Source organism: Fulvimonas sp. R45 (genome assembly GCF_030504985.1).
GTDB lineage: Bacteria > Pseudomonadota > Gammaproteobacteria > Xanthomonadales > Rhodanobacteraceae > Rhodanobacter_A.
This window is the reverse complement of the sequence record NZ_JASERU010000003.1, coordinates 223,648-277,463: the sequence shown is the minus strand read 5'-3', so window position 1 is coordinate 277,463 and position 53,816 is coordinate 223,648. Positions and strand designations below refer to the sequence as shown.

Here is a 53,816-nt window from a genome sequence, read left to right as displayed (position 1 = left end):
CCCTGATGGAGCGCGAGGGCCTTGATGCGCGCACGGCGCTGCCGGCGCGCTGGGCGCCGCGCTTCTCCGACCAGTTCGCCGCGCTGTGCGAGGCGCGCCCGGCGGCGGCCAGCTTCACCTTCGACCTGATTTCCCCGGCGCAGGTGCGGGAACTGAAGCAGCGCGGCATCGCGGTGGTCGGCAACGCCACCAGCGTGGCCGAGGCGCGCGCCTGGGCCGAGCTCGGCGCCGACGCGGTATGCGCCCAGGGCGCCGAGGCCGGCGGCCACCGCGGCAGCTTCCTGCATGCGCCGGAGGAGGCGATGGTCGGCCTGTTCGCGCTGCTGCCGCTGATCGCGCGTGCGGTGGAGATCCCGGTGATCGCCGCGGGCGGCATCATGGACGGCCGCGGCATGCTCGCCGCCGAGGTGCTGGGCGCGGCGGCCAGCCAGCTCGGCACGGCCTTCCTGGCCTGCCCGGAATCCGCCGCCGCGCCGGCGTGGAAGCGCGACCTGCCGAACGTGGAGGAGCATCGCGTGGTCACCATCCGCAGCTTCTCCGGCCGCGCCGCGCGCGGCCTGCGCAACCATTACGTGGTGGCGATGGAGGCCGAGGCGGACCGGCTGCCGCCGTATCCCGTCCTCAACGCGCTCACCGCCCCGCTGCGCCGCGCCGCCGCCCAGGCGGGGCGCGGCGACCTGCTCTCCGAGTGGTGCGGCCAGGCCGCCGCGATGGCGCGCACGCTGCCTGCCGCCGAACTGGTCGCCGTGTTGATGGACGAGTACGAGACCGCGGCACGCGCGCTGTGTTGAATCCCCACGCGGGGCCTTTCCGCGGCCTTGACATGGCCGCGGCGGCGGGCGGCTATACTGCGCCCGCGCCACACCGCGCGCAGACCACGCCGCGAGGCCCCCGCACTTGAGCACGACCCGCAACGCCAAGGCCGACAGCACGGCCGCCCTGCGCAAGACCGTCGTCGACGCGCTGGAAGAACTGAAGGCCAAGGACATCCGCGAGATCGACGTCCGCGGCAAGACCTCCATCGCCGACCTGCTGGTGATCGCCTCCGGCACCTCGGCCCGCCACGTGAAATCCATCGCCGACGAAGTGGTGAAGTTCGCCAAGAAGGCGGGCGTGATGCCGCTGGGCGTGGAAGGCGAGCAGGAAGCCGAATGGGTGCTGGTGGACCTGGGCGACGTGATCGTCCACGTGATGCTGCCGCGCATCCGCGAGTTCTACGGCCTCGAGCGGCTGTGGACGGTGGGCGACCGCGAGCCGGGACTGGACGCCGCGAGCGCGGGGTGAGCGCCCGGGTTTCCCTCCGGGGAGAGCGCCGACCCTCCCCCTCTCCCCGTTGGGGCGAGGGCCGGGGCGAGGGGGCAACCCTGCGACGGACCCGCCACGAGGCGACAGCCTTTGCTCCCTCTCCCCGTCGGGGAGAGGGCTGGGGTGAAGGGGCAACCTTGCGATACGTTTGCCTTGGAGCGAGGCGTCGCTTCGGTGGCCCCTTCCGCGAGCACCCGCCCCTCACCTCAATCCCCTTCGACCCGCTCAGGGCGGCGCTCTCCCCGCAGGGGAGAGGAGGCGAACGCAGGCGTTGCGCGCCGGCTTTTGCCTTTGGACGGCGATGATGCGCGCGCGCCTCATCGCCGTCGGGGAACGCATGCCCGGCTGGGTGGCCGAGGGCTTCGCCGAATACCGCAAGCGCCTCTCGCACGAACTGCCGCTGGAGCTGGTGGAACTGAAGCCCGGCGCCCGCGGCAAGGGGCGCGACGACGCCAGGGCAATGCACGACGAAGGCGCCGCGATCCTCGCCGCGCTCTCGCGCGACGTCCACGTGGTAGCGCTGGACGGACGCGGCAAGCCGTGGTCCAGCGAGGAACTGGCGCGGCAACTGGCGCACTGGCGCATGGCCGGGCGCGACCTGGCCTTCCTGATCGGCGGCCCCGACGGCCACGCGCCCGCGGTGCTCGAACGCGCCGACCAGCGTTGGTCGCTGGGCCCGCTGACCCTGCCGCACATGCTGGTGCGGCTGGTGCTGGCCGAGCAGCTCTACCGCGCCGCGACCATCGTGGCCGGGCATCCCTACCACCGCGCCGGATAGCCGTGCGAAGCTGGGCGCCTCATCGCAACCGGGAAGACCCATGTCGTTCCAGATCCGCCAGGCCGGCATCCACGACCTCGACGCGCTGGCGCCGCTGTTCGATGGCTACCGCCGGTTCTACGGCCAGCCGTCCGACCCGGCGCGGGCGCGCGACTTCCTCGCCGCGCGCTTCCGCCACCACGAATCGCTGATCCTGCTGGCGCACGACGCGCAGGGCGCGGGCCTGGGCTTCACCCAGCTCTACCCGCTGTTCTCCTCGGTGCGCATGGTGCGCACCTACCTGCTCAACGACCTGTTCGTGGCGGAGGCGGCGCGCAGGCAGGGCGTGGCGAAGGCCCTGGTCGAGGCCGCGATGGCCCACGCGAAGGCGCTGGGCGCAGCCAGCCTGTCGCTGTCCACCGCACACGACAACCATGCCGCGCAGGCGCTGTACGAATCGCTGGGCTGGCAGCGCGACACCCAGTTCCGCGAATACGCCGTCACGCTGTGAGCGCGGGCCTGCTGCATCTCGCCTCGCAGTCGCCGCGCCGGCGCCAGCTGCTGGAACAGCTGGGCGCGACCTTCGCCGTGCTCGACGTGGAGGTGCCGGAAGTGCGGGCGCCGCACGAGCCGCCGCGGGACTACGTGAGCCGCGTTGCCCGCGACAAGGCGCGCGCGGGACTGGCGAAGCTGGGCACCGCCGCCGGTGCCTGGGTGCTGGGTGCGGACACCGAGGTGGTGCTGGACGACGAGGTGTTCGGCAAGCCGCGCGACGCCGCCGACGCGGCGGCGATGCTGCGGCGACTGTCGGGCCGCGTCCACGAGGTGGTCTCGGTGGCGTGGCTGGTCGGCGCCGGGCGTGAGCTGGACGCGGTGTGCGTGTCGCGGGTGCGTTTCGCCGCGCTGGACGAGGCGGCCGTCGCCGCCTACGTGGCCACCGGCGAGTCGTTCGGCAAGGCGGGCGCCTATGCCATCCAGGGCCGCGGCGCGGCCCTGGTCGAATACCTGGAAGGGAGCTATTCCGGGGTGATGGGCCTGCCGCTGTTCGAGACCGCGCGGCTGTTGCGCGAGGCGGGCCTCGATCAGGGGTGATGCTGCGCCAGCGCGGCGAACAGCGCCACCATCGCCACCGCGTTGTTCAGGCCGTGCGCCAGCACTGCCGGCCACAGCGAGCCGGACTTCAGCCGCAGCCAGCACAGCGTCGCGGCCAGCAGCATGAGGTCGGGCAGCGCGTACCACTTGAAGTGCAGGCCCGGCAGGTGCGCCGCGCCGAACAGCAGCACGCAGGCCACCACCGCGCCGGCCACCGGCAGGCGCCGCAGCAGGGCCGACAGCAGCACGCCGCGGAACAGCACCTCCTCCACCAGCGGGCCGATGCTGACCACCATCAGCGCCAGCGCCAGGCGCAGGCCGGGCGTGGCGCTCTGGCCCAGCTGCTCCACGTTCTGCGCCACCGGCTGGCCGTGCGCCAGCCACTGGGTCAGCAGGCCGCCCAGCGGCGGCAACAGCAGGCCCAGGGCCACCGCCGCCGCGTAGTAGCGCGCGGGCGCCGCGCGCACCAGGCCGAAGCCGGGCGGCGGCGACAGCGACCACAGCGCGGGCCAGTTGCGCCAGGCCACGTACATCGATGCCGCGGCCGCCAGCGGCACGGTCAGCACCACCATCGCCACCTGCATGTCGGGGCGCTGCATCGCGGCCATCACGTATTGCTGGATGCGTGCGCCCGGTTCGCCGGCGTGGCGCAGGCCCTCGACCAGGCCGACCACGAAGCCGGTGCCCACGCCGAAGGCCAGCTGCAGCAGGAAGTACATCGCCAGCAGGCCCAACGCGGCCCACAGCCCGGGGGCCCGAGGCCGGAGGCGGGGCGGCGAGGAGGGCAGGGGCGGTGGGGCGGTCGTCGGACGGGCGGGCGATGTACCGGCCGCGTCGGCGGTGCGGGAGGGGGACAGGTCGCGCACCATCGGCTCAGGCCAGCAGCAGGGCGCGGGCCAGCCCGATCACGGCCATCACCAGCACCGCCGCCCACGCCAGCATGCCCAGCACGTAGCCGCCGCCCCGGCGCGCGGCGTCGCGCAGGTAGGCCAGGGCGTACCACGTGCGGCCGACGATCCAGGCCAGGCCCGCCACCCCGGCCCAGCCGGCGAAGCCGTAGCGCGCGGCCAGCCATAGCGTGGGCAGGAACAGCAGCACCGCCTCCAGCGTGTTCATCTGCACCCGGTAGGCGCGCTCGAAGGCGGGGTGGCCGCTGGTGGCTGGCGCATGGATGCCGTATTTCCCGCGCGCGCGGCCCACCGCGAACATCGTGCCGAACTGCAGCAGCACGGCGAGCAGGACGACCAGGGCGGGCAGTTGCTGCAGCATGACGGGGTTCCATGACGACGATGGCCCACTTTAACGGTTTGTCCGGGCCGCGCGCGTGGCGCTATCGTCATGGCAGGGGCGCCGGTGGCGGCGCATGCGCGGGGCAGGCGATGGACTGGCAGAAGGGCGAAACCAGCAACAACGTCGAGATCGACAGCGGCGGTGGCGGCGGCCCGCGCTTCGGCGGCGGCCGGCCGCTGGGGCTGGGCGGGCTGCTGATCCTGGCCGTGCTGGGCTGGGTGTTCTTCAAGAACCCGCTGGCCCTGCTGCAGGGCGACCAGGCCGGCGGTTCCGCGCCGCCCGCCAGCCAGGCGGCGCAGGTCGACCCGCAGCAGGAACTGTTCGTGAAGAAGGTGCTTGGCTCCACCGAGAAGACCTGGGGCGATCTCTTCGCCGCGGCGGGGCGCCAGTATGCCGACCCCACCCTGGACCTGTTCAGCGGCGGGGTGAACACCGCCTGCGGCGCGGCCTCCACCGCGGTGGGGCCGTTCTACTGCCCCGGCGACCAGAAGATCTACCTGGACCTGGATTTCTTCCGCGAGCTGGAGACGCGCTTCCACGCCAGCGGCGACTTCGCCCGCGCCTACGTGATCGCGCACGAGGTGGGCCACCACGTGCAGGACCAGCTGGGCATCTTCGCCAAGGTGCGCCAGCTGCAACGCCAGGGCGTGCCGATGGACGGCGCCGACGGACTGTCGGTGCGGCAGGAACTGCAGGCCGACTGCTTCGCCGGCGTGTGGGCCAACCGCACCCAGCAGCGCCTGCAGTGGCTGCAGCCGGGCGACGTGGAGGCGGCGCTCAACGCGGCCAGCCAGATCGGCGACGACACCCTGCAGCGCGAGGCGCGCGGCACGGTGGTGCCCGACTCGTTCACCCACGGCACCTCGGCGCAGCGGGTGAAGTGGTTCAAGGCGGGCATGGCCAGCGGCGACGTCGGCAGCTGCAACACCTTCGCCGGCGAGCCCTGAGCCGCCGGACCGCCCGTCCCGGGCGGCAGGCCGCGGGGCCGGAGCCAGAGCAGGCGCGTGCCTTGCGCGACGCGTCCCCTGGCCTGCGCCTGGCAGGCCCGGGGTGAACGTCCGCGCTATCTTCCGCGCCGCCCCGGCTGGCCCTAGAATCCGCCCGCTGCGCGCCTCGGGGTGCGCTTTCGCCGGCTTGTCATGAGTCATCCCTGCCTGAGCTGCGGCGCCTGCTGCGCCCATTTCCGCATCGCCTTCCACTGGTCCGAGACCGATCCGTTCCTCGGCGGCACGGTGCCCGCCGAACTCACCGAGAAGCTGGATCCGCACCGGGTGGTGATGCGCGGCACGCAGTCGAAATCGCCGCGCTGCGTGGCGCTGGAGGGCACCATTGGCGTGGCCGCCCGCTGCGGCATCCATCCGATCAAGCCGTCGGTGTGCCGCGAGGTGGAGCCGTCGTGGGAATTCGGCCGGCACAGCCCGCAGTGCGACAAGGGCCGCATCGCCCACGGCCTGGCGCCGCTGACGCCGGAGGACTGGGGCGACCCCTCGGGTTCGAACCACCCGCCGCTGCCCAGGAGTGCCTAGCTAGCGCGCGTCGCCGGTGCCGGCGCCCCGGCGCAGGTCCGCGGCGAATTCGCGCAGGGCAGCGGGATCGACGTCGGAGACCGCGAGGTAGTGCATGCCCGCGTCGGTCCAGCGCAGCACGGTGTAGCCGTTGCGCCGCGACTCGCGTTGCGCGGCCGAGGCCCCGGCCGCCGCGGCGGGCCATTCGTACACGTTGATCACGTGCAGGCGCCGGCGGTACACCAGTGCCGCCACGCTGCGGCCGTCGAGCGCGTCGAGGCGTCCGCCCGCCAGCGGGAAGCCCGCGCCGGCCAGGTCCACCACCCGTGGCGCGAAATCCAGCCGGCCGTCGAACCACGGCTTCACCGTGTGCTGGTCGGTCGACACCACGTCCATCAGGTGCTGCGGCTGCAGCGAGCGCAGGTGGCTGGATACCGCCTCGTCGACGAGGACATCGGCCGTCGCACCGCGCTGCTGCATGGCGTGGTACAGCGGCATGGCCAGCAGCAGCGCGCCGGCGAAACCGGCCGCCGCGGCCCAGGCGAGCGGCCGCCGGGAAGGTGCTGGTTGCGCGACCGGCGCATCGGTATCGCGCCGCGGCGTCCAGCGTTCGCGCAACGCCGCCGGTGCCCGCCGGTACAGGCCGGGTTGCTTCAGCGCCTGGTGCAGCCGCTCGTGCTCGCGGCAGCGGGCGGCGCAGTCCGCGCAGCCGTCCAGGTGCGCGGCCATCGCCGCGCTGCCGGCGGCGTCGAGTTCGTCGTCCAGATAGGCGTGCAGCAGCCGCCGGGCGTCGTCGCAGTTCATGGCGTCGCGCCTCCCCGGGCAGGTTGGGCCAGTTCGAGTCGCAGCCGTTCGCGGGCACGGGAAAGCCGCGACATCACCGTGCCGATCTTCTGTCCGGTGATCGTGGCGATCTCCTTGTAGGAACACTCTTCCAGCTCCCGCAGCACCAGTGCCTCGCGCAGCGGGGGCGGCAGGCGTTCCAGCGCCTGCCGCAGCGAGCCTACGTCGACGGCCAGCAGGGTCAGCGCCTCCGGCGTGGCCCGTTCGTCGACCAGCGGGTGGCTGTCTTCGTCCAGCGGCTCGAGCGGCAGCGCCTTCGCCCGCAGCGTGAAGTAGGTGTTGCGCACGATGGCGAGCAGCCACACCCGGGCGTCGCCGCCGTGGAAGCTGTCGAAGTAGCGCAGCGCGCGCAGCATCGCCTCCTGCACCACGTCCTGCGCGTCCGCGTCGTCGCGCGCCAGCCAGCGCGCCAGGTTCCAGGCCGCGTCCAGCCACGGCAGCACCACGGCTTCGAAGCGCGCGCCGACGGCGGGCGGCGGGGGCGGGACGGCGGCTGGCGCTTCGATGGGCATGAAAGGGGATACCGCGGCGCCAGCGACTTTATTCCCGGCTCGGGGAAACCGGAATAGGCCGCCCGTGCGCCGGGTAGGGCATGGCGAAGGGTGCTGCCGAGAGGGCAATGCCCACTTACCCGCCGTGGAGTGGACGACCATGCAAGACAAGCACGACAACGAGCACGATGGCGGCGGCGCAGGCCGCCGCGACTTCCTCAAGTGCATGGCCTGGGCCGGGGCCGGCACCCTGCTGATGATGAAGGGCGGCGTGCTGCACGCGCGCACGCTGGGCGCCACGGCGGGCGCGGAGGCGAAGGACGCCACCTTCAGCTTCGCCCAGGTCAGCGATTCGCACATCGGCTTCCACCTGGCGCCGAACCCGGACCCGGCCTCGACACTGCGCGCGGCGCTGGCCCAGGTCGACGCGCTGCCGGTGCGGCCGGATTTCCTGCTGCACACCGGTGACCTCACCCACCTGTCGCGGCCGGACCAGTTCGCCGCCGTGGCGGGGATCATGCAGGAATCGCGCGCCGGCAAGGGCAAGGTGTTCTACGTGCCGGGTGAGCACGACGTGATCGGCGACCAGGGCGCCGAATTCTTCCGCCGCTTCGGCGAGCGGCAGCAGCCCGGCGGCTGGTACAGCTTCGACCATCGCGGCGTGCATTTCGTGGGCCTGGTCAACGTGCTCGGACTGAAGGCGGGCGGGTTGGGCTTCCTCGGTGCGGAGCAGCTCGCCTGGCTGAAGAAGGACCTGGCGCCGCTGTCCGCCGAGACGCCGGTGCTGGTGTTCGCGCACATGCCGATGTGGTCGCTGTACCCGGCCTGGGGCTGGGGCACCGACGACAGCCTGGAGGCGATGGGCTATCTGCGCCGTTTCGGTTCGGTCAGCGTGCTCAACGGCCACATCCACCAGATCCAGCAGAAGGTGGAAGGCAACATCACCTTCCACACCGCGCGCTCGACGGCCTACCCGCAACCCGCGCCGGGCCAGGGACCGGCGCCGGGCCCGCTGAAGGGCGTGACGCCCGACCGGCTGCGCAGCTACCTCGGCATCCGCAGCGTGCGGCACGTGCAGGGCAGGGATGCGCTGGCCGTCACCGAGGAGGCGATGGCATGAGCCGGCGCATCGTCCATGCGGCATGCGCGCTGCTGGCCCTGGGCGGCGGGATGGCGACGGCCATCGCCGGGCCGGCCGGCCATGCGGCCTCGCCGGCCGCGAACCAGATCGAGATCCGCAACTTCATGTTCACGCCGAAGACGCTGACCGTGCCGGTCGGCGCGAAGGTGACCTGGATCAACCGCGACGAGGAGCCGCACACCGTGGTCAGCGCGAACGGGCAGTTCGCGCCGTCGCGGGCGCTGGACAGCAACGACCGCTACGAGACCCGCTTCAGCAAGCCGGGCACCTACACCTACTACTGCACGGTGCATCCGTTCATGACCGGCACGGTCGTCGTCAAGTGACGGCGTCCGCGCCGTCGAAGCGGTAGATGTCCATCGCGAGGAAGCCGAGGTCGACGCCGGCGTCGATGCGCTGCGCCCGCGCACCGTCGCCGGCGGCGCCCAACGCCACGAACAGCGGCAGCAGGTGTTCGTCGGTGGGGTGGGCGCGCTGCGCGAACGGGGCCTGGCGGCGGTAGTCGAGCAGGGCGCCGGTGTCGCCTTCGCCCAGCGTGCGCTCGATCCAGCCGGTGAACGGGCGCACGTAGGGCGCCTCGTTCGCGGCGTCGTAGCCGGCGCGGAAGTCGTGCAGGTTGTGGGTGATGCTGCCGGAGCCGACCACCAGCATGCCTTCCGCGCGCAGCGACGCCAGCGCCCGGCCCATCGCGAACTGGTGCGCCGGACCCAGCGCGGGCTGGATCGACAGCGGCACCACCGGGATGTCCGCGGCGGGATAGAGCAGGCGCAGCGGCACCCACGCGCCGTGGTCCAGCCCGCGCTGCGGATCGAGCCGCGCGGCCAGGCCGGCGTCCTGCAGCAGGCCGGCCACGCGGGCGGCCAGCACCGGGTCGCCGGGCGCGGGGTAGTCGAGCCGGTACAGCGCGGGCGGGAAGCCGTGGAAGTCGTGGATGGTTTCCGGCCGCGCAGCGCCGCCCACCTGCGGCGCCTGCGCCAGCCAATGCGCCGTGGCCACCACGATGGCGCGGGGCCGTGGCAGCGCCGCCGCCAGCTCGGCCAGCCGCGCGCCGGTGGCGCCCGGCTGCAACGCGGTCATCGGCGAACCGTGGGAGACGTACAGGGTGGGCAGGGCGGCCATGGCGGGTACTCGCGCGGGAGAACCCCATCATGGGGCCGCCTGGCTGCGTTTGCAGCCGCGGCGGGCGGAACGCAGCGTTGCCTGCGGCGCGACGATGCGGTCCCGCGCATGCCCGCGCCCGGGCGCGGCGGGCTACTTGCGTCGCGGCGGCTTGCCGCCGTGGCGGGGCTTGCCGGCGCCCGGCTTGAAGCCCGGCTTGCGGAAGCCGCCCGGCTTGCGCGGCGGCGCGGCGCCGTCGTGGTCGTCCTCGCGGCCGTCCCAGGCGTGGATGCGCAGCTGCTGGCGCGCGACCCATACCTTCTTCAGGTGCTCGAAGATTTCCTTCGGCATGCCCTCGGGCAGGTCGACCAGGCTGTGGTCGCCGCGGATGCTGAGGCGGCCGATGTACTGGCTGTCCAGCCCCGCCTCGTTGGCGATGGCGCCGATGATGTTGCCGGGCTTCACGCCGTGCTCGTGGCCGACCTCGATGCGGTAGGTGACCTTGCCGGGCTCGGTGGCGTGCGGGCGCGGCGCGTGCTCGCGGCGCGGAGCGCGTTCGCGCGGGGCGTCGTCGTGGCGCGGGCGCGCGGCGCGCCCGGCGTCCTCATGCTCGCGCTCGCGCGGCGTGTGCTCGCGCTTCGGCGGCGGTTCCAGCAGCAGCGGGCGGTCGCCCTGGGCGATGCGTGCCAGGGCGGCGGCAATCTCGACCGCAGGCACGTCGTGTTCCTGCTCGTACTGCTCGACCAGCTGCTGGAACAGCTCCAGCCCGCCCACCGCCAGGATGTCGCTGATGCGCTGCTTGAAGCGGGCGATGCGCTGGTCGTTCACCGCCTCGACGGTGGGCAGCTTCATCTCGTCGATCTTCTGCCGGGTGGCGCGCTCGATCGCGCGCAGCATGCCCTTCTCGCGCGGCGTGACGAACAGGACCGCCTCGCCGCTGCGCCCCGCGCGGCCGGTGCGGCCGATGCGGTGCACGTAGCTCTCGGTGTCGTAGGGGATGTCGTAGTTCAGCACGTGGCTGATGCGTTCCACGTCCAGGCCGCGCGCGGCCACGTCGGTGGCGACCAGGATGTCGAGCTTGCCGTCCCTGAGCTGCTGGATCACCCGCTCGCGCTGCGGCTGGGCCATGTCGCCGTTGATCGCGGCGGCGGCCAGGCCGCGCGCGGACAGCTTCTCGGCCAGCTCCTCGGTGGCCTGCTTGGTGCGCGCGAACACGATCATCGCGTCGAACGGCTCGGCCTCCAGGATGCGCGTCATCGCGTCCAGCTTGTGCACGCCGCTGACGAACCAGTAGCGCTGGCGGATATTGGCCGCGGTGGTGGTGGCGGCCTTGATCGCCACTTCCACCGGGTCCTTCAGGTGCTGCTGCGCGATCTTGCGGATCGGCGCCGGCATGGTGGCGGAGAACAGCGCCACCTGGCGCGCGGGCGGGGTGGCCTGCAGCACCTTCTCCACGTCGTCGACGAAGCCCATGCGCAGCATCTCGTCGGCTTCGTCCAGCACCACGAACTTCAGTTCCGACAGGTCCAGCGTGCCGCGCTCGAGATGGTCGATCACGCGGCCCGGCGTGCCCACCACCACCTGCACGCCGCGGCGCAGCGCGTGCAGCTGCGGGCCGTAGCCCTGGCCGCCGTAGATCGGCAGCACCTGCAGGCCGGGCAGGTGCGCGGCATAGCGCTGGAACGCCTCGGCCACCTGGATGGCCAGTTCGCGCGTGGGCGCCAGCACCAGCGCCTGCGGCTTGCCGGGCTTCAGGTCGATGCGCGAGAGGATCGGCAGCGCGAACGCGGCGGTCTTGCCGGTGCCGGTCTGCGCCTGGCCCAGCACGTCGCGGCCTTGCAGCAGCGGCGGGATGGTGGCGGCCTGGATCGGCGAGGGCGACTCGTAGCCCACGTCCGTCAGCGCGCGCAGCACCTCCGGCGAAAGCGCGAGCGCGGAGAAGCCGGCGGTGGCCGGGGCGGGGTCGGGAGCGGGGGCGGACATGGGCGGGATCTCGATGGCATGCGCGACGGCATGCGGGGCGTGGCGGCCATTGTATCAGCTTGCCGCGCCCCCACCCTTCACGATCCATCCCATGTCATCCGCACAGGAGCAAGTCATGACGAATCGACTGGACGGCCGCATCGCGCTGGTGACCGGCGCCTCCTCGGGCATCGGCGAGGCCACCGCGCTGGAACTGGCACGGCAGGGCGCCAGGGTGGCGGTCGCCGCGCGCCGCCGCGAGCGCCTGGACGCGCTGGCGAAGCAACTCGACGGCCTCGGCGCCGAGCCGCTGGTGCTGACCGCCGACCTCGCCGACGAGGCCGCGGCCCAGCGCATCGTGAAGGAGGCCGAGGCGTACTACGGCCGTCTGGACATCCTGGTCAACAACGCCGGCGTGATGTACCTGGAACCGGTCGCCGAGGCGGACCTCGGCCGTTGGCGGCACATGCTGGAGCTCAACGTGCTGGGCCTGATCGCCTCGACCCAGGCCGCGCTGGCCGGCATGCGCGCGCGGCGCGATGGCCACATCGTCAACATCGCCTCCACCGCCGGGCGCGTCGCCAACCCCAACGCGGCCGCCTACTCGGCCACCAAGTTCGGCGTGGTGGCGTTCTCCGAGGCACTGCGCCGCGAGGTGTACAAGGACAACATCCGCGTCAGCGTGATCGAGCCCGGCGTGGTCGAGACCGAGCTGCGCGAGCACATCGGCCACGCCGCGACCAAGGACGCGCTGAATGCCTGGGCCGACAGCATGCGCCAGTTGCAGAGCCAGGACGTGGCCGAGACGATCGCCTTCTGCGTGAGTCGGCCCAGCCACGTCAACATCAACGAAGTGCTGATGCGGCCCACCGACCAGGAGCGCTGAGAGCCTGTCTACGATCTCCAGGTGCCCCGCGCCGGGAGCTGTTTGCACGCAGGCCCAGGAAGAGTGAAGGAGTGGACGTCCGTCCACGACGGAGCGATGACGCCGGCCTGTGGGCCAACGCGAGGTGCTTGGAGATCGTAGACAGGCTCTCAGCGCGGCTATCATCCTCGCCCCGCCTCCGGAGCGCGCCATGGATCGCCTGCCGCAACTGCGTACCGAACGCACCCGCATCCGCCTGGCGGAGGCGGCGGACGCCCCGGAACTGCTGCGCTACCGCATCGACAACCGCGCCCACCTGGCGCCGTGGGAGCCGCTGCGCGACGCGGCGTTCTACACGCTGGCGCACTGCGCGCAGGCCATCGCCGACGGCCGCGAGGCGGCGCGGCAGGATCGCGGCTACCCGTGCCTGGTGTTCGATCCCGGCGGGGCGGAGATCCTCGCCACCTTCACCCTCGCCAACGTGGTGCGCGGCGCCTTCCAGGCCTGCCACCTGGGCTATGGTGTGGCGGCGCACGCGCAGGGCCGGGGCCTGATGCACGAGGCCCTGCAGGCGGGCCTGGCCTGGGCGTTCGGCCCGCTCGGCCTGCACCGCGTGATGGCCAACCACCTGCCGAGCAACGAACGCAGCGCGCGCCTGCTGGCGCGGCTGGGCTTCGAGCGCGAGGGTTACGCGAAGCGCTATCTGTGCATCGCCGGCGTGTGGGAGGACCACATGCTCACGGCGAAGACCCGTCCGGAAGGCTGAGGCGGCTCCGGGCCTTGCCCGTCATTCCGGCGCAGGCCCACTGCTGTCCGGAATAATTTCGAACACCCGCAACCTGTGCGGCATCTATCCGCCTTGCGCATTTGCTCGTCATCCCGGCGCAGGCCGGACAAGCGCGCAGCGCGCAGAACGCCCGCAGGGCGGCCCCGAAAGGGCGAGCGCAGCGAGTCATCCAGTAGCGACCACGCTCGCTCAAGCCGCACGGTGACTGGATGACCAGACCTTCGTCTGTTGATAAGGCGCCTCCGGCCTGCGCCGGAATGACGGTGAGGGAGACGGAATGCGGCGCCAGCAATGGGGTGATCCGGCCACGTTGAGGCAGGCCGGGAGCGGCAACTCTTGGGCAGCCGGCCTGCGGAACGTCACGCCAGCGGACGCGACGCCCGATCGCACCGGAAACCTCAGAGCCTGTCCAAGATCTCCCCGTAGCTCGCGTTGCCTTGCCCTGGCCGCCGATGGGAGTGCGCGGCGCAGCGCCTGGCTGGCAGGTCAAGCCGCGCGCTGCCGCATGGCGGCCAGGGCAAGGCAACCCTTCGGGCCGGGTCTGTTTGCCCACAGGCCGGCGTCATCGCTCCGTCGTGGACGGACGTCCACTCCCTCGCTCTTCCTTGGCCTGCGCGCAAACCGCTCCCGGCGCGGGCCACGGGGAGATTTTGAACAGGCTCTCAGGCCTTGGCCGCCGGCCTGCGTGGCCGCCGGCGCTTGCGGTTGCCTGCGGCGTGCGGGTTGCCGCCACCCGGCTGGCCGTGGCCGTGCGACCGCGGCGCGCCCTGGGCAGCACCGCCTTGCCGCGGCGGGCGCGGCTGGCGCTGGCCCTGCTTGGGCCGCGGCGCGCCGGCGTCCAGCCGCAGCGGCGCGGACGGCTCGAAGCCGGCCACCTCGACGATGGCGAGGTCCTGGTCCAGCAGCTTGCGGATGTCGCGCAGCAGGCCGGACTCGTCGTGGCTGACCAGCGACAGCGCCAGGCCGTCGGCGCCGGCGCGGCCGGTGCGGCCGATGCGGTGCACGTAGTCCTCGGCCACCATCGGCAGGTCGAAGTTGATTACCATCGGCAGCTGGTCGATGTCGATGCCGCGCGCGGCGATGTCGGTGGCCACCAGCACGCCGATGCGGCCGCCCTTGAAGTCGGCCAGCGCGCGGGTGCGGGCGTTCTGGCTCTTGTTGCCGTGGATTGCCGCGGCGCGCAGGCCGGCCTGCTCCAGGTACTTCACCAGCTTGTCGGCGCCGTGCTTGGTGCGGCTGAACACCAGGGTCTGGCGGCGGCTGTCCTCGCTCAGCACGTGCAGCAGCAGTTCGCGCTTGTTCGCCGCGTCCACCGGGTGCACGCGGTGCGCGATGCGCTGGGCCACGCTGTTCGGCGGCGTCACCGAGACCTCGCGCGGCCGGCGCATGAACTGCAGCGCCAGCGCCTTGATCGGCGCCGCGAAGGTGGCCGAGAACAGCAGCGTCTGGCGCGACGCGGGCAGCGCGCCGAGGATGCGCTTCAGCGCCGGCAGGAAGCCCATGTCGAGCATGCGGTCGGCTTCGTCCAGCACCAGCGTGTCGATGCCGGAGAGGTCGACGGTGCGCTGCTGCATGTGGTCGATCAGCCGGCCGGGGGTGGCGATCACCACGTCGACGCCGCGGCGCAGTGCCTGCACCTGCGGGCCCATGCCCACGCCGCCGAAGATCACCGCGCTGTGCACCTGCAGGTGGCGGGCGTAGGCGCGCAGGTTGTCGTCGATCTGCGCGGCCAGTTCACGGGTGGGCGTGAGCACCAGCGCGCGCGGGCGGCGCGGGCCGCGCTGCGGCGTGGCGCCGAGGCGATGCAGCAGCGGCAGCGCGAAGGCCGCGGTCTTGCCGGTGCCGGTCTGGGCGGCGGCCAGCAGGTCGTGGCCCTCCAGCACCACCGGGATGGCGGCCGCCTGGATCGGGGTGGGTTCGGCGTAGCCCTGTTCGGCGAGCGCACGCAGCAGCGCGGGCGCGAGGCCCAGCGATTCGAAGGACATGGAACGGCTCCTGTGCAACCCGGAGCGTTCGTGCGGAACCGTGTTGCGGTATGGGGATGGGAAGCGGCGAAGGCCGCGGCGGCCGGGGAGCCGCGACGGCAAGTATAGCCGAAGTGGCGCTCAGCCGCGGCGGCCGACGACCAGGTAGCTGTTGAACGGCGTGCCGGCGTGCAGCGGTTCGATGCGCACGCCGAGCCCGGCGGCCTCCAGCGCGGCGCGCAGTTCGGCGGCGCTGGGGTAGTGCTGGGCGCCCACCCGCATCCAGCCGGTGGCGTGCAGCAGGAACTCCTCGGCGCGGGTGAGCTGGTAGCGCCAGTTCGGTTCGCGCAGCACGTTGCGGATCACCAGCAGGCCGTCCGGCGCCAGCCGTTGCGCGGCCGCCGCCAGCAGCGGGGCCTGCGCCGCCGCCGGCAGGTAGTGCAGCATGTCCAGCAGGGCCACGTGGCCGCGGAAGTCGGGCAGGCCGTCGGCACCGCCGCACTGCCAGTGCAGCGGGGTGGCCAGCGCCGCGGCGGCATGGCGGGCGGCATCGATCTTGCGCGGGTCGTGGTCGATGCCGAGGTAGCCATGCAGCAGGCCGCGTGCCTCCAGGTACTGGCCGAGCAGGCCCATGCCGCAACCGACGTCGAGCAACGGTCGCGGCGCGGCGCCCGCCAGCAGGCCGGCGATGGCGGGGTAGACCGGGTCGCCGGCCAGCTTGCCGCGCACGTAGCCGCGCTGCGGGCGGGTACGGAAACGGCTGGCGATGGCCTGGCGGATGGCGCGTTCCGATGCGTCGTGGCCGCGGCGCACGGGGCGTGTCGTGGGCGTGTCCATGCCCCGATGGTGGCCGCAAACCGCCTGCCGGGGCAAATCGTCGGCATATGGCCACTGCGATGCCATACTGGCGCCCCGATGTTCCCGGAGCCCGAGCATGCCGTTCCTGGCCTCCCTGCGCGAGTTGAACCACGAGCAGCGCCACACCGTGCTGGCGAGTTTCCTGGGCTGGACGCTGGACGCGTTCGACTATTTCCTGCTCACCTTCGTGATCGTGGGCGTGGCGCAGGAATTCCACACCGACAACAAGGCGGTGACCTACGGCCTGTTCCTGACCCTGGCTGCGCGGCCGCTGGGCGCGCTGGTCTTCGGCCGGCTGGCGGATCGTTACGGGCGCCGGCCGATCCTGATGCTGGACGTGATCCTGTTCTCGGTGTTCGAGCTGGCCACGGCGTTCTCCACCTCGCTGACCATGCTGCTGGTGCTGCGCTTCCTGTTCGGCATCGGCATGGGCGGCGAGTGGGGCATCGGCGCCTCGCTGGCGATGGAGTCGATCCCGGCGAAGTCGCGCGGCCTGGTCTCCGGCCTGCTGCAGAGCGGCTATCCCTGCGGTTTCTTCCTGGCGGCACTGGTGAACTGGCTGCTGGTCGATGCGATCGGCTGGCGCGGGCTGTTCGTGGTGGGCGCGCTGCCGGCGTTGCTGGTGCTGTACATCCGGCGCAAGGTGCCGGAGTCGCCGGCGTGGCGGGCCAGCCGCGAGGCGCACGGTCGCGTGGGTGCGCTCGACGCGATGCGCGGCCACTGGAAGCTGGCGATCTACCTGATGCTGCTGATGATGGCGTTCAACATGTTCAGCCACGGCTCGCAGGACATGTACCACACCTTCGAGGAGGTGAACCTGCACCTGCCCACCGGCTCGGGCGCGGCTTTCCTGCTGGTGGCGCTGCTCAACCTGGGCGCGCTGGCCGGCGGGTTGTTCTTCGGCGCATGGTCGGAGCGGGTGGGGCGGCGCAGGGCGATGATCGTGGCCGCGCTGCTGGCCTTGCCGGTGATCCCGCTGTGGGTGCACGGCGGCTCGCTGCTGTGGCTGGGGGTGGGCGCGTTCCTGATCCAGGTGATGGTGCAGGGCGCCTGGGGCGTGGTGCCCAGCCACCTCAACGAGCTGTCGCCCGGCGCGGTGCGCGGCACGCTGCCGGGCTTCGCCTACCAGATGGGCAACCTGCTGGCGGCGGGCACCGCCACCGCGCAGACCTGGCTGGCGGCGCAACATGGCCACGACTACGGTTATGCCATGGGCGTGTGGGTGGCGGCCGTGGCGGTGCTGCTGGCGGTGCTGGTATGGCTGGGGCCGGAGGCGCGCGGGGTGGGCTTCGGCGACGGGGCGTCCTGATAGAATCGCCTCTTTTGCACCCATCCGAGAGACCAAGGCAATGAAGGCTGGCAAGGACAAAGTCGTCGCGCTGCACTACACGCTCACCGTGGACGGCGAGAAGATCGAAAGCTCGCACGAGCGCGGCGAACCGCTGTGGATCCTGCTCGGCCACGGCCAGCTGATCCCGGGCCTGGAGAAGGCGCTGGACGGCCACGAGGCCGGCGAGAGCCTGCAGGTGGAGATCGCCCCCGCCGACGGCTACGGCGAGCGCCAGGAAGGCCAGATCCAGCGCGTGCCGAAGAAGTACTTCCAGGACGCCAGGCGCCTCAAGCCCGGCATGACCACGGTGCTGGCGCTGAAGGAAGGCGGCCACCGCGCGGTGACCGTGCACAAGGTCGGCATGAGCACGATCGACGTGGACCTCAACCACCCGATGGCGGGCAAGACGCTGCACTTCGATGTGGCGATCGAGGACGTGCGCGACGGCACCGAGGAAGAGATCCAGCACGGCCACGCCCACGCGCCGGGCGCCGAAGCGCACTGACGCGCGCTTCAAAGGGTGGAATCGAAACGGCGCCCACGGGCGCCGTTTTTCGTCCGCCCCTTCTCCCCGCCGGGGAGTACGCGGGGAGACGCCATGGATGGCGTCGGCTTTGAGGAGCGAGGAAGGTTGGGACGAGGGGCGGGTGCTCGCGGAGCCCTGTTGGGCAGGCTTGCCGCAAGAGCGCCCCCTCACCCCAGCCCTCTCCCCGGAGGGGAGAGGGAGCAGGAGTTGTTGCTTCGTGGGCGGCCCGTCGCGAGGTTGCCCCCTCACCGTTTCTCTCCAACGGGGAGGGGGAGACAGGCCCGCATTCAGTCCAGCAGCCGCTTCCCGTACGCGAAATGGTCGCGCCAGTACGGCCCGTCGATGTCGTCCAGGCGCACCGTGCCGCCGCTGTTGGGCGCGTGCACGAAGCGGCCCTTGCCCACGTACACGCCGACATGGCTGATGTCGCCGCCGATGTCGAAGAACACCAGGTCGCCGCTCATCAGGTCGCGCATGCGTTTCACCTTGCGACCGTCCACGCGTGACATTGCGCCGGAGTTGTGCGGCAGCGCGATGTCGGCGGCACGGCGGTAGATGTAGTCGACCAGCCCGCTGCAGTCGAAGCCGCCTTCCGGCGTGTTGCCGCCCCAGTGGTAGGGCGTGCCGACCAGGGCCATCGCGCGGAACAGGATGTCGTTGGCGGTGGCCGCCTCGCCGGCCGGGGCGCGCGCCGGCTCATCGGCCAGCGCCGAGTGCGAAGGCTTGTAGGTACGCTCGCGCCGGTGCGGGGCGCCGGCGCAGGCAGCCAACAGGGCCAGGATCGCCAGCAGCGGTGCCAGGCGCACGGCATGCCGCCAGGCAGGCAGGCGTGGTGCGGGCGGCTCGGCAGACATGGATACCCTCGATGTGGCGGTGCATCGAGGGTATCAAATCAGTGACTTGTGTCAAATTTTTCAGCTTTTGGATGAAGCCTTGGCGGGCGGTTCGTCCAGCGAGAAATCGATCGGGACGCGCGCATAGCCCTCGACCGGCTTGCCGCCCTTCATCCGCGGCGTGAAATGCCATTGCTTCGCCGCCTCGGTGGCGGCGACGATCAGTTCGGCCGACTGTGTGGTGCTGTGGCCGGCGTCGTAGTCGATGCGCCCCACGCTGCCGTCGGCGTGGATCTGGATCTGCAGCATCACCAGGCCCTGCTCCTTGTTCTTGAGGGCATCGGCCGGATAGCGCGGGGAGATCCGCTGGTTGAAGGCCCAGTCCTGGCTGGCCGGTTGCGCGTGCTGCGGCGCGGTGGCGTTGGCCAGGGCAAGGCCGCTGGCCATCAGTGTGGCCAGTGCGGCGAGGCCGGCGTGGCGGCGCAGGGCGGTGGGACGGCGATGCCGGATCATGGTGAGGCGCTCCTTCAGTTGCGGCTCGGCGAGCCAGGGGATCAGCGCCGGGCGGCACGCCATGCCGGTGCTGTGCAGCAGGGTGCGGGCGTAGCGGGCGTCGTCGCCGGGTGCTTCGCGCAGCACGCGTTCGTCGCAGGCCAGCTCCTGGTCCAGCCGGAAGCGCGGCAACGCCAGCCAGGCCAGCGGGTGGAACCACAGCAGCGCGCATGCGAGCTCGGCCAGCAGGTTCCAGAGCGGGTCGCCGCGGCGCAGGTGGGCCAGTTCGTGGCGCAGCACTAGGTGGCGCTCGTGCGGAGCGAAGCGCGTGGCGAAGTCGGCCGGCAGCAGCACCAGGGCGCGCGGTGCCCACAGCACGGCCGGGCCGGAAGGGTGCAGGCGCAGGCGGTGCAGGTCGCGCGCGGGCACGTCGGGGGCCAGGCGTCGCAGCAGCGGCGCCGGCAGCGGCCGGGCGGCACGCCGCAGACGCAGGTAATGCATGCCGAGGCGGAGCAGGCCGAAGGCCGCGCCGGGCAGCCACAGCCAGGCGGCGTGGAGCGGCAGCGCGAGGGATTGCGCCTGGCCGCCGGCGAAGGCGGCGCGCGCCGTGGCGCGCAGCGCCGGCAGGGCGATCCAGGCGTGCGCCGGCGCCGGCAGCCACGGGACCAGCGCCAGCAGGAGGGGCAGGCTCCACAACGTGAAGGCCGGGCCGGCGCCGAAGGCCCGCCGCACCGGGCGCCGGGCCAGCAGCACCACGAGCAGGCCGACGGTGGCCAGCAGCAGGGCGTGGAGCATGCGCGTGTCCATTTCAGCGTTCCTTCTTCTCGATCGCGTCGAGCAGCTTGCGCAGCTCGGCAACGTCCTTCGGGCTCAGCTTTTCGTGCCGGCTGAAGTGCGCCAGCAGCGGCGCCATGCGGCCGCCGAACACCCGGTCGAGCAGGTTGCGGCTTTCCTGCGACTGCCACTGCTCGCGCGTCAGCACCGGCGCGTAGAGGTAGCGCCGGCCGTCCTTCGCCGCGCTCACCGCGCCCTTGCCGAGCAGGCGGTTGAGCAGGGTGCGGATGGTTTTCTCGTGCCAGTCGCTGCCGGCCTGCACGGTGGCGATGATCTGTTCGGAAGTCTGCGGCGACGCGCGCCACAGGGCCTCCATCACGCGGCTCTCGGCTTCGCTGATCGGGGTGGGCATGGCGCTCCTGGATTACGCGTGTAGTTCCAGGGCGAGATTACGCGCGTAATTCACGCCGCGCAAGTGTGTCGCCGCGACTGGCGTCAGTGCCCGACGTCCAGCGTGCGCGTGCCCAGCACGTGGCCTGCCGCGTCGACGGCGCGCAGCCGGTACTGGCCGGGGTACAGGTACAGCGTGTTCTGCGTGTCCTCGTGCAGGAAGGTGTAGCGGTCGGCGGGGACGGCGTCGCCGGCCTCGCCGGCGTAGCGGGCCTCCACCATGCAGGGGACGTGCCCGTTGCAGAGGTCGGTGTTGACCAGCCGCGGCTTGCGGCGGCCGCCCAGCGACAGCCAGTCGGGACGCGGACCGGTGCCGGCGCGTGGCAGGATCACGCTGATGTCGTGGCGCGCGGGGTCCGCGCTCCACAGCTTGTCGGTCAGCCGGTTGACCAGCACCACCGGCGTCCTCGGATGGAAGCGCTCGACCAGCACGCCGTAGGCGCCGTCGTCGGGCGCGCCGGGGATGATGTCGCGGAACTGGGTCTGGTCGACGGTGAGCGGGTCCAGGCCGGTGAGCCGGGCCAGCTGCATCGCCATCGGCTCGATGGTGTCGCCGAGGTTGCCGGGCGCCTCGTCGACGTGGGCATAGCCGGCATGCACCAGCAGCCGCGCCCGCGGGTCGCGGGCGAACACTTCGCGGTAGAGGTTGCGCGCCTGGCCGGATTCGCGCCCGGCCGGGGTGGGCGCGTCGGAGTCGTAGGACACCAGGGTGTAGCCGAGCCGCAGCGCCTGCCGCACGATCTCGCCGTAGAGTGGTTCGCGCAGGTAGCTGCTGCCGCTCGTGTCGATCGCGTAGCCGCGCCGGGCCAGGGCCTTGTCGCGCGGTCCCAGCGCCTCGATGGCGAGGTAGCGGAAACCGTGCGCGTAGAGTTTCGGCAGCAGCTCCAGGGTCAGCTCGCGGGTGTGCGCGTCGTGGTGCGCCTCGTTGATCATCACGATGCGCCGGCCCTGGGCCCGCGCGGCGATGGCGGCGACGGCGCTCTCCGCGCGCCATGCGTCCGTCGCGGGCAGCGGTACCTTGGGCGGCGGCACGACGCGGTTGTCGAACGGGAAATCGGCCAGCGCGCGGTTGTAGAGGCCGAGCTGGTCGTCGAGCGCGGCGAGCACCTGGCGCGCGACGTTGTCGTCGTCGGCCGGCATGTGCGCCTGCAGGTACTGGTGGCGGGCGAGGTCGTTCGGCAACGGATGGAGTTCGGCGAGCAGGTTGCGCGACGGCGGTGCGTCGGTCGCGGCCGCGACCGGCTGCGCGTGCGCGCCGATCGTTGTCGACAGCGCGGCGGTGCCCAGCAGGGAGAGGAAGGCAAGACGCATCGGCATGGTTGGCATATCGAAGGGGACCGCAAGCGTGCGATGGTCGATCATATGGATCAAACCAGCCGATCGCTGTCGTCCAGGCGGAGGCTGGCGGACTACCCGGTCGGGGGCTTGCCTACCCGAGGGGCGCTGACCGCGATGGAGCGTTCATTCAACGTCCGCCCCTTGGCGTCCAGCGAGCGCAACCGATAATGGCCGGGGTACAGATAAAGCTCGCTGATGGCATCCTCCTTCATGAAGGCGTAGCGATCGGCGGCGGTGGCATCGTCCGACTCGTTCGCGTATTGCGCCTCGATCATGCAGGGCAGGCGCATCCTGCAGAGAGTCGTGCTGATCGAGACCGGGTAACGCGTGCCTCCCAGTGTCAGCCATTTCGGGCGCCGCATGGGGTCGAGGGTTGTCAGCGAGCCGAAGGCGAGGCGCGACGTATCCGAGGTCTCCTTGACGGTCTCGCCGTCGATCGTCACCGAGGTGCCGAAGGATTTCAGGCTTACGGAGGGCGGCAGGATCACGTTGACGTCGTACATCTTCGGGAGCGCGCTCCAGGCCTTGCCGCTGGCGCGATTGACCAGGACCGCCGGAGCCTGCGGATGGAAGCGCGCAATCAGCTGCCGATAGTCATCCGGATCATTCCCTGCCGCTTCGAGGAATTGGGTCTGGTCGATGGATAACGGATCGAACCCCGTCAGGGCCTTCAATCGCATGGCCATCGGCTGGATATGGCCCAGGCGACCCGGTGCCTTGTCGATATGCGCGTAGCCGGCGTGGACAAACAGGCGGGCATGGGGATCCCTGGCGAAAACCTTCTGGTACAGGTTGTCGGCCTGTTCGATCTCGCGTGCCTGGGTCGTGACTTCGCTTTCGACGTCATAGGACACGACGGTGAAGCCGAGGCGGATCGCTTCGCGCACGATTTCCCCGTATATCGGCTCGTGGAGGTATTCGGTGCCGCTGGCCGTCGTGGGGTAGCCGCGATGCTCCAGGCCCGGATCCGAGTCGACCAGGGCCTCGGCGGCGAAATAGTTGAAACCGAGCTTGCGCAGGCGCGGCAACAACGCCAGGGTAAGCACCCGGGTATGGGCATTGTGATGCGCCTCGTTGACCATCACGATGCGACGGTTGGCGGCGAGCCTGGCGATGGTGTCGACGGCATCGGCGGCGCGCCACGCGTCGGGCGTCGGAAGCACGACATTCTCCGGCGCGGCGATCTTGAGCGGAAAGCCGAGGATGGCCTGGTCGTAGAGGCCCAGCTCGCATTCGGCCGAGGAAAGCAATTGCATGGCCACGACCTGGTTGTCCGGGGCAAGGCGCGGCATCGCCTTTTCGAGATAGCTGTAGCGCGCCAGGTCGGTGGGCTGACGGTGCAATGCCTTGAACAGCCTGATTTCGGCCGGGTCGAACGACTGGGCGGCGGCCCCCCGGGAGACCAGCAGTGCCACGAGGCAAAGCAAGGCGACGACTCTGTTCGACATGCCGGGGACCATGCGGCCGAGCAAAGCTGATCGTGCACTTGAAATATCGGCGAAGCAAGCGCCCCCGGGACCGCAAGGCGGAGGCGCCCCGCTACAATGCGTCGATGGACGACTCCCGCAGCGATGTACTGATCCTGGGCGGCGGCGTGATCGGGCTGTCGTGCGCGTTGTACCTGCTGCGGGCCGGCATCGGCGTGCGGGTGCTGGAGCAGGGCACGCCCGGCTGCGGCAGCTCGCACGGCAACTGCGGCACCCTCACGCCCAGCCATGCGCCGCCGCTGACGATGCCCGGCACCTTCGGCCTGGCGCTGCGTTCGATGCTGCGCGCCGATGCGCCGCTCTACCTCAACCCGCGCTTCGACGGCCCGCGCCTGCGCTGGCTGCTGGGCTTCGTGCGACATTGCAACTGGCGCGACTTCGAACATGCGGCGGCGGCGCGCGCGACGATCCTGCGGCGTTCGCGCGCCCTGCTGGCGGGGCTGGTCCGCGACGAGGGCATCGACTGCGGCTTCGCCGAGGAAGGCGAGCTGTACGTCTACCGCAGCGCGAAGCTGCGCGACGCCGACGAGCGCCACCACGCCGCCGTGCTCGACCGCCTCGGCATCGAGGCCCGGCGCCTGCGCGGCGACCAGGTGGAGGCGATGGAGCCGGCGCTGAAGCCAGGGGTGGCCGGGGGCCTGTTCCACCCCGGCGACGCGCGGCTGCGCCCGGACCGCTACGTGGCGGGCCTGGCGCGCCGCGTGCGCGAGCTGGGCGGCGCCATCGTGAACGGCGCGAGGATCGACCGCCTGGACGTCGACGGCCGCCGCCTGACCCATGTGCGCACCACCCGCGGCGTGTTCCGCGGCGAGCGGGTGGTGCTGGCGCTGGGTGCCTGGTCGCCGCTGCTGGCGCGGCAGCTGGACCTGCGCCTGCCGATGCAGCCGGGCAAGGGTTATTCGCTCACCTACACGCGGCCGGCGCGCGCGCCGCGCCATGCGCTGGTGCTGCGCGAGCCCGCGGTGTGCGTCACCACCTGGGCCGACGGCTACCGGCTGGGCAGCACGATGGAGTTCTCCGGCTACGCGGAAGGGCTCAACCGCACCCGCCTCGATGCGCTGCGCCGCGGCGCGGCCTCCGGCCTGCACGAGCCGGAGGGGCCGGAACTGCTGGAGGAATGGTGGGGCTGGCGGCCGATGAGCGTGGACGAGGTGCCGATCATCGGGCCCAGCACGCGCTGGTCGAACCTGCACCTGGCCACCGCGCACGGCATGCTCGGCGTGAGCATGTCGGCCGCCACCGGCGAGCTGGTGGCCGCACAGCTGGCCGGCGCCGTGCCGGCGCTCGATCCATTGCCCTACGCGCCGGCCCGTTTCGGGCTGTGAGCCGGCCGGTGCGTTACGCTGCGCCTTTGCACGGAGAACGACGATGGTCCGACGGCATGACCTGATCGTACTGGGCGCCGGCTCGGCTGGCCTCACGGTAGCGCAGCGCGCCGCGAAGCTGGGCGCGAAGGTGGCGCTGTTCGATCCCGGCGAGCTGGGCGGCACCTGCGTCAACCGCGGCTGCGTGCCGAAGAAGGCGATGTGGTTCGCCGCGCAATGGGCGCAGGCGCAACGACTGATGGCCGACACCGGCTTCGCGGTGACGCCGGCGCCGCTGGACTGGGCACGCTTTCGCCGCCAGCGCGACGACTACATCGCCGGCATCCGCCAGCGCTACGCGCAGCGGCTGGACGCGGCCGGCATTGAGGTGATCCCGGCCGCCGCGCATTTCCTCGCCGCCGACACCGTGGCCGACGACGCCGGCCACCGCCATGCCGCGCCGCGCGTGGTGATCGCCACCGGCGCGCGACCACGCCGGCTGGACATTCCCGGCTTCGACCTGGGCATGGTCTCCGATGACGTGTTCGAACTGGAGCGGGCGCCGCGCCGCGTCGCGGTGGTGGGCGGCGGCTACGTGGCAGTCGAGTTCGCCTGCGTGCTGCACGCCCTGGGCTGCGAGGTGGACCTGCTGGCGCGCGAGCGGTTGCTGACCAGCTTCGACGAGGAGCTGGTCGAGACACTGGCGGCGCAGATGCAGGCGCGCGGCATCCGCATCCTGCGCGGCACGGCAGTGGCCGCGGCCGAGGGCTCGCCCGGGGCGGTCCGGCTGCGCGACGCGCAGGGCGGCACCCACGGCGATTACGACGCGGTGCTTTGGGCGGTGGGCCGGGTGCCAAATACCGACTGGCTCGGCCTCGACGCGCTGGGCGTGGCGCTGGACGGCTATGGCCACGTGCGGGTCGACACCTGGCAGGACACCAATGTGCCGGGCATCGCCGCGATCGGCGACGTCACCGGCCGCCACGCGCTGACCCCGGTGGCGGTGGCGGCTGGACACGCGCTGGCTCAGCGCCTGTTCGGCGGCGAGCCGGACGCGCACTTCGACTACGAAGCGATTCCCTCGGTGGCGTTCGCCGAGCCGCCGCTGGGGCGGGCCGGGCTCACCGAGCGCGAAGCACGGGCCTGCCATGGCGACGCGGTCCGCGTGCACACCGGCCGCTACACGCCGTTGCAGCTGATGGTGGCCGGCCACCGCGAGCAGAGCGTGGTGAAGCTGGTCTGCATGGGCGAGGACGAGCGCGTGCTGGGCATCCACGCCCTGGGGCCGGGCACCGACGAACTGCTGCAGGGCTTCGCGGTGGCGCTGCGCATGGGCCTGCGAAGGCGCGACCTGAAGGCGTCGGTGGCGATCCATCCCACCGCGGCGGAGGAAGTGGTGTTGCTGCGCTGAGCGGCTTGGCGCGACACTGCGCGGTCATGGATACCTTCACCCTCGAGCGCGGCAAGGCGCCGCTGCTGATCAGCCTGCCGCACGACGGCAGCCACATCCCCGACGCCATCGCCGCGCGCCTGCGTCCCGCGGCGCGCCGCTCGCCGGACACCGACTGGCACGTGGGCAGGCTGTACGCCCCGCTGGCGCGCGAACTGGGCGCCAGCGTGCTGCGGCCGGTCGCCTCGCGCTACGTGGTCGACCTGAACCGTCCGGCCGACGGCCAGGCGCTCTACCCGGGGCGACGCGAGACCGGACTGGTTTCCACCATCGGCTTCGACGGCGAGCCGCTGTACATCGACGGCCAGGAGCCGGACGCGGACGAGGTCGCCCGCCGGGTGGCGGACTGGTGGCGGCCCTACCACCGCGCGCTGGCGGACGAGCTGGAGCGCCTGCGCGCGGCGCATGGCCGCGTGGTGCTGTGGGAAGGCCACTCCATCCGCAGCCATGTACCGATGCTGTTCGAGGGGCGGCTGCCGGACTTCAACCTGGGCACCGCCGACGGCGGCAGCTGCGGTTCCGACCTGCAAGGGCGGCTCACCAACGTGATGGAAGCGCAGGACGGCTACGACTTCGTGGTCAACGGGCGCTTCAAGGGTGGCTACATCACCCGTCACTACGGCCGGCCGGCGGAGGGCGTGCAGGCGGTGCAGCTGGAACTGGCGCAGCACCGCTACATGGACGAGGACAGCTTCGCCTGGGACGGGGCCCTGGCGGCGCCGGTGCAGGCGTTGATCGGGCGCCTGCTGCAGGCCTGCCTGAACTGATTCCGGATCGCCGCCAGCGATGGCGGCCGGCCCGCGTTCCATTCAGTTGCCGTATGCCGAGGCGGATGCATTGTTGGCGCGTCGCGCCTCCCGAGGCAGCCGGGTTCCGGCCGGGCCCGCGACAACCATCTTCCGAGGCTCATGATCATGATCCGTAAACTTGCGATCGCTTCCCTGCTCGTGGCGGGCGCGGCCCTTTCCGGTTCGGTGCTGGCCCAGGCCGCGCCGCAGGCGGCAGCGCAGCCCGCCGCGCAGACGATGCCGGCCACCAAGACCGCCAGCACGACTACCAAGCACCACGCCAAGAAACACCACAAGCATCATCACAAGGCCGCGAAGAAGGCCGCCGACGCTTCGGCGCCCGCCACCGGCAAGTGAGCATGTAGCGACCGCGCCCGCGGTCGCGGCAGGGAACCCCGGCGCCACGCGCCGGGGTTTTTTATGTGGCCAGGCCCATTGCCGCCACGCACTTCAGCTCGATCGCGATCGGCGTGGGCAGCGCGGTGATGCCGACCGTGGTGCGGCAGGCGTCCACGCCGGCGAAGTACTCCGCATAGAGGCGGTTGTAGGCGGGAAAGTCGCGCGTCATGTCGGTGAGATACACGGTGACATCCACCAGGTCCTCCCAGCGCGCGCCGCTGGCTTCCAGCACCGCGCGCACGTTGGCGAACACCTGCCGGCACTGTGCCTCGATGTCATGGCCGACCAGCTTGCCGTCGGCGTCGTGCACGTTGCCGGGAATCGCGTTCGTGCCCGGCTGCCGCGGGCCCACGCCGGACAGGAACAGCAGGTGGCCGACGCGGCGCGCGTGCGGATACGCGCCCACCGGCGCCGGCGCCGTGTCGGTGCGCACGATGCCGCTCATTGCGCGTTCCAGCGCTGCGCGAGGCTGGCCAGCACGCCTTCGTAGGCGACGGGCAACTGCTCGTGGCCGCGCACGTCGAGGCCCAGGTCGGTGATGTGGCCGTTGTCCAGGCCGTAGATCCAGGCATGCACGGCCAGTGGTTGGCCACGCTCCCAGGCCTCGCGCACCACCGTGCTGTGGCACACGTTCACCGCCTGCTCGATCGCGTTGAGTTCGCACAGGCGCGCGTGGCGCACGGCGAATTCGGTGGCGGGGTCGAGCTTGTCGGGATGCTTCATCGCCACGTCGCCGATGTGGCGCAGCCAGTTGTCGATCAACCCCAGCCGCGATTGCTTCAGCACCGCGCCCACGCCGCCGCAGCCGTAATGGCCGACCACCAGGATGTGCTTCACCTTGAGCACGTCCACCGCGAACTGGATGGTGCTGAGAGCGTTGAGGTCGGTGTGCACCACCACGTTGGCTACGTTGCGGTGGACGAAGATCTCGCCCGGCGGCAGGTCGACGATCTGGGTAGCCGGCACGCGCGAGTCGGAACAGCCGATCCACAGGTACTTCGGCGCCTGCTGCTGGGCGAGCTTCTCGAAGAAGTCCGGCTCCCTGGCGGTGACGTCGGCGGCCCAGCGCCGGTTGTTGGCCAGCAGGTCTTTGATCGAGTTCATCGGACTTCCTTCAGTAGCGTATGCAGACGTTCTTGGGTTCGGTGAAGAAGCGCAGCGCCTCGGTGCCGCCTTCGCGGCCCAGGCCCGAGTGCTTCACGCCGCCGAACGGCGTGCGCAGGTCGCGCAGCATCCAGCAGTTGATCCACACAATGCCGAAATCCAGCTGCGCGGCGAGCCGGTGCGCGCGCGACAGGTCGCGCGTCCACAGCGAGGCGGCCAGGCCGTAGCCGGTGCCGTTGGCGAGCGCGAGCGCGTCCGCCTCGTCCTCGAACGGGATCAGCGTCACCACCGGGCCGAAGATTTCCTGCTGGTTGGTGGCGGCTTCGTTCGGCAGGCCCTCGATCACCGTGGGCGCCACGAACCAGCCCCGCGCGCAGCGCCGGGGCACCGCGACGGCTTCGCCGCCGACCAGCACGCGGCCACCCTCGTCGCGCGCCCGGGCGATGCAGGCCATCACCTTGTCGAAGTGCGGCTTCGAGACCAATGCGCCGAGGTCGCTGGCTTCGTCGTCCGGGTCGCCGACGCGCAATGCGCGCACGCGGGCGAGGTAGCGCTCGCGGAATGCCTCGTAGATCGAGCGTTGCACCAGCAGGCGCGAGCCGCACAGGCAGATCTCGCCCTGGTTGGCGAAGCCGGAACGCACGATGGTGTCGAGGTTGGCATCGGACAGGTCGGCGTCGGCGAACACGATGGCGGGGTTCTTGCCGCCCAGTTCCAGCGACACCTTCTTGAACTGCGGTGCGGCCACGGCGGCGATGCGCGCGCCGGTGGCGGTGCTGCCGGTGAACGAGACCGCCTTGACTGCCGGATGCTCGACGATCGCCTGGCCCACCGTGGGGCCGCGCCCCTGCACGATATTCAACACGCCGGGCGGGAAGCCGGCCTCGATGCTCAGCTCGCCCAGCCGGGCGGCGGTGCAGGGCGTGATCTCGGATGGCTTGGCCACCACCGCGTTGCCTGCGGCCAGCGCGGGCGCGATCTTCCAGGTGAACAGGTACAGCGGCAGGTTCCACGGGCTGATGCAGCCGACCACGCCCAGCGGTCGGCGCAGGGTGAGGTTGACCGCGCCCGCGCCGGGCGTGCCGGTTTCCATTGCATGCGATTCGCTGCCCCAGGTGGCGATGGCGGCGGCGAAGTGGCGCAGGTTGCTCACCGCGCGCGGGATGTCCACGCTGCGCGCCAGCTTCACCGGCTTGCCGCTGTCACGCGACTCCAGCGCGGCGAACTCGTCCAGCCGGGCCTCGACCAGGTCGGCCAGGCGGTCCAGCAGGCGGGCGCGCTGTTCGACGGGCGTGGCCGCCCAGCCGGGAGCGGCGCGTCGGGCGGCCTGCACGGCGGCCTCGACATCGGCGGCGGCGCTGTCGGGGCAGTGCGCGAACACCGCGCCGGTGGCGGGCTCGAACACGTCGAGATAACGGGCGTCGGCCGGCGCTTGCGGGCGGCCGTCGATCAGGTTGTCGAGACGCTTGGGCATCCCTGCAAGCTTAGGACTTGCGCGCATCGATTGCACCGGACGCGGGCGTATGCGGGGCGTTGCGGCGAGGTTGGGTGACTCCTCCCCAACCCTCCCCTGCACGCAGGGGAGGGAGAAATGCCGCATCGTGCTTTTGCCCCTCCTCCCCCGCGCAGGGGAAGGGAGAGATGCCGTGCCGCGCTTTCGCGCCTCCCCCTGCGCGCAGGGGGAGGCGGGAGGGGGTAAAGCCCTTCAGCTCAGCGCCCGCGTGCGTCCGCCGTCCACCGCGATGCTGGTGCCGTTGACGTAGGCCGCCGCGGGCGTGCACAGGAAGGCGACCACCGCGGCCACCTCGTGCGGTTCGCCGAAGCGGCGCGCGGGCACCGTGGCCAGCATGTCGCGTGTGACGGCGTCTTCGTCGCGGCCGCTGGCCTCGACCCGGGCCGCGAGGATGTCGTCCAGCCGCGCGGTGCGGGTGTAGCCGGGCAGCACGTTGTTGACGGTGACGCCGTCGGCGGCCAGCTCGCCGGACAGGGTCTTGGCCCAGGCCGCCACCGCGGCGCGCACGGTGTTGGAGACGCCCAGCCCCGCGATCGGTTCCTTCACCGAGGTGGAGATCACGTTGACGATGCGCCCGTAACCCGCCGCGCGCATGCCCGGCAGCAGCGCCTGCACCAGCGCCTGGCCGGCCAGCAGGTGCTGGCGGAAGGCCGCCTCGAAGGCCTCGGCGGCGGCGGCGTGGGCGGGGCCGCCCGGCGGGCCGCCGGTGTTGTTGACCAGGATCTGCACCGGTGCGTCGGCGGCGATCGCCCCGGCGGCGGCGCGCAGGGCACCGGTGTCGGCCATGTCCACGCTGCGCCAGTCATGGCGCTGGCCGGCGCGGGGGCGCGGCAGCGTCGCGGCCAGCTCGCGCAGCGGGCCGGCCGAGCGGGCCAGCAGGGTGACGCTGGCGCCCAGCTCGGCCAGCTCCACCGCGCTGGCGCGGCCGATGCCTTGCGAGGCGCCGCAGACCAGCGCATGGCGTCCACCCAGGTCCAGTTGCATGGTTGCCTTCTCTCCCGGCGCGTCAGCCGCGTCCTATCCATTGCAGGCCCAGCGCCAGCAGCCAGCAGGCCCAGGCCAGCCATTGGCTGTAGCGCCACACGCGCCACCAGCGGGTGACGACCGGGTCGGCCAGGGCGGGGATCGCCGGCGAACGCAGCACGTGCTGCATGCGCACCCACAGGCGGAACCCCTGCGCGCTGCCGTGGCTGTCGATGATCTGCCAGTGCTGCGGATGCTGCAGGCGGATGCGGCGCGCCGCCTGGAATGGCGCGACATAGTGCAGCACCAGGCAGACCAGACCCGCCAGCAGCAGGACGGCATAGACGAGGAAAGGGTTCAACTTCCGCTCCGGCTCCAGTGCACCGGCAGCGCCGTGCGCAGGGTGTGCAGCAGGCCCTGGCCCTCGGCGGGCTTGCCGCAGATGCCATGGTCCACCGCCTCGGCATAGCTCTTGGTCATCAGGCCCACCCACAACGTGCCGTCGGGGCCATGCGGCACCTTGAAGCTGCCGTTGGAGACCATGTTGGTGGGCGTGTCCACGCTGAAGGAGGCGGGCGACTGTTCCCAGTAGGTGGCGCCGGCCTGCTGCTGCGCGGAACTGTAGACCACCAGGTAGCGCGCCTTGGGGTCGGACACCGTGACGCTGCCGAAGGCGCCGCTGGTGTCGCTGCTCCAGCCCATGTACTCGCACAGCGTGACATCGTGGCTGTCCAGCGGCTGGAAGGCGTCGTCGAGCAGCACCGCGGTGGGCGCGAACAGGTAGCTCTCCTTCAGCCAGCGCCCGTTGAGGTCGGACTTCACGCCGATCCGGTACGGCAGCTTCACGTCGGTGGGCAGGCTGAAGGCGAGGAAGTAGCTGCGCACGCCGTTGAGGTCGGCCACCATGCTGCCGTTGCCCAGGTGGAACTTCTTCGGCCGCCAGGGCAGCAGGTTCTGGTAGGAGAAGTCGGCGAAGCTGCCGCAGCAGGGCGTGGCGTCCTGCAGTGCCTGGCGCGCCTGTTCCAGCGTGAGCCGGGTGTCCTGCACCGGCCGCAGGTTGGGCGGCAGCAGCACCTTGGCGCTATGGCAGGCGCCCAGCAGGGCGATGGCGGCGATCAGGAGGGCGGTGGCAAGCGGTCGTTGGGGCATCAGTCGATCGGTCAGAATTCGGCCGTCCCCGCCGCGCGGGGGTAGGGGATGGCGTCGCGGATGTTGGACAGGCCGCACACGTACACCAGCAGGCGCTCGAAGCCCAGGCCGAAGCCGGCGTGCGGCACGGTGCCGTAGCGGCGCAGGTCACGATACCAGCCATAGGTGACCGGATCGAGCCCGAATTTGGCCATCCGGGCGTCCAAATGGTCGAGGCGTTCCTCGCGCTGGCTGCCGCCGATGATCTCGCCAATGCCGGGCGCCAGCACGTCCATCGCCGCCACCGTCCTGCCGTCGTCGTTGAGGCGCATGTAGAAGGCCTTGATCGCTTCCGGATAGTTCATTACGACAACCGGACGGCCGATATGTTTCTCGGCGAGGTAGCGCTCGTGCTCGGTCTGCAGGTCGACGCCCCAGGTGACCGGGTACTCGAACTTCTCGCCGGACTTCTTCAGGATCTCCACCGCCTCGGTGTAGTCGATGCGCTCGAACGGCTGGCTGATGAAGGTTTCCAGCCGGCTGACCGCGTCGGGCTGCACGCGCTCGGCGAAGAACGCCATGTCGTCCGGGCGCTCCTCCAGCACGGCCTTGAAGATCGCCTTGAGGAAGGCCTCGGCGCAGTCGGCGTCGGCAGCGAGGTCGGCGAACGCGATCTCCGGTTCCACCATCCAGAACTCGGCGAGGTGGCGCGGCGTGTTGGAGTTCTCGGCGCGGAAGGTGGGGCCGAAGGTGTAGACCTTGCTCATCGCGAGGCAGTAGGCCTCGACGTTGAGCTGGCCGGACACGGTGAGGAAGGCCTCGCGGCCGAAGAAATCCTTGCGGAAGTCGATCCTGCCCTCGGGCGTGCGCGGCAGATTGGCCAGGTCCAGCGTGGACAGCCGGAACATGTCGCCGGCGCCCTCGGCGTCCGAGGTGGTGATGATCGGCGTGTTGATCCAGAAGAAGCCCTGTTCGGTGAGGTGGCGGTGGATCGCCGTCATCATGGTGTGACGCACGCGGGTCACCGCGCCGAACAGGTTGGTGCGCGGACGCAGGTGGGCCACCTCGCGCAGGAACTCCATCGAGTGCTGCTTGGGCTGGATCGGGTAGGTCTCCGGGTCATCCACGAAGCCGGTGACGGTCACCGCGGTGGCCTGGATCTCGAACGCCTGGCCCTTGCCCTGCGAGGGGACGAGGGTGCCGGTGACGACCACGCCGGCGCCGGCGGTGAGGTGCTTCACCTCGCTCTCGTAGTTGGCCAGCGTGGCCGGCACCACCGCCTGGATCGGGTCGAAGCAGGAGCCGTCGGTGACGTTGACGAAGGACAGCCCCGCCTTGGAATCGCGCCGGGTGCGCACCCAGCCGCGCACGGTCACCGGGCTGCCGGCCTCGAGCTGGCCGGAAAGCGCGCGCTTCACACTGGTTGCCGTGGGGCTGGCCGCCGTCATGGATTGAAACTCCTGGTTGGACGCCGCATGTGGCGAATGAGGGCAAACCGGCATGATAATGTAGGCCGTGCCGGGCCCGCGACTGTTCTTCCCCGCGATTTTCCTTCGTTCCCGCCCGGCGAGCCGAGCCGACATGACCATCACGATCACCCCCGCCGCCAGCCAGCGCATGCGCCAGTTCCTCGAACGCGATCCCGCCGCCGCGGGCATCCGCTTCGGCGTGAAGCGCACCGGCTGTTCCGGGTTCGGCTACGTGGTGGACCTGGCCGACAGCGTGGGCGCCGACGACCGGTTGGTGGAAGTGGACGGTGTGCCGGTGGTGGTGGACAGCAAGAGCCTGCCGCTGGTGGACGGCACCGTGATCGACTTCCGCCGCCAGGGCCTCAACGCCGGCTTCGTGTTCCACAACCCCAACGCCACCGGCGAGTGCGGCTGCGGCGAGAGCTTCACGGTCGGCTGAGCAGGGGTAGTTGCCCGGCTTGACCGTTCGCGTCGAGCGCAGGACCGCAGAACCGGAGTCGGAACGCCTGCCGGTGGCCCGGCGTCGACTTCGCCGCTGCGCGGCCATGCCCGGCGAGGACGGTTGATGGGGCGGCGCTTTCTTAAAAATTCAGTCGCTTGCGCGGTATCCCGCACTCCCCGTACAATTCCGCTTCTGCCCGCGCCGAACAGGCCCGGGCGGAACCTTGCCTCACCGCATAGGGCGGGAGGCTGCCAGGCCCCGAAAAGGCCGCATCCACAAGGAGTTACCACTCGATGACCCTGCGTCATTACGAAGTCGTGTTCCTGGTCCATCCCGACCAGAGCGAGCAGGTCCCGGCGATGATCGAGCGCTACAAGGCGCTGATCGAGACCGACGGCGGCAAGATCCACCGCCTGGAAGACTGGGGTCGCCGCCAGCTGGCCTACCCGATCGTCAACCTGGCCAAGGCGCACTACGTGCTGCTCAACATCGAAGTCGGCCAGAACGCGCTGAACGAGCTGGAGTCGGGCTTCCGCTTCAACGATGCGGTGCTGCGCCACCTGATCATCAAGCGTGACGCGGCCGACACCGAGCCCTCCTTCATCCTGAAGTCGAAGGAGAAGGACGACGCCAAGTCCTCGCGCCGCCGCGACGACGACGGCGACGACCGCCGCGGCGATCGTGACAGCGACAACGACAGCGACGCCTGATCAGGAGACACGACATGTCCAAGTTTTTCCGCCGCCGCAAGTTCTGCCGCTTCACCGCGGAGAAGGTGAAGGAGATCGACTACAAGGATCTCAACACCCTGCGCCAGTACATCACCGAGAACGGCAAGATCGTGCCCAGCCGCATCACCGGCACCAAGGCGCGCTACCAGCGCCAGCTGGCCACGGCGATCAAGCGCGCGCGCTTCCTGTCGCTGCTGCCGTACACCGACAACCACGACGTCTGATGCGTGTTCCCCTCTCCCCGCGGGGAGAAGGGAGAAGACCGGAATTCGGACAACCGTCCGCGGCTGCGCCGGCCTGACCGGTGCTAACGAAAAGGAACCCTCATGGAACTCATTCTTCTTGAAAAGGTGCGCGGTCTCGGCAACCTCGGCGACAAGGTCAAGGTGAAGCCGGGCTACGGCCGCAACTACCTGCTGCCGCAGGGCAAGGCCGTGCGCGTGAATGCCGAGAACCTGGCCGCGTTCGAGCAGCGCCGCGCCGAGTACGAGGCCAAGGCCAACAAGCAGCTGGCCGACGCCGAGGCGCGCAAGGCCAAGCTGGCCGACGTCAGCATCACCATCGAGGCGCACGCCAGCCCCGAGGGCAAGCTGTACGGCTCGGTCGGCCCGCGCGACATCGCCGAGGCGCTGCAGGCGCTCGGCCACGACGTGCACAAGGGCGAGGTGATCCAGGGCGAAGGCCCGATCCGCAACACCGGCGAGTTCGACGTGACGATCAGCCTGCACGCCGACATCGAGACCCAGGTCAAGGTGATCGTGGTCGGCGAGAAGTAAGCCGCCCGCGCAAGGCATGCCGGACGGGCGCCCTCGGGCGCCCGTCTTTTTTTGCCCGTGCGGCGGGACGCCCGCCGAAAGGTGCGATTTCCACGGGCAACCCACAGCTTGTCCACAGCTTTCCATCTCGTCCCCTGCGACGCGCCCGCGTATGCTCACTGTCAGCGCACGCCGGCCGCGGAAGTCGGCGGGCGATGGTTCCTTTGCGAGGTAACGCCATGTCCTTCGCCCCCGAGCGCCATTCCGACCGGGCCCCGTCCATCGAGACGCTGCGCGTGCCGCCGCACTCGATCGACGCCGAACAGGCGGTGCTGGGCGGCCTGATGCTGGCGCCCGACGCGCTGGACAAGGTGGCCGACCGGCTCGCCGAGGGCGATTTCTACCGCAAGGACCATCGCCTGATCTGGCGCGCCATCAACGAACTGGCGAACAAGGGCATGCCGTGCGACGCGGTGACCCTGGGCGACTGGTTCGAGGCCAACGGCCTGGCCGACATGGTGGGCGGCGCCAGCTACCTGGTGGAACTGGCCAACGCCACGCCCAGCGCGGCGAACATCGCCGCCTACGCCGAGATCGTGCGCGAGAAGTCGGTGCTGCGCCAGCTGATCGACGCCGGCACCTCGATCACCGAGGACGGCTACCGCCCCGAGGGCAAGAGCGTGCAGGAGGTGCTGGAAAGCGCCGAGCAGCGCGTGTTCCACATCGCCGAGTCGGGCGCGCGCGGCAAGAAGGATTCGGTCTCCATGCGCGAGGCGGTGAAGGACGCCTTCCGCCTGCTGCACGAGCGCTACCAGAACCGCGGCCAGCTCACCGGCGTCTCCACCGGGTTCACCGACCTGGACGAGCTCACCTCGGGCCTGCAGCCGTCCGACCTGATCATCGTGGCGGCGCGCCCGTCGATGGGCAAGACCGCATTTTCGGTGAACATCGCCGAGGCGGTGGCGCTGCGGGCGAAGAAGCCGGTGATGATCTTCTCGATGGAAATGTCGGCGTCGCAGCTGGCCTTCCGCCTGATCTCCTCGGTGGGCCGCATCCACCAGCAGCACCTGCGCAACGGCGACCTGGCCGAGGAAGACTGGCCGCGCGTCACCAACGCCATCGCACTGCTGTCCGAGGCGAAGATCTACATCGACGACACGCCCGGCCTGTCGCCGGTGGAGCTGCGCTCGCGCGCGCGCCGCCTGCACCGCGAGCACGGCGGGCTGGGCCTGATCGTGATCGACTACCTGCAGCTGATGCAGGTGCCCGGGAACAAGGAGAACCGCGCCACCGAGATTTCAGAAATCTCGCGTTCACTGAAGGGGCTCGCCAAGGAACTGAACGTGCCCGTGATCGCCCTCTCGCAGTTGAACCGCTCGCTGGAACAGCGCGCCGACAAGCGCCCGATGATGTCCGACCTGCGCGAATCGGGCGCGATCGAGCAGGACGCCGACGTGATCATGTTCATCTACCGCGACGAGTACTACAACAAGGAATCGGCCGACAAGGGCCTGGCCGAGATCATCATCGGCAAGCAGCGCAACGGCCCCACCGACACCGTCAAGCTCACCTTCCTCGGTCACTACACCAAGTTCGAGAACTACGCGCCGGACTCGTTCGTGGGGGCGTTCGAGTGAGAGCAGGGAACATCTGCGTTGTGCCGACCCGCGACCCGTCGCCCGGCATGGCGGTCGATGCCTGCCCAGGCCACGGCCAGCCCGGTTGCCGCGCGCTTCATGTTCCCGGCTCCCCGTTCCCCGTTCCCCGCTCCACCCCATGAGCCGCACCACCGTCGCCACCATCCACCTCGGCGCGCTGCGCCACAACCTCGCGCGACTCAAGACGATGGCCGCGCCCGCGAAGGTGATGGCCGTGGTCAAGGCCGACGCCTACGGCCACGGGCTGGAGCGGGTGGCGCGCGCGCTGGACGCCGACGCCGAATGCTTCGCCGTGGCCGCGCTGGGCGACGGCCTGCGCCTGCGCGCGGCCGGGCACCGGCAGCGCATCGTGGTGCTGTCCGGTCCCGACCAGCCCGGCGACATCCCCGAGATGCAGCGGCTGGGCCTCGATGCGGCGATCCACCACGAGGCGCAGCTCGCCTGGCTGGCGGAGGCCGCGCCGTCGCGCGGGCGCCTGCGCACGTGGCTGAAGGTCGACAGCGGCATGCACCGGCTCGGCTTCGCGCCGGAGCGGGTGGCCGAGGTGCATGCGCGGCTGGCAGCGCTGCCGGGCATCGATCCGGAGATCGGCCTGCTCACCCACTTCGCCGAATCCGAGGTGTTCGACGGCGCAGGCACGCCGGCGCAGATCGCGCGTTTCGCGGCGGCCACGCGCGGCTTCGCCGGCCCGCGCTCGCTGTCCAATTCCGCCGCCGTACTGGGCTGGCCGGACGCGCGCGGCGACTGGGTGCGCACCGGCGGCCTGCTGTACGGCTTGTCCGTGGTGGACGGGAAAAGCGGCGCCGACTTCGGCTTCCGGCCCGCGATGACGCTGTCCACGCGGCTGATCGCGGTCAACCACATCCGCCAGGGCGAACGCATCGGCTACAACGGCACCTGGACCTGCCCCGAGGACATGCCGGTGGGCGTAGCCGCCGTCGGCTACGGCGACGGCTACCCGCGCAGCGCCGCCAGCGGCACGCCGGTGCGGGTAGGCGACCGGTGCGTGCCGCTGGTCGGCCGGGTCTCGATGGACCTGGTCACGCTCGACCTGCGCGAGGCGCCCGCCGCGCGCGTGGGCGACCGCGTCGTCCTGTGGGGCGACGACCTGCCGGTGGAATCCGTCGCCGCCCACGCCGGTACCATCGGCTACGACCTCACCTGCGGCATGACCCGCCGCGTGCTGTTCGTCGAGGACGAAAGCTGATCATTGTTTTTGCGCTCATCCATGAGCGCGAAGATCAAAAAGCGGCCATCCTTGGCCGCACTATTCACAAGGAGCGGATCCCCCATGGCCAAGGCCAAGACCGCCTACGTCTGCACGGACTGCGGCGCCGAACATCCCAAGTGGCAGGGCTCGTGCGCCGAGTGCGGGGCGTGGAACACGCTCAGCGAGTTCGTGGTGCAGCCGGCAAAGGCGGCGGGTGGTGCGCGCAACAGTGGCTATGCGGGGCGGGCGGATACGGCGAAGGTGACGGCGCTGACCGCGGTGGCGGCGGAAACCGAATCGCGCACGCTCACCGGCATCGGCGAGCTGGACCGCGTGCTCGGCGGTGGCCTGGTGGACGGCTCGGTGGTGCTGATCGGCGGCGATCCCGGCATCGGCAAGTCCACCCTGCTGCTGCAGATGCTCGGCCGCATCGGCGCGCACCTGCCAGGCGTGTACGTCACCGGCGAGGAGTCGCTGGCCCAGGTGGCGGCACGTGCGCAGCGGCTGGACCTGCCGCTGGAGCCGCTCAAGGCGCTGGCCGAGACCTGCGTCGAACGCATCCTGGAGCAGGCCGCGGCGACGAAGCCGCGCGTGCTGATCGTCGATTCCATCCAGACCATCTGGACCGAGCTGCTCACCGCGGCGCCGGGCTCGGTGTCGCAGGTGCGCGAATCGGCGGCGCGGCTCACCCGCTTCGCCAAGGAGACCGGCACCAGCGTGCTGCTGGTCGGCCACGTCACCAAGGAAGGCGGCATCGCCGGCCCGCGCGTGCTGGAGCACATGGTGGATGCGGTGCTGTACTTCGAGGGCGAGTCCGGATCGCGCTTCCGCGTGCTGCGCGCGTTTAAGAACCGCTTCGGCGCGGTCAACGAGCTGGGCGTGTTCGCGATGGGCGACAAGGGCCTGCGCGAGGTGCCGAACCCGTCGGCGATCTTCCTCTCCGCGCACAGCGAGCCCACCGCGGGCAGCGCGGTGATGGTCACGCGCGAGGGCACGCGGCCGCTGCTGGTCGAGGTGCAGGCGCTGGTGGACCAGAGCTCGCTGGGCAATCCGCGCCGCGTGGCGCTGGGGCTGGAGCAGAACCGCCTCGCGATGCTGCTGGCGGTGCTGCACCGGCACGGCGGCGTCGCCGCCTACGACCAGGACGTGTTCGTCAACGTGGTCGGCGGCATCCGCGTGCAGGAGACCGCGGCGGACCTGCCGGTGCTGCTGGCGATCCGTTCCTCGCTGCGCGACCGGCCGCTGCCGGAGAAGACCATCGCCTTCGGCGAGGTGGGGCTGTCCGGCGAGATCCGCCCGGTGCCCAACGGCGAGGAGCGGCTGAAGGAAGCCGCCCAGCACGGCTTCCGGCGCGCCATCGTGCCCAGGGCCAACATGCCGAAGAAGGGACGGGTGGGCGAACTGGAAGTGGTCGGCGTGGAGCGGCTGGCGCAGGCGCTGGAGGCGGCAGGCTAGCCAGCCCGTCCCGCGCCGCGCGCCGGCATGCGAGGCCAACGCGAGGTGTCTGGAGATCGTGGACAGGCTCTCAGGGCGTGCGCTTGAGGACCATCTCCAGCACGAACTTCGAGCCGAAGAACGCCAGCGCCAGCACCGCCATGCCGGCCAGGGTCAGGTTCACCGCGCGGGTGCCGCGCCAGCCGTGGCGCCAGCGGCCCCACAGCAGGGCGCCGAAGATCACCCATGCCACCACGCTCAGCACGATGGTGTGCGCCAGGTGCTGGCCGCGGATGTTCTGCACGAACAGCGCGCCGGTGAGCAGGGTCAGCGTGAGCCCCACGAAACCGGCGCCGATCAGGCGGAACAGCAGCGCCTCGGTCTGCGTCAGCGGCGGCAGCGCGCGCACCAGCCGCCCGGGACGGTGCGCGCGCAGGGCGCGTTCCTGCACCGCCAGCAGGATCGCCAGCACCGCCGCGATCGACAGCAGGCTGTAGGCGAGCAGGGCGATGGCCACGTGCAGGGTGATCTGCCAGTCCAGCGGCAGCGGCCGCGTGGGTGGCGCCACGAAGCTGTCCAGCGCCAGCAGCAGCGCGGCCAGCGGAAACACGATCACGCCGAGCCCGGCCACTGGCCGCGTCAGGTTCACCAGCAGGGTCAGCGCGGCGACCACGCCGGCCACCAGCGACAGCGCGGCGAAGAAGTGCAGGTCCACCCGGCCGCCGTGTGCGCCCAGCAGCACGGCGGCATGCAGCAGCACGGCCAGCGTGGCGGCCCCCAGGCCCAGGCGCTGCGGTGTGCGCGGGCAACCCGTCAGCGGCGCCGCGAGCAGCGCCGCGCTGGCCAGGTAGAGCACGATGGAAAGGATGGCGGGAAGCGCGAGCGACATGGCCGGAAAGTGTGGCACAGCGCGTGCGTGCGGGCGAATGGGGGCGGCCGGATGCCGCGGATTTCCGACGCCGGGAGGCGGGGGTATTGCAATATTTAGAAAAATATCTAATTATCTAGACATGTCGGGACATCAATAGCACCCCATGAAGCAGCAGGAAGTGTTCAAGGCCATGGCCGATCCCACCCGGCGCGCGATCCTCAAGCGCCTGCAGGGCGGCGCGCTGACCGCCGGCGAGATCGGCGCGGCGTTCGACATCACCCCGGCCTCGCTATCGCACCACTTCGCGGTGCTCAAGCAGGCCGACCTGGTGCGCACCGAGCGGCGCGGCCAGTTCATCGTCTATTCGCTCAACAGCACCGTGTTCGAGGACCTGGCGCGGATGCTGATGGACCTGTTCCCGTCGAAGGGAAACGTCGGAGGCAAAAAATGAAACCCGCACGCACGCTGATCGTTTCGGCCGTCTTCCTGGCCATCGCCGCCGGCGTGGCGGTCTGGCTGTATCCCCGGTTGCCGGCGCAGGTGCCGGTGCATTGGAACCCGCACGGGCGGATCGACCGCTACGGCCCGCGCGGCTGGGTGGCGGCGATGCCCGCGCTGCTGATCGCCGGCATCGCGGTGCTGACGGTGCTGCTGCCGGCGATTTCGCCGCGTCGGTTCGAGATCGCGCCGTTCGCGCGGGTCTACGGCCTGCTGATGCTGGTGATCCAGGGCATGTTCCTGGTGATCGGCCTGTCCGTGCTGCTGGTCGGGGCGGGCTATCCACTGCCCGTGCCGGCGATCGCGATGCTGGCGATCGGGGCGCTTTTCATGGTGCTCGGCAACTACATGGGCAAGCTGCGCAAGAACTTCTTCGTCGGCATCCGCACGCCGTGGACGCTGTCGAGCGACGCAGTGTGGGAGCGCACGCATCGCATGGGCGGCTGGCTGTTCATGCTGGGCGGGCTGGTGGCGGTCGTCGCCACGCTCGCCGGCGCGCCCTGGTGGATCGCACTGTCGGCGCTGATCGCCGCCGCGCTGCTGCCGGTGGCCTATTCGTTCTGGATCTACCGCACGCACGGATGCGACTGATCGCCTTTGCCGCGTCACGGCAACCATTCCACAAGGAGATGTTTCATGAAGCCGCATGTCCTCGTCATCGCCGCGCTGGCGGCAGGTCTCGCTCCCGTGTCGCACGCGGCCGCCATGCCCGCCGGCGCCTGCGCGGCGAACGCCACGGCCTCGCTGGAGGCGCTGGCGCGCGGCGATTACGCCGCGGCCGGCGTGCATTTCGGCCCCCGGCTCGCCGACAAGATCGACGCCGCCCGGCTCAAGCAGGTGTGGGCGCAGATACAGGGAGCGGCCGGCGCCTACCAGAAGCATGAGGCGGCACGGCAGGCGCCGGGGAATGCGTCCGCGGTCGCCGTGCCGATCGTCTTTGCGAAGGCCCCGCTGACTCTGGTGGCGCATTGCGACGGGCGCGGCGCCATCGTGAGCTACCGGTTCGTGCCGGCAGCGGCGGTCGAGCAGACGCTGGACAGCGAGCCGGCGCAGGTGGTGACGGCGCATGTCGAGGCTGACGGCGTGCGCGTGCAGCCGATGGCGGTGGCCTCGCCGTCGGGACCGCTGAAGGGCGTGCTGACGCTGCCGGCCGGCAAGGGGCCGTTTCCGGCCGTGGTGATGGTGGCGGGGTCCGGAGCCCACGATTTCGACGAGACGGTGGGCCCGAACAAGCCGTTCCGTGACATCGCCGAAGGCCTGGCGAGGGCGGGCGTCGCCTCGCTGCGCTACGACAAGCGCCCCTACGATTACAGCGACTGGAGCGAGAAGAGCGGCTACACCGTCGATTCCGAGGTGACCGACGACGCCGTGACCGCGGCGCGCGCGCTGGCCGGGCTGGCGGCGGTCGATCCCCACCGGGTCTACGTGCTGGGTCACAGCCTGGGCGCGGTGATGGCGCCGCGCATCGGCCAGCGTGACCCGCAGCTGGCGGGCCTGATCCTGATGGCCGCGCCGACGCGTACGGTGCTGGATGTGCTGGCCCAGCAATTCCACGACCAGGAGCCGCAAAAGGTGGCGCGACGGGAGATCGAGGCCATCCGCGACGAGCAGAAGCTCCTGGCGCATGCCAGGCCGGGCCAGCCGCCGCGCGGCACGTTCATGCACCAGCCGCAGAGCTATTGGCTGAGCCTGAACGACTACCACCAGGTGGACGTGGCCAGGTCGCTGGCCATGCCGATGCTGTTCCTGCAGGGCGATGCCGATTTCCAGGTCTCGCCGACGCTGGATTTCGCGTCATGGAAGCGGGACATGGCCGGCAAGCCCGATGCGAGCTTCCACCTTTATCCGGGCCTGGGCCACCTGTTCATGCCGGCCGACCAGACCGGTGGCGATTATTCGAAGCCGAGCCACGTCGATCCGCGCGTCATCCACGATATCGCCGCCTGGATCCGGCAGCGATAGCGGTTGCGGGAAACCGGCCGGCGCCCCGGCGGGGCCGGCCCGCGATCGGCGGCGGCGTAACCGGGCCGCCGCCGTGTCCCGTATACTGGAAGCTTTCCGCATCGTCGTTCCCGCCATGTTCGAATCGCTCAGCCAACGCCTGTCCGCCACCGTCAACCGCCTGCGCGGCCGCGGCCGGTTGACCGAGGAAAACATCCGCGAGTCGCTGCGCGAGGTGCGCATCGCGCTGCTGGAGGCCGACGTGGCGCTGCCGGTGGTGCAGGCGTTGATCGAGCGGGTGAAGGTGCGCGCGGTAGGCCAGGAGGTGCTGAAGAGCCTCTCGCCGGGCCAGGCGCTGGTGAAGGTGGTCAGCGACGAGCTGACCAAGCTGATGGGCACGGTCAACACCGAGCTGAACCTGGCCCAGCAGCCGCCGGCGGTGGTGCTGATGGCCGGCCTGCAGGGCGCGGGCAAGACCACCACGGTGGCCAAGCTGGCGCGCTTCCTCACCGAGCGCAAGAAGAAAAAGGTGATGGTGGTGAGCTGCGACGTCTACCGTCCGGCCGCCATCGAGCAACTGCGCACGCTGGCCGGGCAGGTGGGCGTGAAGTTCTTCCCGTCGGAGGCGGGACAGGACCCGGTGGACATCGCGAAGAACGCCATCGCTGCTGCCAGGCGCGAGGTGGTCGACGTGCTGCTGGTCGACACCGCCGGCCGCCTGCACGTGGACGAGGCGATGATGGCCGAGATCAAGGCGCTGCACGCCGCGATCACGCCGGTCGAGACGCTGTTCGTGGTCGACTCGATGACCGGCCAGGACGCCGCCACCACCGCCAAGGCGTTCAGCGAGGCGCTGCCGCTCACCGGCGTGGTGCTGACCAAGACCGACGGCGACGCCCGCGGCGGCGCGGCGCTGTCGGTGCGCTACGTCACCGGCCGGCCGATCAAGTTCCTCGGCGCCGGCGAGAAGACCGACGCGCTGGAGCCGTTCCACCCGGACCGCGTGGCGCAGCGCATCCTCGGCATGGGCGACGTGCTGTCGCTGGTCGAGGAAGTCGAGCGCAAGGTCGACCAGGAGAAGGCGCAGAAGCTGGCCCAGAAGGTGATGAAGGGCAAGCGCTTCGACCTCAACGACATGCGCGACCAGCTGGAGCAGATGACCAACATGGGCGGCCTGGCCGGCCTGATGGACAAGCTGCCGGGCGTGTCCGGCCTGCCCGACAGCGTGAAGTCCAAGGTCAACGACGGCGAGATCAAGCGCATGGTCGCGATCATCCAGTCGATGACCAGGAAGGAACGCCGCCACCCCGACCTGCTGAACGGCTCGCGCCGCGCCCGCGTGGCGAAGGGCTCGGGCACCCAGCCGGCCGACGTCAACCGCCTGCTGAAGCAGTACATGCAGATGGAGAAGATGATGTCCAAGCTCTCCAAGGGAGGCAGCAAGGGCCTGCTGCGGCAGATGCGCGGCGCCATGAAGGGCATGGGCGGCATGGGCGGGCTGCCGCCGCCCCGCTGACGGGCCGTAGCCCGTCAGCGCGGGCCATGGGCATCAGACAAGGCCTTGGCTTTTCGACCCAGGCCAGGTCGCGAACCGCATAACCTCTTCCTTTTTCAACCACATCCCACTAAAATGCCGCGTTTACCGCGCACGGGCTCGTGCGTGCGGCCGGCGATTCCGGCACTTCTGGAGCTTTCATCATGGTCAAGATTCGTCTTTCGCGCGGTGGCGCCAAGGGCCGTCCGTTCTACCACGTCGTGGTCACCGATCAGCGCAGCAAGCGCGACGGCCGCAACATCGAGAACGTCGGCTATTACAACCCGGTGGCGTCCGGCAAGGACAAGCGCCTCGAGCTGAACGTCGAGCGCGTCAAGGAGTGGGTGGGCAAGGGCGCCCAGCTGACCGACAAGGTCGCCGCCCTGCTCAAGGAAGCGGCCAAGCAGCAGGCCGCCGCTTAACGATGGACGCAGCCGGCCGACGCGTCCTGGTCGGGCGCATCGTCGGGCTGTACGGCGTGCAGGGCTGGCTCAAGATCGAGTCCTGGACCGAGCCCCGCACGCGCATCTTCGACTACCAGCCCTGGCTGCTCGCCGCAGCGCCGGGCGCGGAGAAGGAGATCGCCGGCGTCAAGGGGCGCCCGCAGGGCAAGGGGCTGATCTGCCACCTGCCCGGCGTGGACGACCGCGACGCGGCGGCGGCGCTGGTGGGGCAGGACATCCATGTCGCCCGCGAGCAGTTGCCGCCAGCCGGCAAGGACGAGTACTACTGGGTCGACCTCGAGGGTCTGGAGGTCGTCACCACGGAGGGCGTGGCGCTGGGACGGGTGAGCCACCTGTTCGCCACCGGCGCCAACGACGTGGTGGTGGTGCGGGACGGCGCGCGCGAGCGGCTGGTCCCCTTCGTCCAGGGCGTTTACGTGCGTTCGGTGGATCTTTCCAGCGGGCGCATGGTGGTGGACTGGGATCCCGAATTCTGAAAACCGGAGTTTGAGGTCCATGCGCATTGATGTCGTCACGCTGTTTCCCGACTTCGTGCGCCAGTGCGCCGCCGTCGGCGTGGTGGGACGCGCGCAGCAGCGCGAGCTGCTGCAGGTGGAGACCTGGAACCCGCGCGACTACGCCACCGACAACTACCGCACCGTGGACGGCCGCACCTGCGGCGGCGGGCCCGGGATGGTGATGTTGATCGAGCCCTTGCGGGCGGCCTTGGAGGCCATGCGCGGGGCGGCGCCGGAACCGGCGCACGTGGTTTACCTGAGTCCGCAGGGAACGCGGCTCACGCAGGGCAGGGTAGAGGCGCTGGCGAAACGGCCGCGCATCGCCTTGCTCTGCGGGCGTTACGAAGGTGTGGACGAGCGCCTGCTGGCGCACGAGGTCGACGAGGAGCTTTCCATCGGCGACTATGTGCTGTCCGGAGGCGAGCTGGGCGCCGCGGTGGTGATCGATGCCGTGGGACGCCTGCAGGACGGCGCATTGAACGATGCGGCGTCGGCCGAGCAGGATTCGTTCTCGAACGGGCTGCTCGACTGTCCGCACTATGCGAAGCCCGTGCATGACGCGCTGGGCGACGTGCCGGAGGTGCTGCTCTCCGGCGACCACGCGGCGATCCGCCGCTGGCGCCTGAAGCAGTCGCTGGGTCGAACCTGGCTGCGCCGTCCGGACCTGTTGGCGCAAGTCGCGCTGGATGACGAATCCCGTGCCTTGCTGGACGAATTCCGCCGCGAACACCGCGCGGCGGGTGGACATTGAAACAGGTGGCCGTGACGCCGCCACATGCTATTCGCGGTCTTGGGTGACCGCAAAACACAGAGGTTGCCATGAACAAGATCATCCAGCAGTTCGAAGCCGAGCAGGTCACCCGCCAGCTGCCGGAATTCGGCCCCGGCGACACCGTCGTGGTCAACGTCAAGGTGAAGGAAGGCAACCGCGAGCGCGTGCAGGCCTTCGAGGGCATCGTCATCGCCAAGCGCAACCGCGGCCTGCATTCGGCCTTCACGGTGCGCAAGATCTCGCACGGCACCGGCGTGGAGCGCGTGTTCCAGGCGCACAGCCCGGCGATCGACTCGGTCGAGGTGAAGCGCAAGGGCAAGGTGCGCGGCGCCAAGCTGTACTACCTGCGTGGCCTGGAAGGCAAGGCGGCCCGCATCAAGGAAGATATCGCCGCCGCCGCTGCCGCCAAGGCCGCCGCGAAGGCTGCCGCCGCCGCGGAGTAATTCCGGTGGCCCGCCCGGCCTCGATGGCCCGGCGAACACGAAAAACCCGCGGGTCGCCCGCGGGTTTTTTGTTGCCCGCCAGGAGCGACACAAGGCTTTTCTTCCTCTCCCCTCCGGGGAGAGGACCGCGGTGAGGGGCGGGGCTTGCGGCAGCGCCCGGGAGGCGGGGTTCGTTCTGATGCAGGACTGGGGCGAGGTTGTCCCCTCACCCCGACCCTCTCCCCGGAGGGGAGAGGGAACAACGGGCGTCAGGAGTTGACCGCCAGCGGCTGCGGTTCCTGCAGGAAATTGCCCTGCACGAAGTCGACGCCGCAGGCGAACAGCAGCGAGGTGCTGGCGGCGTCCTCCACCCATTCGGCGATGACCTGCTTGCCCAGCTCGTGCCCCTGCTGGCAGAGCTCGGCGACCTTCTGCTGGTTGCCCGGCTGCTGCGGCAGGTCCGCCATGTAGCTGCGGTCGATCTTCAGGTAGTCGGCATCGATGTGCTGCAGCAGCTGGAACGAGTTGAGCCCGGAACCGAACTGCTCCAGCGCGAAGCGGCCGCCCAGTTTCTTCCAGCCGGCCACGAATTCCTGCGCTGGGCGCAGCAGGGTCACGACCTTGCTCTCGGTGGCTTCCAGCACGATCTGGCCCCGCTTCAGGGCGGCCTGCTGCAGGCGCCTGGCCAGCCACGGCAGCAGCTCGGCGCGCTGCAGCGACTGGGCGGAGAGCTTGACGAAGAAGGTGGTGGCGGCGCCCTGGCGGTCGCGCGCCTCCAGCGCGGCGATCGCCTTGTCCAGCACCCAGCGGTCGATCTCGGCGGTGAGCCCGTGCTTCTCCGCGATCGGCATGAAGAAGCCGGGCGGCACCTCGCCCTGCGGGCCGTTCATGCGCAGCAGGATCTCCGAGTAGTCGCCGTCGGCGTCCTGCAGGCTGATCGTGTGCTGGTGGTAGAGCACGAAGCCGTCGCGCGCCATCGCCTGGCGCAGCAGGCTGAGCCAGTGACGCTCGCGCTCCTCCTCGGCCTTTTCGCGCGCGGCCGGGTCGTGCAGCTCGCTGCGGTTGCCGCCCCGGCTCTGCGCGTTGCGCAGCGCGGTGCTGGCCTGGTCCAGCAATTGCTCGGCGTTGGCGTTCTTCTCGGCCAGCAGGCTGCCGCCGACGCTGACGGTGAGGGTGATCGAACGCGCGCCGGCGTCGAAGATGCGGTCGGTCACCTGCTTGTGCAGTCGGGCGACCCAGGCGCGTACGGCGTCGTCGTCGCTGGCGCCCAGAAGCACGCCGAAGGTGTGTTCGGCCAGCAGGCCGGCCACGTCGTCGGGGCCCAGCAGGGCCTGGACCTGGGCCGCCAGCCCGGCCAGCAGCTCGTCGGCCTTGCCCAGGCCGATGCCGCTCACGGTGGCGGCCCAGTTGTCCGGCTCGACCAGCAGCAGGGCCTGGCCCTTGCGCCCGCCGGCGGCGGCCGCCACGGCGCCGTCGATGAACTCCAGTGTGCGGGCGCGCAGATAGAGGCCGGTGACCGGGTCGCGCTGCAGCTGTTCCACCATCGCCGGGTCGATCAGCTGGCGGCGGAACACCACCTGCAGGCAGGGCTCACCCTCGAAGGTGGCGTGGGCGAATTCCACGCTGGCGGGGAAGTTGCCACCGTCGGCGCGGCGCGCCTGCAGCTCCAGGGTGGACGGGGCCTTGTCGCCGCGGGAGTGGTCCTTCAGCGCGGCCTTGAAGGCGTCGGCGTCGCCGTGACCGATCAGGTCGAGCACGGGCAGGCCCAGCAGCTCGTCGAAATCCTCGTAGCCGAAGGTGTCGAGGTAGGAACGGTTGGCGCGCACGTGCATGCCTTCGTGCACATAGGCGATGGCGTCGGTGGAGGAATCCAGCAGGGCGTCGCAGCGACGCTCGGACTCGCGCAGGGCCGCCTCCAGCCGGCGCACCTGGCGGCGCGTGCTGAGGGCGTCGAACTCGCGCTGCACCACGGTGATGAACTGGCGCGGCTGGCTGCGCGAGGCCACGCCGTGCACGCCGGCGGCGAACAGGTCGGACACCGATTGGCTGTCCATCTGGGTCACGTTGGCGACCAGCGCCACGTCGCGCCCGCTGGCGTCGATCTGCTGCGCCACCTCGCGCAGCGGCAGCGAAGCCACGCTGGGATTGAACAGCACCAGGTCCGGCGCCAGCTCGTCCAGCACCTGCTGGAACTGCCCGCGGTCGACCGCGCGCCCGGGGCGCACGGCGATGCCCGCGTTGCGGATGAGGCTGATGATCTGCTCCGCGTCCTCGACCGAGTTCTCGACGAAAAGGATCTTGATGACGGGATTGGTCTTCATGCGCGCTTCGCGTCTCCGTGGTGGGGACGGCGGCGCGGTGCGACCGACCCCCGTTCGTTTCGCCCAGGCGAGGGTTGTAGCGGATTCCCCCTGCAGCCGCCAGCACGAAACGGCATAACAGTGACGTGCCGCAACGCGGCCGGCCCGATGCGGTTCACAGCGGGCGCTTGGATGGGTCGCCGCCCACCTCGCGTACCAGCCTCGGCACCAGGTAGCCGGGCAGGCGGGCGCGGATGGATTCCAGCAGCGCCCGCGCGCGGGCGTCGTCCACCTCGAAATGGGCGGCGCCCTGCACGCGGTCGAGCTGGTGCAGGTAATAGGGCAGCACCCCGGCGTCGAACATCCGCTCGGACAGCCCGGCCAGCGCGTCGGCGTCGTCGTTGACGCCGCGCAACAGCACCGACTGGTTCAGCAGCGTGGCGCCGGCCCTGCGCAGGCGGGCGCAGGCGGCGTCCACGGCGTCGTCGAACTCGGCGGCGTGGTTGGCGTGCAGCACCACCACCTTCTGCAGCGGCAGCGCGGCCAGCCAGGCGGCGAGGGCGTCGTCGACGCGCTCGGGCAGCACCACCGGCAGGCGGGTGTGGATGCGCAGGCGCCGGACGTGCGGGATGCCGGCCAGGCCGCGCGAGAGCTCCTCCAGCTTGGCCGTGGCCAGCGACAGCGGGTCGCCGCCGGAGAGGATCAATTCGCTGACCGTTTCGTCCTGCCGCACGTGCTCCAGCGCCTGCCGCCACTGGCCCGCGGCGGCGATCTCGTCGCCGTAGGGAAAGTGCCGGCGGAAGCAGTAGCGGCAGTTCACCGCGCAGCTGCCGCTGGCGACCAGCAGGGCCCGGCCGTGGTATTTGTGCAGCACGCCGCGGGACTCGCGCGCGGCCAGGTCGCCCACCGCGTCGGCGACGAAGCCGGGGGCCTCGTCCAGTTCCGCCAGCTGCGGCAGCACCTGCAGCAGCAGGGGGTCGCGCGGGTCGCCCGGGCGCATGCGCGCCACGAAGCCGCGCGGCACGCGCAGCGCGAAGCCGGCGTCGGCCGGCGGCAGGCGGTCGGCCAAGCGGGCGAGGCCGAGCATCCCGAGCAGCTCGGTGGCGTCGGTGACGGCGCCGCGCCACAGCTCGCGCCAGTCGGGGGCCGGCGCGGATAGGCGAGTACCGGGGCTTGCGGTTATCATAGCGGGCCTTAGTCTGTGCGGTCGTCCGTGACCGCGAACGTCAAAAAGCGGTCGTCCCGACCGCACTTTTCAATTCTAGCCGTCCGCGTGATGGTTTTGACCCTGGAGCAGATACGCATGGCCACCGCCGGTCTCAACGACGTCAAGAAGGGCATGAAGATCCTTCACAACAATGACCCGTGGGTCATCACCGAAGCCGAGTTCATCAAGCCCGGCAAGGGCCAGGCCTTCACCCGCATCTTCATCCGCAACCTGAAGACGGGCCGCACCACCGAGCAGACGATGAAGTCCAGCGACTCCTTCGAGGTCGCCGACGTCACCGACACCGACATGCAGTACCTGTACTCCGACGGCGAGTTCTGGCACTTCATGCAGCCGGACACCTTCGAGCAGCACCAGGCCGGCAAGGCCGGTATGGGCGATGCGGTGAAGTGGCTGAAGGGCGAGGAGGAATGCGTGGTCACCCTGTTCAACGGCGAGATCATCGCGGTGCAGGCGCCCAACTTCGTCGAGCTGAAGATCACCGAGACCGACCCCGGCGTGCGCGGCGACACCTCCGGCGGCGGCGGCAAGCCGGCCACGCTGGAAACCGGCGCCGTGGTGCGCGTGCCGCTGTTCGTGAGCCAGGATGAGGTGATCAAGGTCGACACCCGCACCGGTGAATACGTCAGCCGCGTCGGCAAGTGACGCATTGGCCCGCGCGCTTGCGCGCGGCTTGCCAATGCGTCATCCCGGCGAAAGCCGGGATCCAGTGAAATGCTCACGCGTAGCGTTCGTTATCTGGTGTGCTACGCACGAGTACTTGACTGGATTCCGGCCTGCGCCGGAATGACGAGCCAAGGGGCGGCGCCGCAAGGTTGCCGCCCTTCGCTTATCCGCTTGATGGAGTTTTCATGAGCGACAACCAGCTCCAGTCCGTCGACCTCCTCATCGAAGCCCGCTGGGTCGTCCCGGTGCAGCCGCACGGCGTGGTGCTGGAAAACCATGCAGTGGCGGTGGATGCCGACCGCATCGTGGCCTTGCTCCCCATCGCCGAGGCGCGCGCCACCTACGCCCCGCGCGAGACCGTCAGCCTGCCCGGGCACGCCCTGATCCCCGGCCTGGTCAACGCCCACACCCACAACCCGATGACCCTGCTGCGCGGCCTGGCCGATGACCTGCCGCTGATGGTATGGCTGCAGCAGCACATCTGGCCGGCCGAGGCCAAGGTGATCGGCCCCGAGTTCGTGCGCGACGGGGTGGAACTGGCGGTGGCCGAGATGCTGCGCGGCGGCACCACCTGCGCCAACGAGAACTACTTCTTCCCCGACGCCATCGGCGCCACCTACCGCAAGCTGGGCTTCCGCGCGGTGGTGGGCCTGCCGGTGATCGAGTTCCCCACCGCCTGGGCGAAGTCGCAGGACGAATACTTCGAGCGCGCCAGCGAGGTGCACGACAGCTTCCGCGGCGACGCGCTGGTGTCCACCGCGTTCGCGCCGCACGCGCCGTACACGGTGTCCGACGAGAGTTTCGCGCGCATCCGCGTGCTGGCCGACCAGCTCGACATCCCGGTGCACCTGCACCTGCACGAGACCGCGCACGAGGTCGAGGAAGAACGGAAGAAGAGCGGCCTGCGCCCGTTCCAGCGGCTGCAGAAGCTGGGTCTGGTCAACGACCGCCTGATCGCGGTGCACATGACCCAGCTCACCGAGGGCGAGATCGCCGCCTGCGCCGAGGCCGGCGTGTCGGTGGTGCACTGCCCGGAATCCAACCTCAAGCTGGCCTCCGGCTTCTGCCCGGCGGAGAAGCTGCGCCAGGCCGGCGTCAACCTCGCCATCGGCACCGATGGCTGCGCCTCCAACAACGACCTGGACATGTTCGGCGAGCTGCGCACCGCCGCGCTGCTGGCCAAGGCGGTGGCACAGGACGCCGCCGCGTTCGATGCCGCCAGCGCGCTGCGCGCGGCCACGCTGGGCAGCGCCAGGGCGATGGGCCTGGACGCGAAGATCGGCTCGATCGAGGCGGGCAAGCAGGCCGACCTCGCCGCCGTGCGCCTGTCCGACCTGGAGACCCAGCCGCTGTACCACGTGGCCTCGCAGCTGGCCTACGCCACCGGCCGGCACCAGGTCAGCGACGTGTGGATCGCCGGTCGCCGCAAGCTGGCCGGCCGCGAACTGGTGGACATGGACGTGGATGCCATCCTGGCGCGCACCCGTGCGTGGCGCGAGCGCATCGCGGCGGGCTGAGTTGCTGCGCTTCGCCTTGGGCGCGAAGCGCAAAAAAGCGGCCATTCCTGGCCGCACTTCAGTTGAACCTTTGCGCTCATCCTTGAGCGCCAGGATCAAAAAGCGGCCATCCTTGCCGCACTTTCAATAGACTTCCGCCATGAACCGTTTTCTCGTGATCCTCGTGCGTCGCCCGCAGTTCGACCCGGCCGTGGTGCCGCTGCACCAGCAGTTCCTCGCCGGGCTGCGGGCGCAGGGCCGCAACGAGATGTCCGGCCCGTTCGGCGACAAGAGCGGCGGCGCCTACCTGCTGCGTGCCGTGTCGTTGGAGGAGGCGATGGAAATCGCCCATCGCGACCCGGCGCATGCCAGCGGCGGCTGGGACATCACGGTGCATGAATGGCTGGCGGGTTAGAGGACTCGAACATGACTGCTGCACCCAACGTCGACCATGACGAGATCGCCCGTTTCGGCAAGCTGGCCGCGCGCTGGTGGGACCCGGACGGCGAATCGCGCCCGCTGCACGACCTCAACCCCGTGCGCGCCGCCTACGTCGCCGCGCGGGTGGACCTGCGCGGCGCGAAGGTGGCCGACGTGGGCTGCGGCGGCGGGCTGCTCAGCGAGGCGCTGGCGCGCGCCGGCGCCCGCGTCACCGGCATCGACCTGGGACCGAAGGTGATCGAGATCGCGCGGCTGCACCTGCACGAGTCCGGCCTGGACGTGGACTACCGCGTGCAGTCCTCGGCCGGGCTGGCGCAGGCCGAGCCGGCCGCGTTCGACGCCGTGTGCTGCATGGAGTTGATCGAGCATGTGCCCGACCCGGCGGCGCTGGTGCGCGACCTGGCCGCGATGCTCAGGCCCGGCGGCCGGCTGTTCATGTCCACCCTCAACCGCACGCCGGTCGCGTTCGGCGCCGCCATCCTCGGTGCCGAGTACCTCACCCGCATGCTGCCGCGTGGCACCCACCACTACGAGCAGTTCCTCAGGCCCTCCGAACTGGCGCGCCTGATGCGCCGCGCCGGGCTGGAACCGGAGGACGTCTCGGGCCTCGGCTACAACCCGCTCACCCGCAAGTCCTGGCTGGGGCGCATCACCGCGGTGAACTACCTGGCCTGCGCAAGGAAGCCGGCATGAAGCCGTTGCCCGGCAATGTGCAGGCGGTGCTGTTCGACCTCGACGGCACCCTGCTCGACAGCGCCACCGACCTCCACGCCGCGCTGCGGATCTATTGCGACGAAGTGGGCGCCGCGGTGCCGCCCTACGCGACGGTGCGCGAGGTGGTGTCGCGCGGCAGTCGTGCGATCCTGCGCTGTGCCTTCGCCGAGGACGACGCGGCCCTGCTGCGGCGCATGCCGCGCTACCTCGAGATCTACGCCCGGATCATGGCGCAGCACACGCGACCGTTCGACGGCATCGCCCCGCTGCTGTCGGCGCTGGAGGCGCGCGAGCTGCGCTGGGGTATCGTCACCAACAAGCCCGGCTTCCTCACCGAGGAACTGATCAAGCGCATGGACTGGGACCTGCGCGCCAGCGCGGTGGTCTGCGGCGACACCCTGCCGGTGAAGAAGCCCGACCCCGCTCCGGTGCTGCT

Annotated in this window: 60 protein-coding genes (2 of these 60 only partly in view); 37 read left to right on the top strand and 23 right to left on the bottom strand. The window is 70.8% G+C overall.

Annotation, left to right across the window (positions count from 1 at the left end; translation table 11 throughout):
* From QMK61_RS04375 to QMK61_RS04355, 5 genes are all read left to right on the top strand, one after another.
* Positions 1-791, top strand: partial view of a nitronate monooxygenase gene (locus tag QMK61_RS04375; protein ID WP_345783612.1) — the 3' portion only. The gene continues 274 nt to the left of window position 1, outside the view; only the last 791 of its 1,065 coding nucleotides appear in the window; its start codon lies beyond the left edge, outside the window; it ends in the stop codon at positions 789-791.
* A gap of 106 nt (positions 792-897) precedes the next feature.
* On the top strand, positions 898-1,284 hold the full coding sequence (gene rsfS / locus QMK61_RS04370; RefSeq protein ID WP_302070692.1) for a ribosome silencing factor: 387 nt from the start codon (positions 898-900) through the stop codon (positions 1,282-1,284).
* Between the two features lie 325 nt (positions 1,285-1,609).
* Positions 1,610-2,083, top strand: a complete 474-nt coding sequence (gene rlmH, locus QMK61_RS04365; RefSeq protein WP_302070691.1) for a 23S rRNA (pseudouridine(1915)-N(3))-methyltransferase RlmH — start codon at positions 1,610-1,612, stop codon at positions 2,081-2,083.
* Positions 2,084-2,123: 40 nt separating this feature from the next.
* Positions 2,124-2,573, top strand: coding sequence for a GNAT family N-acetyltransferase (locus QMK61_RS04360; protein WP_302070690.1), 450 nt, complete (start codon positions 2,124-2,126; stop codon positions 2,571-2,573).
* Positions 2,574-2,581: 8 nt separating this feature from the next.
* Complete coding sequence (locus QMK61_RS04355) at positions 2,582-3,154, top strand: Maf family protein (RefSeq protein ID WP_302070758.1); 573 nt, start codon at positions 2,582-2,584, stop codon at positions 3,152-3,154.
* Here the strand turns inward: QMK61_RS04355 and QMK61_RS04350 are convergent.
* The gene (locus tag QMK61_RS04350) at positions 3,145-3,888 is read right to left on the bottom strand and encodes a CPBP family intramembrane glutamic endopeptidase (RefSeq protein ID WP_302070689.1); all 744 of its coding nucleotides are present in this window, start codon (positions 3,886-3,888) and stop codon (positions 3,145-3,147) included. The genes QMK61_RS04355 and QMK61_RS04350 overlap by 10 nt on opposite strands.
* Positions 3,889-4,027: 139 nt before the next feature.
* Positions 4,028-4,420, bottom strand: coding sequence for an MAPEG family protein (locus QMK61_RS04345; protein ID WP_302070756.1), 393 nt, complete (start codon positions 4,418-4,420; stop codon positions 4,028-4,030).
* Positions 4,421-4,533: 113 nt separating this feature from the next.
* On the opposite strand from QMK61_RS04345, the gene QMK61_RS04340 reads away from it, so the two are divergent.
* Both QMK61_RS04340 and QMK61_RS04335 read left to right on the top strand, forming a co-directional pair.
* Positions 4,534-5,391: a neutral zinc metallopeptidase gene (locus QMK61_RS04340; protein WP_302070688.1), complete on the top strand. Its 858-nt coding sequence runs from the start codon at positions 4,534-4,536 to the stop codon at positions 5,389-5,391.
* Positions 5,392-5,583: 192 nt separating this feature from the next.
* The gene (locus tag QMK61_RS04335) at positions 5,584-5,970 is read left to right on the top strand and encodes a YkgJ family cysteine cluster protein (RefSeq protein WP_302070687.1); all 387 of its coding nucleotides are present in this window, start codon (positions 5,584-5,586) and stop codon (positions 5,968-5,970) included.
* Here the strand turns inward: QMK61_RS04335 and QMK61_RS04330 are convergent, their stop codons facing one another.
* Together QMK61_RS04330 and QMK61_RS04325 are read right to left on the bottom strand one after the other, a co-directional pair.
* The gene (locus QMK61_RS04330) at positions 5,971-6,753 is read right to left on the bottom strand and encodes a zf-HC2 domain-containing protein (protein WP_302070686.1); all 783 of its coding nucleotides are present in this window, start codon (positions 6,751-6,753) and stop codon (positions 5,971-5,973) included.
* Positions 6,750-7,304: a sigma-70 family RNA polymerase sigma factor gene (locus tag QMK61_RS04325; RefSeq protein ID WP_302070685.1), complete on the bottom strand. Its 555-nt coding sequence runs from the start codon at positions 7,302-7,304 to the stop codon at positions 6,750-6,752. Before QMK61_RS04325 ends, QMK61_RS04330 begins: the two co-directional genes overlap by 4 nt.
* Positions 7,305-7,443: 139 nt before the next feature.
* On the opposite strand from QMK61_RS04325, the gene QMK61_RS04320 reads away from it, so the two are divergent.
* Entirely contained in the window at positions 7,444-8,403 is a 960-nt protein-coding gene (locus QMK61_RS04320) for a metallophosphoesterase (protein ID WP_302070683.1), read from the top strand.
* Complete coding sequence (locus QMK61_RS04315; RefSeq protein WP_302070681.1) at positions 8,400-8,750, top strand: cupredoxin family copper-binding protein; 351 nt, start codon at positions 8,400-8,402, stop codon at positions 8,748-8,750. The genes QMK61_RS04320 and QMK61_RS04315 overlap by 4 nt, the downstream gene beginning before the upstream one ends.
* Here QMK61_RS04315 and QMK61_RS04310 read toward each other — a convergent pair.
* Complete coding sequence (locus QMK61_RS04310; RefSeq protein ID WP_302070679.1) at positions 8,743-9,543, bottom strand: class III extradiol ring-cleavage dioxygenase; 801 nt, start codon at positions 9,541-9,543, stop codon at positions 8,743-8,745. The genes QMK61_RS04315 and QMK61_RS04310 overlap by 8 nt on opposite strands.
* 132 nt (positions 9,544-9,675) lie before the next feature.
* Complete coding sequence (locus QMK61_RS04305; RefSeq protein ID WP_302070677.1) at positions 9,676-11,505, bottom strand: DEAD/DEAH box helicase; 1,830 nt, start codon at positions 11,503-11,505, stop codon at positions 9,676-9,678.
* Positions 11,506-11,620: 115 nt separating this feature from the next.
* Between QMK61_RS04305 and QMK61_RS04300 the strand changes: the two genes are divergently transcribed.
* Together QMK61_RS04300 and QMK61_RS04295 are read left to right on the top strand one after the other, a co-directional pair.
* Positions 11,621-12,370, top strand: coding sequence for an SDR family NAD(P)-dependent oxidoreductase (locus QMK61_RS04300; protein WP_302070676.1), 750 nt, complete (start codon positions 11,621-11,623; stop codon positions 12,368-12,370).
* Positions 12,371-12,560: 190 nt separating this feature from the next.
* Positions 12,561-13,115 carry a GNAT family N-acetyltransferase gene (locus QMK61_RS04295; RefSeq protein WP_302070675.1) on the top strand — a complete coding sequence of 185 codons (555 nt, stop codon included), beginning with the start codon at positions 12,561-12,563 and terminating at the stop codon, positions 13,113-13,115.
* Positions 13,116-13,798: 683 nt separating this feature from the next.
* On the opposite strand, the gene QMK61_RS04290 is transcribed toward QMK61_RS04295, so the two are convergent.
* Both QMK61_RS04290 and QMK61_RS04285 read right to left on the bottom strand, forming a co-directional pair.
* Entirely contained in the window at positions 13,799-15,121 is a 1,323-nt protein-coding gene (locus tag QMK61_RS04290; protein WP_302070674.1) for a DEAD/DEAH box helicase, read from the bottom strand.
* A 120-nt stretch (positions 15,122-15,241) separates the two neighbouring features.
* Positions 15,242-15,937, bottom strand: a complete 696-nt coding sequence (locus QMK61_RS04285) for a class I SAM-dependent methyltransferase (RefSeq protein WP_302070673.1) — start codon at positions 15,935-15,937, stop codon at positions 15,242-15,244.
* A 97-nt stretch (positions 15,938-16,034) separates the two neighbouring features.
* Here QMK61_RS04285 and QMK61_RS04280 point away from each other — a divergent pair, with 97 nt between their 5' ends.
* Together QMK61_RS04280 and QMK61_RS04275 are read left to right on the top strand one after the other, a co-directional pair.
* Complete coding sequence (locus QMK61_RS04280) at positions 16,035-17,267, top strand: MFS transporter (protein WP_302070672.1); 1,233 nt, start codon at positions 16,035-16,037, stop codon at positions 17,265-17,267.
* A 40-nt stretch (positions 17,268-17,307) separates the two neighbouring features.
* Entirely contained in the window at positions 17,308-17,793 is a 486-nt protein-coding gene (locus QMK61_RS04275; protein WP_302070671.1) for a peptidylprolyl isomerase, read from the top strand.
* A gap of 308 nt (positions 17,794-18,101) precedes the next feature.
* On the opposite strand, the gene QMK61_RS04270 is transcribed toward QMK61_RS04275, so the two are convergent.
* The 5 genes from QMK61_RS04270 to QMK61_RS04250 all read right to left on the bottom strand — a co-directional run bounded on the left by QMK61_RS04270 (position 18,102) and on the right by QMK61_RS04250 (position 23,149).
* A complete protein-coding gene (locus QMK61_RS04270; RefSeq protein WP_302070670.1) occupies positions 18,102-18,668 on the bottom strand; it encodes a C40 family peptidase in 567 nt (188 codons plus the stop codon).
* A 60-nt stretch (positions 18,669-18,728) separates the two neighbouring features.
* A complete protein-coding gene (locus tag QMK61_RS04265; RefSeq protein ID WP_302070669.1) occupies positions 18,729-19,934 on the bottom strand; it encodes a TonB family protein in 1,206 nt (401 codons plus the stop codon).
* 13 nt (positions 19,935-19,947) lie between these two features.
* On the bottom strand, positions 19,948-20,325 hold the full coding sequence (locus QMK61_RS04260; RefSeq protein WP_302070668.1) for a BlaI/MecI/CopY family transcriptional regulator: 378 nt from the start codon (positions 20,323-20,325) through the stop codon (positions 19,948-19,950).
* Between the two features lie 83 nt (positions 20,326-20,408).
* Entirely contained in the window at positions 20,409-21,680 is a 1,272-nt protein-coding gene (locus QMK61_RS04255; RefSeq protein WP_302070667.1) for a hypothetical protein, read from the bottom strand.
* A gap of 92 nt (positions 21,681-21,772) precedes the next feature.
* The gene (locus QMK61_RS04250; RefSeq protein WP_302070664.1) at positions 21,773-23,149 is read right to left on the bottom strand and encodes a hypothetical protein; all 1,377 of its coding nucleotides are present in this window, start codon (positions 23,147-23,149) and stop codon (positions 21,773-21,775) included.
* A gap of 104 nt (positions 23,150-23,253) precedes the next feature.
* Between QMK61_RS04250 and QMK61_RS04245 the strand changes: the two genes are divergently transcribed.
* The 4 genes from QMK61_RS04245 (at position 23,254) to QMK61_RS04230 (ending at position 27,087) form a co-directional block, all read left to right on the top strand.
* Positions 23,254-24,513 carry an FAD-dependent oxidoreductase gene (locus tag QMK61_RS04245; protein WP_302070662.1) on the top strand — a complete coding sequence of 420 codons (1,260 nt, stop codon included), beginning with the start codon at positions 23,254-23,256 and terminating at the stop codon, positions 24,511-24,513.
* Between the two features lie 43 nt (positions 24,514-24,556).
* The gene (gorA, locus tag QMK61_RS04240) at positions 24,557-25,903 is read left to right on the top strand and encodes a glutathione-disulfide reductase (RefSeq protein WP_302070660.1); all 1,347 of its coding nucleotides are present in this window, start codon (positions 24,557-24,559) and stop codon (positions 25,901-25,903) included.
* Between the two features lie 26 nt (positions 25,904-25,929).
* Positions 25,930-26,709 (top strand): N-formylglutamate deformylase, encoded by a 780-nt coding sequence (gene hutG / locus QMK61_RS04235; protein WP_302070658.1) that lies wholly within the window; start codon positions 25,930-25,932, stop codon positions 26,707-26,709.
* Between the two features lie 141 nt (positions 26,710-26,850).
* Positions 26,851-27,087, top strand: coding sequence for a hypothetical protein (locus QMK61_RS04230; protein WP_302070655.1), 237 nt, complete (start codon positions 26,851-26,853; stop codon positions 27,085-27,087).
* Positions 27,088-27,148: 61 nt separating this feature from the next.
* On the opposite strand, the gene QMK61_RS04225 is transcribed toward QMK61_RS04230, so the two are convergent.
* From QMK61_RS04225 to asnS, 7 genes are all read right to left on the bottom strand, one after another.
* Positions 27,149-27,574: a Rid family hydrolase gene (locus QMK61_RS04225; protein WP_302070653.1), complete on the bottom strand. Its 426-nt coding sequence runs from the start codon at positions 27,572-27,574 to the stop codon at positions 27,149-27,151.
* Positions 27,571-28,233: a carbonate dehydratase gene (can, locus tag QMK61_RS04220; protein WP_302070651.1), complete on the bottom strand. Its 663-nt coding sequence runs from the start codon at positions 28,231-28,233 to the stop codon at positions 27,571-27,573. The genes QMK61_RS04225 and can overlap by 4 nt, the downstream gene beginning before the upstream one ends.
* 10 nt (positions 28,234-28,243) lie before the next feature.
* On the bottom strand, positions 28,244-29,707 hold the full coding sequence (locus QMK61_RS04215; protein ID WP_302070649.1) for an aldehyde dehydrogenase: 1,464 nt from the start codon (positions 29,705-29,707) through the stop codon (positions 28,244-28,246).
* Between the two features lie 231 nt (positions 29,708-29,938).
* Positions 29,939-30,730, bottom strand: coding sequence for an SDR family oxidoreductase (locus QMK61_RS04210; protein WP_302070647.1), 792 nt, complete (start codon positions 30,728-30,730; stop codon positions 29,939-29,941).
* Between the two features lie 22 nt (positions 30,731-30,752).
* Positions 30,753-31,070 (bottom strand): hypothetical protein, encoded by a 318-nt coding sequence (locus QMK61_RS04205; RefSeq protein ID WP_302070645.1) that lies wholly within the window; start codon positions 31,068-31,070, stop codon positions 30,753-30,755.
* Complete coding sequence (locus tag QMK61_RS04200) at positions 31,067-31,858, bottom strand: MalM family protein (protein WP_302070643.1); 792 nt, start codon at positions 31,856-31,858, stop codon at positions 31,067-31,069. The genes QMK61_RS04205 and QMK61_RS04200 overlap by 4 nt, the downstream gene beginning before the upstream one ends.
* Positions 31,859-31,869: 11 nt before the next feature.
* A complete protein-coding gene (gene asnS, locus QMK61_RS04195) occupies positions 31,870-33,285 on the bottom strand; it encodes an asparagine--tRNA ligase (RefSeq protein ID WP_302070642.1) in 1,416 nt (471 codons plus the stop codon).
* 133 nt (positions 33,286-33,418) lie between these two features.
* Here asnS and QMK61_RS04190 point away from each other — a divergent pair, with 133 nt between their 5' ends.
* From QMK61_RS04190 to radA, 7 genes are all read left to right on the top strand, one after another.
* Entirely contained in the window at positions 33,419-33,745 is a 327-nt protein-coding gene (locus QMK61_RS04190; protein WP_302070641.1) for an iron-sulfur cluster assembly accessory protein, read from the top strand.
* Between the two features lie 296 nt (positions 33,746-34,041).
* Entirely contained in the window at positions 34,042-34,458 is a 417-nt protein-coding gene (gene rpsF / locus QMK61_RS04185) for a 30S ribosomal protein S6 (RefSeq protein ID WP_302070639.1), read from the top strand.
* Positions 34,459-34,472: 14 nt separating this feature from the next.
* On the top strand, positions 34,473-34,703 hold the full coding sequence (gene rpsR, locus QMK61_RS04180; protein WP_008213232.1) for a 30S ribosomal protein S18: 231 nt from the start codon (positions 34,473-34,475) through the stop codon (positions 34,701-34,703).
* 102 nt (positions 34,704-34,805) lie between these two features.
* Positions 34,806-35,255 carry a 50S ribosomal protein L9 gene (gene rplI, locus QMK61_RS04175; RefSeq protein ID WP_302070631.1) on the top strand — a complete coding sequence of 150 codons (450 nt, stop codon included), beginning with the start codon at positions 34,806-34,808 and terminating at the stop codon, positions 35,253-35,255.
* Between the two features lie 218 nt (positions 35,256-35,473).
* Positions 35,474-36,871, top strand: a complete 1,398-nt coding sequence (locus QMK61_RS04170; protein WP_302070629.1) for a replicative DNA helicase — start codon at positions 35,474-35,476, stop codon at positions 36,869-36,871.
* A 139-nt stretch (positions 36,872-37,010) separates the two neighbouring features.
* Positions 37,011-38,099: an alanine racemase gene (alr, locus tag QMK61_RS04165; RefSeq protein WP_302070627.1), complete on the top strand. Its 1,089-nt coding sequence runs from the start codon at positions 37,011-37,013 to the stop codon at positions 38,097-38,099.
* Between the two features lie 84 nt (positions 38,100-38,183).
* A complete protein-coding gene (gene radA, locus QMK61_RS04160) occupies positions 38,184-39,557 on the top strand; it encodes a DNA repair protein RadA (RefSeq protein WP_302070625.1) in 1,374 nt (457 codons plus the stop codon).
* Positions 39,558-39,627: 70 nt separating this feature from the next.
* Here radA and ccsA read toward each other — a convergent pair whose 3' ends face one another.
* Positions 39,628-40,425 carry a cytochrome c biogenesis protein CcsA gene (ccsA, locus tag QMK61_RS04155; RefSeq protein WP_302070623.1) on the bottom strand — a complete coding sequence of 266 codons (798 nt, stop codon included), beginning with the start codon at positions 40,423-40,425 and terminating at the stop codon, positions 39,628-39,630.
* A gap of 145 nt (positions 40,426-40,570) precedes the next feature.
* On the opposite strand from ccsA, the gene QMK61_RS04150 reads away from it, so the two are divergent.
* The 8 genes from QMK61_RS04150 to rplS all read left to right on the top strand — a co-directional run bounded on the left by QMK61_RS04150 (position 40,571) and on the right by rplS (position 46,556).
* Entirely contained in the window at positions 40,571-40,858 is a 288-nt protein-coding gene (locus QMK61_RS04150; protein ID WP_302070621.1) for an autorepressor SdpR family transcription factor, read from the top strand.
* Positions 40,855-41,496: an SdpI family protein gene (locus tag QMK61_RS04145; RefSeq protein ID WP_302070619.1), complete on the top strand. Its 642-nt coding sequence runs from the start codon at positions 40,855-40,857 to the stop codon at positions 41,494-41,496. Before QMK61_RS04150 ends, QMK61_RS04145 begins: the two co-directional genes overlap by 4 nt.
* Positions 41,497-41,541: 45 nt before the next feature.
* A complete protein-coding gene (locus tag QMK61_RS04140; RefSeq protein WP_302070617.1) occupies positions 41,542-42,867 on the top strand; it encodes an alpha/beta fold hydrolase in 1,326 nt (441 codons plus the stop codon).
* Positions 42,868-42,982: 115 nt separating this feature from the next.
* Positions 42,983-44,362 (top strand): signal recognition particle protein, encoded by a 1,380-nt coding sequence (gene ffh, locus QMK61_RS04135; RefSeq protein ID WP_302070754.1) that lies wholly within the window; start codon positions 42,983-42,985, stop codon positions 44,360-44,362.
* 182 nt (positions 44,363-44,544) lie between these two features.
* Complete coding sequence (gene rpsP, locus QMK61_RS04130) at positions 44,545-44,802, top strand: 30S ribosomal protein S16 (RefSeq protein ID WP_302070615.1); 258 nt, start codon at positions 44,545-44,547, stop codon at positions 44,800-44,802.
* A gap of 2 nt (positions 44,803-44,804) precedes the next feature.
* A complete protein-coding gene (rimM, locus tag QMK61_RS04125; RefSeq protein ID WP_302070613.1) occupies positions 44,805-45,320 on the top strand; it encodes a ribosome maturation factor RimM in 516 nt (171 codons plus the stop codon).
* Between the two features lie 19 nt (positions 45,321-45,339).
* On the top strand, positions 45,340-46,092 hold the full coding sequence (gene trmD / locus QMK61_RS04120) for a tRNA (guanosine(37)-N1)-methyltransferase TrmD (RefSeq protein WP_302070612.1): 753 nt from the start codon (positions 45,340-45,342) through the stop codon (positions 46,090-46,092).
* Positions 46,093-46,160: 68 nt separating this feature from the next.
* Positions 46,161-46,556 carry a 50S ribosomal protein L19 gene (gene rplS / locus QMK61_RS04115; RefSeq protein ID WP_302070610.1) on the top strand — a complete coding sequence of 132 codons (396 nt, stop codon included), beginning with the start codon at positions 46,161-46,163 and terminating at the stop codon, positions 46,554-46,556.
* A 248-nt stretch (positions 46,557-46,804) separates the two neighbouring features.
* Here the strand turns inward: rplS and QMK61_RS04110 are convergent, their stop codons facing one another.
* The gene (locus QMK61_RS04110) at positions 46,805-48,856 is read right to left on the bottom strand and encodes a GGDEF domain-containing phosphodiesterase (protein ID WP_302070609.1); all 2,052 of its coding nucleotides are present in this window, start codon (positions 48,854-48,856) and stop codon (positions 46,805-46,807) included.
* Positions 48,857-49,010: 154 nt separating this feature from the next.
* Complete coding sequence (gene epmB, locus QMK61_RS04105; RefSeq protein ID WP_302070607.1) at positions 49,011-50,021, bottom strand: EF-P beta-lysylation protein EpmB; 1,011 nt, start codon at positions 50,019-50,021, stop codon at positions 49,011-49,013.
* 117 nt (positions 50,022-50,138) lie between these two features.
* Between epmB and efp the strand changes: the two genes are divergently transcribed.
* The 5 genes from efp to gph all read left to right on the top strand — a co-directional run.
* Positions 50,139-50,708, top strand: a complete 570-nt coding sequence (efp, locus tag QMK61_RS04100) for an elongation factor P (protein WP_302070605.1) — start codon at positions 50,139-50,141, stop codon at positions 50,706-50,708.
* Between the two features lie 206 nt (positions 50,709-50,914).
* Complete coding sequence (locus QMK61_RS04095; protein ID WP_302070603.1) at positions 50,915-52,246, top strand: TRZ/ATZ family hydrolase; 1,332 nt, start codon at positions 50,915-50,917, stop codon at positions 52,244-52,246.
* Between the two features lie 139 nt (positions 52,247-52,385).
* Positions 52,386-52,640 (top strand): YciI family protein, encoded by a 255-nt coding sequence (locus QMK61_RS04090; RefSeq protein WP_302070601.1) that lies wholly within the window; start codon positions 52,386-52,388, stop codon positions 52,638-52,640.
* 11 nt (positions 52,641-52,651) lie between these two features.
* On the top strand, positions 52,652-53,359 hold the full coding sequence (gene ubiG, locus QMK61_RS04085; RefSeq protein ID WP_302070598.1) for a bifunctional 2-polyprenyl-6-hydroxyphenol methylase/3-demethylubiquinol 3-O-methyltransferase UbiG: 708 nt from the start codon (positions 52,652-52,654) through the stop codon (positions 53,357-53,359).
* Positions 53,356-53,816 carry the 5' portion of a phosphoglycolate phosphatase gene (gene gph / locus QMK61_RS04080; RefSeq protein ID WP_302070597.1) on the top strand. The gene runs 214 nt beyond the window's last position, so the window shows 461 of its 675 coding nt (coding positions 1-461); the start codon lies at positions 53,356-53,358; its stop codon lies beyond the right edge, outside the window. The genes ubiG and gph overlap by 4 nt, the downstream gene beginning before the upstream one ends.

Coding starts and splice junctions, on each gene's coding strand:
- rlmH (WP_302070691.1), top strand. CDS start 1,610: ATGCGCGCGCGCCTCATCGCCGTCGGGGAACGCATGCCCGGCTGGGTG.
- QMK61_RS04360 (WP_302070690.1), top strand. CDS start 2,124: ATGTCGTTCCAGATCCGCCAGGCCGGCATCCACGACCTCGACGCGCTG.
- QMK61_RS04340 (WP_302070688.1), top strand. CDS start 4,534: ATGGACTGGCAGAAGGGCGAAACCAGCAACAACGTCGAGATCGACAGC.
- QMK61_RS04335 (WP_302070687.1), top strand. CDS start 5,584: ATGAGTCATCCCTGCCTGAGCTGCGGCGCCTGCTGCGCCCATTTCCGC.
- QMK61_RS04330 (WP_302070686.1), bottom strand. CDS start 6,753: ATGAACTGCGACGACGCCCGGCGGCTGCTGCACGCCTATCTGGACGAC.
- QMK61_RS04325 (WP_302070685.1), bottom strand. CDS start 7,304: ATGCCCATCGAAGCGCCAGCCGCCGTCCCGCCCCCGCCGCCCGCCGTC.
- QMK61_RS04320 (WP_302070683.1), top strand. CDS start 7,444: ATGCAAGACAAGCACGACAACGAGCACGATGGCGGCGGCGCAGGCCGC.
- QMK61_RS04315 (WP_302070681.1), top strand. CDS start 8,400: ATGAGCCGGCGCATCGTCCATGCGGCATGCGCGCTGCTGGCCCTGGGC.
- QMK61_RS04310 (WP_302070679.1), bottom strand. CDS start 9,543: ATGGCCGCCCTGCCCACCCTGTACGTCTCCCACGGTTCGCCGATGACC.
- QMK61_RS04305 (WP_302070677.1), bottom strand. CDS start 11,505: ATGTCCGCCCCCGCTCCCGACCCCGCCCCGGCCACCGCCGGCTTCTCC.
- QMK61_RS04300 (WP_302070676.1), top strand. CDS start 11,621: ATGACGAATCGACTGGACGGCCGCATCGCGCTGGTGACCGGCGCCTCC.
- QMK61_RS04295 (WP_302070675.1), top strand. CDS start 12,561: ATGGATCGCCTGCCGCAACTGCGTACCGAACGCACCCGCATCCGCCTG.
- QMK61_RS04290 (WP_302070674.1), bottom strand. CDS start 15,121: ATGTCCTTCGAATCGCTGGGCCTCGCGCCCGCGCTGCTGCGTGCGCTC.
- QMK61_RS04285 (WP_302070673.1), bottom strand. CDS start 15,937: ATGGACACGCCCACGACACGCCCCGTGCGCCGCGGCCACGACGCATCG.
- QMK61_RS04280 (WP_302070672.1), top strand. CDS start 16,035: ATGCCGTTCCTGGCCTCCCTGCGCGAGTTGAACCACGAGCAGCGCCAC.
- QMK61_RS04275 (WP_302070671.1), top strand. CDS start 17,308: ATGAAGGCTGGCAAGGACAAAGTCGTCGCGCTGCACTACACGCTCACC.
- QMK61_RS04270 (WP_302070670.1), bottom strand. CDS start 18,668: ATGTCTGCCGAGCCGCCCGCACCACGCCTGCCTGCCTGGCGGCATGCC.
- QMK61_RS04265 (WP_302070669.1), bottom strand. CDS start 19,934: ATGCTCCACGCCCTGCTGCTGGCCACCGTCGGCCTGCTCGTGGTGCTG.
- QMK61_RS04260 (WP_302070668.1), bottom strand. CDS start 20,325: ATGCCCACCCCGATCAGCGAAGCCGAGAGCCGCGTGATGGAGGCCCTG.
- QMK61_RS04255 (WP_302070667.1), bottom strand. CDS start 21,680: ATGCCGATGCGTCTTGCCTTCCTCTCCCTGCTGGGCACCGCCGCGCTG.
- QMK61_RS04250 (WP_302070664.1), bottom strand. CDS start 23,149: ATGTCGAACAGAGTCGTCGCCTTGCTTTGCCTCGTGGCACTGCTGGTC.
- QMK61_RS04245 (WP_302070662.1), top strand. CDS start 23,254: ATGGACGACTCCCGCAGCGATGTACTGATCCTGGGCGGCGGCGTGATC.
- gorA (WP_302070660.1), top strand. CDS start 24,557: ATGGTCCGACGGCATGACCTGATCGTACTGGGCGCCGGCTCGGCTGGC.
- hutG (WP_302070658.1), top strand. CDS start 25,930: ATGGATACCTTCACCCTCGAGCGCGGCAAGGCGCCGCTGCTGATCAGC.
- QMK61_RS04230 (WP_302070655.1), top strand. CDS start 26,851: ATGATCATGATCCGTAAACTTGCGATCGCTTCCCTGCTCGTGGCGGGC.
- QMK61_RS04225 (WP_302070653.1), bottom strand. CDS start 27,574: ATGAGCGGCATCGTGCGCACCGACACGGCGCCGGCGCCGGTGGGCGCG.
- can (WP_302070651.1), bottom strand. CDS start 28,233: ATGAACTCGATCAAAGACCTGCTGGCCAACAACCGGCGCTGGGCCGCC.
- QMK61_RS04215 (WP_302070649.1), bottom strand. CDS start 29,707: ATGCCCAAGCGTCTCGACAACCTGATCGACGGCCGCCCGCAAGCGCCG.
- QMK61_RS04210 (WP_302070647.1), bottom strand. CDS start 30,730: ATGCAACTGGACCTGGGTGGACGCCATGCGCTGGTCTGCGGCGCCTCG.
- QMK61_RS04200 (WP_302070643.1), bottom strand. CDS start 31,858: ATGCCCCAACGACCGCTTGCCACCGCCCTCCTGATCGCCGCCATCGCC.
- asnS (WP_302070642.1), bottom strand. CDS start 33,285: ATGACGGCGGCCAGCCCCACGGCAACCAGTGTGAAGCGCGCGCTTTCC.
- QMK61_RS04190 (WP_302070641.1), top strand. CDS start 33,419: ATGACCATCACGATCACCCCCGCCGCCAGCCAGCGCATGCGCCAGTTC.
- rpsF (WP_302070639.1), top strand. CDS start 34,042: ATGACCCTGCGTCATTACGAAGTCGTGTTCCTGGTCCATCCCGACCAG.
- rpsR (WP_008213232.1), top strand. CDS start 34,473: ATGTCCAAGTTTTTCCGCCGCCGCAAGTTCTGCCGCTTCACCGCGGAG.
- rplI (WP_302070631.1), top strand. CDS start 34,806: ATGGAACTCATTCTTCTTGAAAAGGTGCGCGGTCTCGGCAACCTCGGC.
- QMK61_RS04170 (WP_302070629.1), top strand. CDS start 35,474: ATGTCCTTCGCCCCCGAGCGCCATTCCGACCGGGCCCCGTCCATCGAG.
- alr (WP_302070627.1), top strand. CDS start 37,011: ATGAGCCGCACCACCGTCGCCACCATCCACCTCGGCGCGCTGCGCCAC.
- radA (WP_302070625.1), top strand. CDS start 38,184: ATGGCCAAGGCCAAGACCGCCTACGTCTGCACGGACTGCGGCGCCGAA.
- ccsA (WP_302070623.1), bottom strand. CDS start 40,425: ATGTCGCTCGCGCTTCCCGCCATCCTTTCCATCGTGCTCTACCTGGCC.
- QMK61_RS04150 (WP_302070621.1), top strand. CDS start 40,571: ATGAAGCAGCAGGAAGTGTTCAAGGCCATGGCCGATCCCACCCGGCGC.
- QMK61_RS04145 (WP_302070619.1), top strand. CDS start 40,855: ATGAAACCCGCACGCACGCTGATCGTTTCGGCCGTCTTCCTGGCCATC.
- QMK61_RS04140 (WP_302070617.1), top strand. CDS start 41,542: ATGAAGCCGCATGTCCTCGTCATCGCCGCGCTGGCGGCAGGTCTCGCT.
- ffh (WP_302070754.1), top strand. CDS start 42,983: ATGTTCGAATCGCTCAGCCAACGCCTGTCCGCCACCGTCAACCGCCTG.
- rpsP (WP_302070615.1), top strand. CDS start 44,545: ATGGTCAAGATTCGTCTTTCGCGCGGTGGCGCCAAGGGCCGTCCGTTC.
- rimM (WP_302070613.1), top strand. CDS start 44,805: ATGGACGCAGCCGGCCGACGCGTCCTGGTCGGGCGCATCGTCGGGCTG.
- trmD (WP_302070612.1), top strand. CDS start 45,340: ATGCGCATTGATGTCGTCACGCTGTTTCCCGACTTCGTGCGCCAGTGC.
- rplS (WP_302070610.1), top strand. CDS start 46,161: ATGAACAAGATCATCCAGCAGTTCGAAGCCGAGCAGGTCACCCGCCAG.
- QMK61_RS04110 (WP_302070609.1), bottom strand. CDS start 48,856: ATGAAGACCAATCCCGTCATCAAGATCCTTTTCGTCGAGAACTCGGTC.
- epmB (WP_302070607.1), bottom strand. CDS start 50,021: ATGATAACCGCAAGCCCCGGTACTCGCCTATCCGCGCCGGCCCCCGAC.
- efp (WP_302070605.1), top strand. CDS start 50,139: ATGGCCACCGCCGGTCTCAACGACGTCAAGAAGGGCATGAAGATCCTT.
- QMK61_RS04095 (WP_302070603.1), top strand. CDS start 50,915: ATGAGCGACAACCAGCTCCAGTCCGTCGACCTCCTCATCGAAGCCCGC.
- QMK61_RS04090 (WP_302070601.1), top strand. CDS start 52,386: ATGAACCGTTTTCTCGTGATCCTCGTGCGTCGCCCGCAGTTCGACCCG.
- ubiG (WP_302070598.1), top strand. CDS start 52,652: ATGACTGCTGCACCCAACGTCGACCATGACGAGATCGCCCGTTTCGGC.